Here is a 56,871-nt window from a genome sequence, read left to right on the forward strand (position 1 = left end):
GCTCTTCGGGCAGGTCGCCGCGCAAGGCGTCCCAGGACCAGTAGGAGCCGAAGGTGGCGTCCGCCTCACCGGCCGCTATGTCGTCCACGGTCAGCTCGCGATAGCCCGCGTCGATGGTGATCACGGTGTCCGGGTCGCCGCCGTCGGCCGCGACGAGGTGTCGGACCATGGCGCGTCCACGCGGGGTGGGGTTGTAGGCGAGACGGCGTCCGGCCAGGTCGCGGGGGCGGGTGATGCCGGTGGGGCGGGCGGTCTGGATCGCCTCCAGGGCGCGGTGGTTGACGGCCGCCACGGCGAGCAGCGGCCGACCGGGGCCGGCGCGGCGGGCGAGCAGCCGGTTGGGCGGGAAGAGCCCGAAGTCCACCTCGCCCCGGGCCAGGTACTCCAGGGTGTCGCCACGTCCCGGATCCTGGACGGTGAGTTCCACGTCCAGGCCCGCTTCGCGGTACCAACCCTGTTCCCTGGCGACGTACAAACCGGCGGAATTCGGCCAGGGGTGGAAGTAATCGAGCATGACTCGGACGTGCGACATGGGCAGACGGCTCCGTGGAAGGGAGAAGGCAGAAGGCGCAAGGCGGGCGGCACTTGGGAGTGCGGCCCGTGGCCTGGCTGCCTGGTGAGAAAAGGAAGGAGAACAGGGAGACCGGGCGGGTCAACAACAGGAGCGGGCCGCCGCGGCGAACGCCGGGGGACACTGCTGCTCGACTGCTGAAGACATGCGGTACTCCTACGCGGGCACTATGGCTCAAGTGATGCGGTCGGCGTTCCCATGGGGACCGGGCCTGCAGATGCCGGCACCGCTCCCAGACGCCCTCTCAGCCCAACCGGGTAGGGGCTCCCGCGTAGATGGCCGAAACCATAACCCCGGGCAGCCGATGCCGTGCAAGTGAGTTCCAGTATGTGGGACGACCTTGCCCAGTCACCGAGATATCGCAGATCAGACACGCCCCCGGCGGGCGCCGCCGGGTTAGCATCCCCGCCATGACCGACCCCTTGCTCCCCGGACCGCTGGTCGACGACGCGTGGCTCGCGGCCCGCCTCGGCGACCCCGGGCTGATCGTCCTCGATGCCACAGCGCTGCTGCCGTCACCCCGCCACGACGGCGATCACCGGTCCCGCAGCGGTCGCGCCGAATGGGCCGAACGCCACATCCCCGGCTCGCGCCACGCGGATCTCACGGGCGAACTGTCGGACCAGGGGGCGCGGTACCACTTCGCGGTCCCGGCACCGGAGGCGCTGGCCGTCGCCCTCCAGCGGCTCGGTGTCCGCGACGGTTCGGAAGTCGTCGCCTATGACAGCGGCGGTGGCATCTGGGCGGCCCGGCTGTGGTGGATGCTGCGGTCGATCTCCGTACCGGCGGCGGTACTGGACGGTGGATGGCAGGCATGGGAGGCGGGTGGACACCCGATCGCCCGCGGCGACGAGACGGGTGGCGGCGAGACGGGTGGCGGCGAGACGAGTGCCACACCGGTCACGGGTCCCCTCACCCCCGTACCCCGTTCCGGCATGTGGACCGGCATCGAGACGGTGCGGGCCGTCAGCCGGGGTGAGCGTCCCGGCACGCTGGTGTGTGCGCTGCCGCCCGGTGGCTTCGACGGTTCCGCCCCGACCCGTTACAGCCGACGCGGCCACATCCCCGGCAGTCTCAGCCTGCCGGGGCGCGGCCTCCTCGACGGCACGGGCCGGTTCCTGCCCGCCGCCGAACTCGCCGAGCGGGTCGGTACGGTCCTCAAGGACGAGGAGTCGCCGGTGATCCTCTACTGCGGCGGCGGCATCTCCGCCGCCGGCGCCGCGCTCGCCCTCACCCTGCTGGGCCGTCAGGACATCACCCTGTACGACGGTTCGCTGGAGGAATGGTCCCAGGATCCGTCCCGGCCGCTCGTGACGGGCACCTGAGTCCCGGGGCTCACGCCACGTCAGGCACGGTGTCGGTCCTGCCTCGGTGGGCGGGGTGGTCGCGTCAGCGCTCCGCGTTCGGGACGCGTGGACGGGAACAGCACCGCAACGCGGGCCGGGAGTGATCCCGGCCCGCGTCCCCTTCGTTCGACTTCAGCCGCTGAGGGTCAGCCGAGCAGCTTGCTCGCCAGGGTCGCGGCGTTGTACGAGCCCCATCCACTGGTGAAGTCCCAGCCGGTGGCGGCGGAGTAGGCGCCGTTGCTGCCGCTGGTGACGTCGTGGAAGCCGGTGCCGTTCGCCGTGTAGAGGGTGGGGTTGGCGAAGCCGAGGTTGGCCTTGCCGGCCGCCGCTGCCTGCTGGTTGTACAGCGCGCCGAACGCCGCCCACTCGGGCGCGGCGGCGCTGGTGCCGCCGACCGAGGACCACGAGCCCTGCGAGTAGATCGAGACGCCGGGGCTGGGGTTGGCGTGCGCCGAGACGTCCGGCACCTGGCGGTAGCCGCCGCCGGCGCTCTTCTGCACCGCGGTCTGCCAGCTGGGGATCTTGAAGACGGAGGACTTGCCGCCGCCGCCCCCGGACCAGGCCACTTCCTTGCTCCAGGCGTTGGCCGAGGTGACGGTCAGCTTGGTGCCGCCGACGCCGGTGACGTACGGGTCGCTGGCCGGGTAGTCGACGGAGGTGGTGCCGTCGCCCGCGTCGTCGGACCCGTCGTCGCCGGAGGCCGCGTAGAAGCCGAGGCCCTCGGCGGCGCCCGCCTTGAAGACGGCGTCCACGGCGTTGATGTTGGAGGTCGTGCGCTGGCTCTCGGCGGCGCCCCAGCTGATCGAGGTGGTCGGGATACCGCTGTCGACGATGGCCTGGTAGGTGTCGACCTCGCCGGCGTCGGAGTTGGGGCCCTCGAAGACGGTGACGTTCGCCTTGGGGGCGATCGCGTGCAGGACCTCGATGTCCAGCTCGACCTCGACCTGGCCGTCACCGAGCGAGCCGGAGCCGCCGTCCACCTTCTGCACGGTCGGGGTGGGCGAGCCCAGGCTGTAGTAGTTGTCGTAGGCGGTGATGTTGGACTGCTGGAAGCCGTCGAACTCGATCAGCGCGATCTTCTGGCCGCTGCCGGTGTACGTACCGGAGACGTTGTAGCCGCCCTTGAGCTGGGCCGGGGTGTAGCCACCGCCCGGACCGTTGTGAGGGGTCACGGTGGAGGGTGTCTGGTGGTGCAGCTGAGCGCGGTTGTTGAGGCCGGCCACGTCGCTGACGAGGGAGGCGATGGCGGTCGGCAAGGTCGGCGCGGTGTCGTTGGCGTAGAACGAGCGGCCCGACTTGGCGTCCTTCCAGGTCGACAGCTTGGTACCGAAGGCCTTCTGCAACTGGGCGGCGGTGCCGCTGGCGTCGACCAGCAGGTTCCCCGAGTGGACGGTGCCGACGGTGAGCCCCTGTGCGTGCAGGTAGTCCTTGAGCTGCTTGATCTCGGCATCGGTCCGACCGAAGCGGGCCGCGAACTGATGCTTCGTCAGGTAGTGGCCGTACGAGCTCGACCGCGGGTTGCTGACCTTGGCGACGAAGGTGTCGAGCGCCTTGTCGTTTCTGGGGGTCAGGCTGATCGCCACCGATATCCGCTTCCCGGCGGCGACACTGCCGGTGTGGGTCGCGTCCTGGTTCAGGCCCTTGAGGACATCTCCGGTGATGGCCGCACGGGTTGAGTGCGGCTGGGCGGTGCCGGCGGCGTAGGCGGTGGGGACGGCGGCGACGAGCAGGGCCGGCGCGGCGACCAGACCGAGCAGCTTCAGGCGTGACTTCACTGAGGTCCTCCGGAGAGTGGGGGTGGTGTCCCGGAAGCGGAACGGCTTCACCGTAGGAACATCAGCCCCACCCGCATAAGCGGGGGAACCCTTGCGTCACGTGTTAACTGCGGATGTCACGTCAACGGCGTGTGTCGAGCGCACGGGGAATCCGGACCCGATCGGGCTGACTCGTCGTCACCGCCTGGGCCGGGGGCCTCACTTGGTCGTCGTCGACGGTATCCACGGCGGCCCCGGATGCGATGACGGCGACCGCCATCGCATGGGCGAGCGCGGTGCGCGAGCGGACCCCGACCTTGCGGTAGACGCGCGACAGGGCACCTTCCACCGTCTTGACGCTGATGAACAGCTCCGCGGCGACTTCCCGGTTGGTGGCTCCGCCGCCGACCAGTCCGGCGATCCTGGCTTCCGTGGGGGTGAGTTCGGGTCCGCCCGCACCTGTCTCCGCGCTCCGCTCACCGGCTTCGAGCCGCGCCAGCTCGTCCCTGGCCCGCGCCGCCAGCGGAGCGGCGCCGATCCGCGTCGCGGTCTCCAGTGCCTCGCCGAGGACCATGCGCGCCGCGTTCCTGCGGCGAGAGCGGCGCTCGACCGCGCCGAGCGCGATCAGCGTACGCACCAGCTCCACGGGCAACGGAAGCCGACGCAGTCGGTCCACGGCGGCACGCAGCCGTACCGCCCCCTCCTTCGCCCGGCCGAGCCCCGCCTCACGCAGCCCCTCCGCCCGCTCCAGAGCTGCCAGTACGCTCCCGGGCGTAGCGCCGGACACACGCGTGCGGGTCTCGCGGATCACGGCCCCTGCCGCGTCCGTCTCGCCCAGGATGACCAGGGCTTCGGCCAAGTCGCTGTACCAGTGCAGCAAGGGCGGGTCGGCGGCGGACATGGCCTCGCCGAGTTCCCTGACGCGCTGCAGCGCCTCGACCGCGGCCGCCGCCCCGCGTGGGTCGCCGACGAGCAACTCGGCCTGCCCGAGCACCGCCAACGCACGCAGCAGGAACAGCCGGTCGCCGTCCGCCTCCGAGGTTCGTACCGCCTGCTCTGCGAGGTGCCGGGCCTCGTCGGCGGTGCCGCCCGCGGTCGCCGCGAGCGCCGCCGCATACAGCGCCGGAGCCGCCTGTACGCCGGTCTCGGCCATGGCACGCGAGCATCGGGCCGCGGTGCGCAGCGCCTCCCGGCAGTCCCCGGAGCGCACCTGAATACGGGTCAGCGACACCAAGGTCGCCATGACCTCCTCGACCCCGGCGAACTCGCCTATTTCCGCGAGGAGTCCGGCGACCTGGGCCCGTGCCTCGGTCACCATGTCGGAGTCCAGGGCGAGGATCGCCCGCATCCGGATCAGTCCCCAGCTCTCCGGGCCGGCGTCGGCGCCGCCGACCAGTGTGAGCGCCTCCTCCAGCGCGGCGTCGGCGGCGACCGGTTCCCCCGCCAGGGACCGCACCCGGGCGAGGGTGGCGAGCGCCCCGATCCGGGTGTCGGTGTCGCCCGCCCGGGCCGCCTGCCGGGCAGCGCGCCGGGCATGCCGGGCCGCCTCCTCCAACTCCCCGCACAGCAGGCCGCGTACCGCCGCCCAGTGGTGCAGCCATGCCTCGGCCTCCGGGTCGCCGTCCGCGTCTCGGAGGCCCTCCTCGATCAGGTCTCGGGCGCCCTCCAGCGCCTGCCCGGCGTTGCGTAGCAGGATCAGCCGGGCCCGCACCCGCTGCCGTGCGGAGCCCGACTCGGCGAGGACGGTCTCGGCCGCCTGCCCCGCCTCGTCCAGTCGTCCGGCGTCGCACGCGTAGTCGGCCGCGGTCAGCAGCCGGTCGGCGCGATCCGCGGGGCGGTCGCCGGGAGTGCGTCGGACAGCGAGCCCGGCCAGTTCAAAGGCGGCGTCGGGTGCGCCGTCGCGGCGGGCCGACTCGGCCGCGGACATCAGCGCACGGGCGGTGGTCTCGTCCTCGTGCGGATGGGCGAGAGCGAGGTGACGGGCCTGCTCCGCGGGCTCGGTGACCGCATGAGCCAGCAGGGCGTGCGCCTGCCGACGGCTGTACTCCGGAGCATCGGCGTAGACAGCGGCCCGGATCAGCGGATGCCGGAAACGTACGATTCCGTCGGCGTCGGCCGTCGCGACACCGAGTCGTTCGGCCTCCGCGAGGTCCGCGGCGGGGTCATGAAGCCCGGCGGCACGCAGCAGAGTGAGGGTGGGACGGGCGGCGGCGCTCGTGACGAGGAGGGTGCGCCGCGCTGTTTCCGGCAGCGTACGCACCTGCGCCAGCAGCAGGGCACGCAGCCTTCGAGGTACGGACAGCGTCCGGCCGAAGCCGACGGGCGCTCCGTCGCGTGTGGCCGCCCGCCCCAACTCCAGTGCGTACCACGGGTTCCCGGCAGCGGCGTCCTGGATCGCGCGCAGCACCGCCGGCGCCAGGTCGGCACCGATGCCGGTACGCAACAGGTGTGCCACCTCGCCGTCCGCCAGCGGCGGCACGGGAAGTTCGACGGTGCCCGGCGGGCAGCAGCGCAGGCGTTCGGGCTGCTCGCCGTCGGCCACCCGCTCGGCGGCCACCATTCGTATGTCGAGGCCCTCGACTCGGCGTACGGCGAAGGCGAGCACCTCGGCGCTCGGCTCGTCGAACCACTGGAGGTCGTCGATGAGCAGCAGAACGGGGCCGGCGGCGGCCAGGGTTCGCAGCACTTCGAGGACGGCGACGCGCACCGCGAGACGGCTCTGGTCGCCGGCCGGTTCCCGGCCGCGCAGCAGTACCGCCCGCAGCGCCGCCCGGGGCTCGGGCGCCAGGGCCTTCAGACAGCCCTCCGGCACCCGCGCGAACAGGTCGATGAGGCCGACGAACGGGAGCCGGGCGTCCTCCTCCGCGGGCGAGCAGTGCAACACCGTGCCGGCCGACCGGCCATGCGTGGCCAAGGACGCCATGAGGGCGGTCACGAGCACGGACTTGCCGATCCCCGCGGGACCGTGGAACAGCACTCCGGGACAGCCCGTCAACGCGGCCTGGGCGGTGTCGAGCAGCTCGCGGCGCCCGGTCAATGACCGTACTCCCATGGCAGCCGCCCACCCTTTGCCCTGGAGCCGGCCCCCGCGGTCTTCGTGCATGCTGCGCCCAGTGACAGGCTACGACCGGCGCCGAGGGCGGAGCCGTCGACTCGGTGATTGCAACAGGTCCCAAGGGTTCGCAGCATGTGCTCATGACAACCTTCGCGGATTCCGCTTGTCAATGACCTTTGTCACGCCGCCTGTACGCCAGGTCCCTGCGGGTGCCATGCCCCTCGTTGTCGCTGCCGCCCTCTCTCGTTCTTCACGTGGGGGCGGACAACGTTCGACAGGGTGGTGTGACGGGCCCGGTGACTTGGCAGTGAGGATCGGACTGCTCCGTGCGATCGGTGATCGATCCGCGCATCGACCGTCCACGAGATCATGATCACGGACTACTGTGCCGGTCATGAACACGGACGACTGGCTGGCAGACACCCGAACCTCATATGACACGGTCGCGGTCAGCTATGCCGACCAAATGCGCAACGCCTTGGCCGAACGGCCGTACCTGCGAGGGGCGCTGGCACTGTTCGCCGACAAGGTGCGGGCCGCGGGTGGTGGGCCGGTGGCGGACGTCGGCTGCGGTCCCGGGAAGGTCACCGCCCACCTGCACGGGCTCGGTGTCGACGCCTTCGGCATCGACCTCTCCCCTGGGATGATCGACGTGGCCCGGCGTGACCATCCCGGCCTGCGATTCGAGGTGGGCTCGATGACGGACTTGGACCTCCCCGCCGTTTCGGTGGCCGGCCTGCTCGCGTGGTGGTCGTTGATCCACATCCCCGACCACGAGGTGCCCACTGTGTTGGGGCACTTCCACCGAGTACTGCGTCCGGGCGGACCGCTGCAGCTGGGCTTTCACGTCGGTGACCAGTCGCGATTGAAGACAGAGGGCTATGGCGGCCACCCGATGAAGGTCCATGTCCACCGCCGCAAACCGAACCAGGTGGCCACCTGGCTGCGCGACGCCGGATTCGAGATCGAAGCCCAACTGCTGCTCGACCCGGATGAGAAGACTCCGGGGGCGATTCTCTTCGCACGCCGCCAGTCCTGACTTCCTGGTGCTGGAGGGCCTTTGAAGCTGCTCCGGTTGTCCGCGCCGGCTCTGCCCTCTGAGGGAGGCTTCTCGTGGTCGGTCGCTGCGAGGAGATCTCTCTGGCACGGTGAGCTGGGCCCGTGGAAGAATCCCGACCTGGATCATCTGATAGTGGCCCGGAGGGTGCGTTGCGGGAGTCCGGGAGCGAGGGTGCGTTGCGGGAGTCCGGGAGCGAGGGTGCGTCACGACACCAGGTACCGGCAGCACGGGACTTGGTGCTCGGTTTCGTCGGTGCTCTCGGCGCTGCCAGGGCTGCGGCTCGGGAGTCCATGCCGTCGCTGGACCGGCTGGCGGACCTGCTCGTGCTTGCCCGCTCGGGCGAGATCAGCCGCCGTGGTGAGGTCGGTGGCTACTCCTATGCGGTGCACGGTGCGGGGTGTCGACTGGCAAGCCCGAACGGGATCGACATCGACGTGGACTTCGCTGCGGATGGAACGGAGATCTTCGACTTCTGGCGCCTTCGCCGCTTCGGCCGGAGTCTGCCGACGCCTGTTGACCCCTCGGCGGAGGACCTGCGCTCAGCGGTCGAGGAACTGACGGACCTGCTGACCGAGGTCAGGCCGGGTTGGTTCACTGCGTCAGGGTCTCGTCGAGACGCCTTCGAAGGCCCGACGTCGAGCGCAAGTCCCACTTGATCGGTGTTTGCGTAATTCAGCTGACGTGAGAGCGGCCTTCGACTGATCCTTCGCTGGTTGGACCTACCCGATCGCGGCCGCGCTGGAGACCGGTCGGACGTCGTGGACGACGGTACTGGACGTGGTCCGCACGGAATCTGGTGCCGACGACGCTTCCGTCACCACCGTCCAGATCCGCGAGGTCGTTTGACGGCTGGGTAGACGCCGGGCAGTGGCAGCCGGGCGACCCCGGTAGTCGGGCCAGGTGGTTGCGGTCATCCCACATCCGTCGGCCGCGAGCCGCTCTCGGAGCGCCTCCAGGTACGCGTTGGCCGCGTCAGCCGACGGCGCCCCATCGGATCGCTGTTGAGTCATGCATGGGATCCTCCATCAGCAGAGGGGCATGGGGAAGACCGCACTGCCGACGCACTGCCGACCGGCTGACGTCTCGGACCGGATGCGGGTGCAAGGGATGTTCGGGAGTGACGTGACGCCGTCCTGCCGGACCCAGCCGGACGGCGTCGTCGTACCAGCGATGTGCGAACACCGGCCTGACCGCCCACTCACCCTTCACGCGCCGCAGGGGCCCCGCGGACACGCCCACTCGAAAGCGAGGAACACACTCGACCCTGGCTTGTCGCGCGCCGCAGCGCATCGGTGTAACCGCGTAAATCCTCACGTAGCCAGGCCTCGGTCCCGCGGCCCTGCGGACGACACGGCGACCTGACCGTCTTCTGTCCGGACCCCAGATGGCCCGTGCGCAACAGAACAGGGTTCGCGGCGGGGTGGTCGCAATCGGCTTGTCTACCGGCGGATACTCGGGAGGTTCTTCGCTTCCCGTTCCAGCAGGCCACCTCAGGCCGCCAGACCTATCGTGGATGGGAGGAAGGGGCGACTGCACATCATTGTTGTGCAGTCGCCCAGGGCTGCAACGTCAAGGAGCGCGTCATGTCGCGCAGCAGCAACGTCGCCGTCTTGGAGGGCTTCGGATCAGCGGTGAACAGTGACCACCTCGGCGATCTCGAGGAATACGTGGCGCCCGACTCTGTCGACCACGACCCGGCCCCAGGACAGGTTCCTGGACCCGAAGGCTATGAGGAGATGTTCGCCTCAATGAGGCGGGCCTTCCCCGATCTGCACATCGAGGTCGAGCACGTCATGGCCACCGACGACGAGGTCGCGTTCGCATACACCATCACGGGCACACATCTCGGTGAACTGATGGGGCACAGTGCGACGGGAAAAACGGTGAGTTACCGAGGGATGCAGATCAGCCGGTTCGCCGACGGGAAAATGGTCGAGCGCTGGGGTAGCAGCGATGAGCTCGGCATGTTGCGTCAGCTCGGTCTCAGTTGATCACCGCACGTCACCCGTAGGTGAATCAGGACTCAGGACTGTGATTCCCGGGTGGGCGTCACAGTTCGACGCTCCCGCAGGCCGTGGCGGCCCTGTTCGGGCCGTGCCGGATGAGGAAGACCTCCCTCGGGGAGCCCGCCGCGCCGTTCTGGGTGGCATAACTGCCGTACCACCGTGAGGAAATGTTGGAACGCGACTACTTGGAGCCCCGCGCGTCCGGCAGGGAAAGGCCCCGATCCCTGCCGGACGTTGCGAAGTCCGGAGACCCGTGGAATACGCGGTCCACCTCGCGCTGGCGAACGACATGAGTATCGATCCCGAGGCGACGATGGACGCCCTGCTGGTGCTCGCCGTACGGGGCCACCTGGACAGCCGCCCGCTCGGAACGCAGATCGAGCTACTGATACGTGCCAAGTGACTGGAGCCCAACCGCGCGCACGACGCACTACGCACCGTGGCCGTTACAGGCGCACATGCCACCGTATGGTCCGTCCTGTCAGCCGCCCTGCCCGGTCTGCTGCGCGACACACCGGTCCGGGGCATGAACGGCCCCGGAGCCAGCGGCTGAAGCATCGGCTTCGCCTTGGCGAACGGACAGCACGACGGGTATCCCGACGAGGACACCGCCCCCTGCCCGAGGCGCTGCGGATCATCAGCCACATTCTCGACACGGCTTCCCGCCCGCTGACGCGGCCTGGTCGATCGCCCGCTGACCAAGCCTGTTTCTGGGGATTTGCCCGGCCACAGCCCCTGGGGAATTGCGCCGTCGCCGGTCAACGGGCTCCGCGATCCGTCTTTCCGGGAGTGCGGGCGCCCATGGGATGTTCTAGCGTCGTATGAGCGAGGGTGGCCGATACCGAGCCGATCGGGCCGGTGAGGAAGCAGACACCGCCCGCATGACAGGCACGGTACGCCGCCGGCCCCACCCCGTGGTGCTCGATCCCCAGGGGATTCCGTCTCTCGGAGGGTTCGCCCGCCGCCGCCCCCGCACGCGGTCCGGCGCATCCACGATCGCGTGACCCGACCCGGAGAGCAGGTCCATCCTCATGCATCGTTCGGCTTGTATTCCCAGTGTTCTCGCCGGCCTGGCCCTCGCCCTGGGCGGCACCGTCATCGCCGCTCCAGCGGCCCACGCGGACCTCTCGGCCTGCCAGGACCATGTCCAGGACCAGGGCACCGACGTCACGGACGCCGTCCGGATGGGTTGTTACGTCGGCCTGGTGGGCGACCAGAGCGGTTGCGTCGGCGATCTGACCCGGGCCGACGTGCCGGGGGCCGTCGCGATCGAGGCGTGCCGCCGGGCCCCGCAGTAATCGGCGAATTCGCACTCGCCCTTTCAGCTCCGCCTGCGGGCTCAGCTCCTGGAAATCTTCCCGCTCTAGAACGCACGCTGACCCTGACGAACAAAGGGCCAGTCCTGCTGCTGACCGGCTATCAGACGCCTGCAGCCATCCGCCGGGCGGGCGTCCGACGGATCACGACCTGATTGAAGAACCGCAAGGTCAGAGGTGCTGTGCCGAGATCGCCCACGCTGCGGTCGAGGCAGCTGAGGGCAGCACCGTCGGCGTAGCCGCAGCCGCAGCCGCAGCCGCAGCCGTCGGCGGAGCTGGTCAAGGATCCGCTTGAGTGCGTCGGCCTTTGCCCAGCGGGCGAAGTAGCCGAACGCAGTGCGCCACGGGATGCCGAAGTCGGCGGGCGGCGCACGCCATTTCGTCCCGTTGTCGGTGATGTGGAGGATGGCGTCGACGACGCGGCGCCGGAGCCATTTCTCCGAGGCACCGCCCTTGGGGGGCTGGCCGGGCGGAGTCGGGAGGAGGGCCTTGAGCATGGCCCATGCGAGGTCGCTGGTGTCGGAGGGGTGTTGGTAGCGGGGCAGCAGCATGACGGTGCCGGGCCGCGACCGGTGGGTGAGGCCGACTGCGGGGCGGTCTAGGCCCGTTGCCTCTCGATCTCCGGTTCACTTCAGGTTGGCCAGGAGCTGAAGGGTGGACTCGATCGCCCCCAATACCTCCTCACCCGAGCCCTTCAGTAGCTTCTCCAGCTGCTCGTCGAGGTCGACCTCGCCGCGGGTGACGGCGTTGTCGATCCCGGCCTGCTGGCGGAACCGGTTGAACTGCGCTTCATTAACGGCGTGCCGGGCGATGTCATCGGCCATGGCTTTCGATGCGTCCGCAGCCCGACGCAGGAAGTCGATGGTCACCACCGCCGCGACCGCGTCGTCTGCGGCCAGATCGTGGATCGCCTCCACCTTCGCCTGGACACTCTCCGGAGAGTCGACTCTCTTCCCGGAGTAACTCCTTTGCCTGTATGCGAACCTAAGATCGCGCGGGTTGGTTGGCGATCAGAAGGGTGCTGTCGGCAGGGCGAAAGCCCAAGCGTGAGTAGATGCGAGCGACGGCGTCCTCTGCATAGGCAAGGAAGATGGTGCTCACCCCGTGGTTGCGAGCATGGCTGACCAAGGCCGCTGTGACGGCGGCGGCCAGGCCCTGGCGACGGGCAACGGGAAGGGTGCCAATGCCGCCGATCTCGGTCGTGCCGTTCGCCGGGTGGTAGTGGCCGACGGCCAGAGGGGTGCCATCCGAGGCGAGGGCAGCGATGAGCGTTTTGTGCCCAGCACGGATCGCGGGACGTGTCGTTGCCACCGTGCCGTCCTGGGTCAGCTCCTCGACCACCACCGACAGCTCCTTACGACCTGCCGAGCCCGCCTCAGCGCCCTCCTTGGCGAAGGCCAGGCGAGGCAGAGCGAGCGCTGCGGGCAGCGCTGGGTCATCGGCCGTCAGCACACGGAGCGTCACGCCCTCGGGCAACGGCTTCGGGCCAACCGGGCAGTGCGGATGCAGAGCCATCAGCGGGCGTTCCGCCACTGGCAGATCGGCTGCCTCGATGCAGGCACGCAGCGTCGGCGACGCCTCGGCCAGCCACTCGAAAGCCTCTGGTACGCCGAGTTCGCGCTGCCGGGCCCGCACTCGCGCGATGTCAGCAGCGGTGATGGCCGGGGAACCGTCCGCGATGGGTTGAGCATGGCTGGGGCCGCCGTAATACGGGGCACCTGGTTTCCTTCGCACGAACAGCCGTAACGAACCGAACTCCTCGGCGTCAGAGAACAGCAACGGCACAGTGGCGTAGTACTGCTCGATACGGTCACGCAGCGAGTCACTCATGCGGCGCATCCCACCATGGACCGTGGCGCACCGCATCCGAGATTCGCAGTCCGGCACGTGTCGCTGCTTCCCGCCGACACAATCAATGCCGTCAACTCGCGGCGAATACCCGTTATTTGGCGCCATCCGGTGAGACGAGCCGGAGGCGGAGCACCCCGTCCCTGACCATGCCACCACCGTACGAAGCGAGAGTGGCCGTCGGGGCCCTGTGCTGCCGTGCCGGGGAAACGGCGTCAAAGTACTGTGCCAGGCCCTTCGGACCGCCGAGGATGGTCGAATGACGATCACTTCGCAGGCCCGTTCCTTCGACAAGGCCGCCGCCAGCTATGCAGCGAACCGCCCTTCGTATCCGCCCGCCCTGCTCGATGCGGTCGAGGAACTCGCCGACCGCCCCTTAAAGGGCACCCGTGTCGCGGACATCGGCGCCGGCACGGGACTGGCGACCGCCCTCCTGCACGCCCGCGGCGCGCGCGTCATCGCGGTCGAGCCCGGCCCTGGAATGGCATCCCAGTTCCGCCTCACACTGCCCGACGTCGCCGTCGTGCTCGGTGACGGCAACAACCTGCCACTAGCCTCCGAGTCCATCGACGTCCTCACCTATGCCCAGGCCTGGCACTGGACCGACCCGCACAAGTCCGTCCCGGAAGCCCTCCGAGTACTGCGGCCCGGCGGCGCACTCGCCCTGTGGTGGAACGACTCGGACAGCGCTGTCGGCTGGATAGCCGCCCAGGACGCCCGCCTGCGCCACCTCTTCGGCGCCGAGGACAGCGAACCCGACCCCATGGCCCGATTCCGTCATCTGCCGCCTGAACTGAGCTTCGTCACCCGGCAGGTGTCGTGGACGAGGAGCGTCCCACTCGAAACGCATCTCGCGAATCTCGCCAGCTACTCCGACTTCCTCGTTCTCGGCAAAGACGCCACCGAGACGTTCCTGGCCGCGGAGCGCGACCTCCTGACTGAAGCCTTCCCGAACCAGACGGTCGAGGAGCGCTACGTGGTCAGTTTGGCCGTTACTACCCGTTGATCTGTCCGCCTGGGTCTGCGGGCGCCACTCCGGTAGAGCGCGGTCCTGATCACGCGGAGGGGGAGAGCTGTTCGCGCACCCAATCGGGATCGGGGTTGGTGTGTGGCTGGCCCGCCACGACGACGGTCGGCACGGTCTCGTTGCCGTCGTTGGCTGCTCTCACCGCTGCGGCTCCTGCCGGGTCGCGCCAGATGTTGACCCAGTGCAACTGGCGGGCCCTGCAGCCCAGTCGGATGCGCAGTCGCATGCAGTACTTGCAGCCCGGCCGCCAGAAGACGACCGGCCGGCCGTCGACCGCGCTGCGGCGTTGTGCCTCCCGTGCACCGATCGACCTCGGGAAGATCAGGGGCGAGTTCACCCCGGCGAGCGCCAGGAACGCCGGCAGGAGTGCTGCGGCCGTGCCGGGGCTCCCCTTGAAGATCAGCCCAGTCGCGACGGCTGAGCCGCAGAGCACAAGCAGCATCGGCAAGATCCAAGTGCGCATCATGGTGACGCAGGCTATCGATGAGTCGAAATGCTCCTCGAACCAGGCCGCTCACCTGGGTGTTCGCCGGACGCTGAGGCGGCCTTCGTCTGATCATGTGCTCCGACCAAGGGCGCGTCACGCTTCCGGGACGACCTATTCGACTGTCTGACCGCTCGCGGGGCTGAACTGTTCGACCTCACGTATGCGTTGCTGTGTGCGGACGGGCCGGTGAGGGCGCCGGTGGACCTGACGTCGGTGGCCGAGCACCGGCGCGGGCACGGCGCCATGTGCGACGCCGTGAACAACGGGAACGCGGACGTGCCCCGGCTGCGGCAGGTGCTGACCGGCCTGCCCATGCCGCAGGCCGCCGACGGCCGCCTGGTCCTCGCGGTCGACGTCAGCAACGTGCTCCGCCCCGACGCTCCCACCAGCGCGGATCGCCTGTCCTGCCATGTCTGCGGCCACAGCGGACGGTCCTCGGACCAGTTCGTGCCCGGCTGGCCGTACTCGTTCGTCGCGGCCCTGGAAGCGGGCCGGACGTCCTGATGCCAACCGCCGGACGCCGTGCGTCTCGGCCCGGCCGACGACATCACCGAGGTCACCGCCGCCCAGGTCCGCCGGGTGGCCGTCGATCTGATCGCTTCGCCAGCCGGAGACCTGGGGCGAGCCGAACGCGGCGACCACGCAGGTCACCGACCGGTACGGCACCGCCCGCGCGATGGCCTGGGACCGCGTCCGCCCGAGGCTGACCACCCGATCCGCGTGGACCGACCACACCGGCGAACTCCCGGTCATCGAAGGCACGTTGATCCGCCTCCAGGTCGACCGCCTCCCCGGCGGTGGAGACCCACCGCCACTCTGGCTGTGGTCGTCGGCCACACCCAGCTCCGGCTCACCCCGGCCCGGGTCCGCCGAGGGTTTCGGAACCTCCGCCCGCACCTGCGCTGTCCGGCGCGTACACCGAAACCCTCAACACCCGGGCCAGGAAGGCCACTTGGATCCAAGAATCGCCGCCCCACGGCCCGCTATGACGTCGGGAAAACGACCAGACGCCCCGAGAGCGTCATCGAGCGCGACAGCCTCAGAGGTTAAACACAAACTTGGTTGATGACGAGCACGGGGCTCGCAACACCATCCAGGCTGGTGCTTCAGCTGATGCGAGTTCCTGCGCCGCTGACACGGATGCGCGGGTCACCCGAGCGCAGCGCCACCGTGAGCTCGCCAGGGCGGCCCAGGTCCTCGCCCTGACGCAGGGTGAGGACGGCGTCCTCGGGGACCAGGCCGAGGTCACGCGCATACGCACCGAACGCGGCGGCCGCGGCCCCGGTCGCCGGGTCCTCGACGACGCCGCCGACGGGGAAGGGGTCACGGACATGGAAGACGGTGGCCGACTCCCGCCACACCAACTGGATCGTGGTCAGGTCCAAGTGGTGCATGAGGGCTTCGAGGCGCGCGAAGTCGTACGCGAGATCCGCGAGGCGAGCGCGCGTCGCCGCCGCGAGAACGAGATGGCGGGCTCCGGCGAAGGCGATACGGGGCGGGAAGGCCGGGTCGAGATCGGCTTCCGGCCAGCCGAGCGCGGCGAGTGCCTCATCGAGGTCGGCGTCGGCGATCTCCTCGATGTGCGGCTCGACGCTGGTGAGCGTGGCCCGGAGAGTCCCGCTTTCCTCGGCCACCTCCACCGGCACGGTGCCCGCGCGCGTCGCGAAAAGCAACTCCCCGGTTCCTATCCGCTCGGCGAGCGCGACGGCGGTCGCGACGGTAGCGTGTCCGCAGAAGGGCACCTCGGCCTTGGGACTGAAGTAGCGGATGGTGTAGGCCCGCCCTTCCCGGCCGCCGAGACCTTCCGGGGGTGCGGTCAGGAAGGCGGACTCCGAGTATCCGAGGTCGGCGGCGATGGCCAGCATGTCGCTGTCGTCCAGGGTGGTGGCGTCCAGAACAACGCCGGCGGGGTTTCCGCCGTCGGGGGCGCTGGAGAAGGCGGTGTATCGCAGTACCTCGGGCCGGGGCGCATTCGTCGTCATGCTCGTGGCAACGCGGGGTGGACCCCCGGCCATTCCCGGACGCGGGTGGAGGCGGGGACGGGCGCTTGCGGCGGGCCCACAGCGATACATACCTACCTCGCTCCTTCCCGAACTGGGCCTCCTGCGGCGGGAGATGGGTGGTTCACGGGGCGACGGGGGACCGTCCGGTGACCTCGCCGTAGCCGGGTGCCTTGGTGAGGGAACTGTCGACGGCGATCTGGTCCAGTACGGCGCTGATGGTGTGGTCACACAGGGGCGATCCGCGGGCCAGTGCGGACGCTCGGGCAGCAGCGCCGAAAAACGGTCCCACAGCGATTCGATCAGCCATGATGGCAGAGTCGGCACAGGTTTTCCCGGTGATCACAGCGCCTCGCAACTCCATGATTACCACTGGCCTGCCAGGTGTTCTGGATTGTGAGCTGCGGTGACGGTGGACCTGGCCATCCGTTGGTTTGTTGAGCCCCGACTCAGGAGGGGGTGCGCGCAGTGGTCGACGCCTTGGACGATGCCGTCCCGTTGCCTGGGGGTCGCATCACCAAGAAGGTCGTCCGCATCGCCGACACGGTCCGAAGACCGGCCTCTGCCGCCTCGCCGTTCGTCGCCGACCTTCTGGGCCTGCTGGAGAAGCGGGGATTCACTGGTGCGCCGCGATGCCTCGGTCGAGACGATGTGGGCCGGGACATCTTCAGCTATGTGCCGGGCTGGGTGCCGCCAAGGTTCCAACAGTGGACCGACACGCAGGTCGCCGCAGCCGGCGCTCTGGTGCGGGACATGCACGACGCCACCCGGGGCAGCCTCCTCGCCGGGCGACATCAGGTCGTCTGCCACAACGACTTGGGGCCGAACAACACGGTCTTTCAGGACGGCCACCCGGTCGCCTTCATCGACTTCGACACCGCTGCGCCCGGCAGTCCATTGGAGGATCTCGGGTATATGGCCTGGGTGTGGTGCGTCTCCTCAAAGGCCGAGGCGCCACCAGTGGAGGTCCAGGCCGCCCAGGTGCGTGTGCTCGTCGATGCCTATGGCCTGGGCGGGCCGGAGCGGGAGGTACTGGTGGATGCCATGCTGGAGCGCCAGTCCCGCAACGCCCGCTTCTGGGCAGAAGTACAGGCCGATCCGGGGGATGTCGAGGTCAGCCGTGAACAGGTCGCCGAGCGCATCGCCTGGTCTCGGCGAGAGCACGCACACACCGTCGGCAATCGCCGCGTTTTCGAGTCGGCCCTGAGCTGACGCTTCGCGGCATCGTTGCTGGGGCTCGCTTGTTGCGGACAGGCTGGGTGGTCAGCGTTTTGGGTCACCTCCTTTAGTGACTTCGAGGAGCCGGCAGCGAGTGGACTGCGTGGGAACGTAGAACGGGCAGCGTGCGCAGGTCAACCGGTGGGGGTACTTGGCGAAGAAGTCGTAGTTGCAGCAGCCGTCTCGTCTGGGGCGTAGCACTTCGAGGGCTGATCTCCACCGGGGTGCCGCTGGAGCGTCCGGCTCGCTCGCGTTCGCTTGCTTCGACACCTCCGACCGTCCCTCGCTCAAGGCGAACCCCGAGTACCGGGACGGGGTCCATGAAAGACGGGGTCCATGAACGAGATGCTCAGGGCAGGGTCGGCGCTTCGGTTTGGTCGGTCTGTGCGAGTCGGGCGAAAGTACCCGTGACCTCGCGGGCGATGTCCGACGCCGTCAGGCCCGCGGCGGCGAGTACGCGGTGGCGGCTCGCGTGCTCCCAAAACGCGGCGGGCACTCCGAAGTCGCGCACGGGCACCTCGATCTCCGAGTCCCTCAGTGCTTGGGCGATGGCCGCGCCGACGCCGCCGACCCGCACTCCGTCCTCCACGCTCACCACCAGACGGTGCCTGGCGGCCAGGCCGGGCAGCGCTTCATCAACGGGCTTGACCCAGCGCGGATCGACGACGGTCGTGGTGATGCCCTGCTCGGCGAGGCGCTCGGCGACCTCCAGACACAGCGGAGCCAGCGCACCGACGGAGACGACCAACACATCAGCCAGAGCATCGGAGTTCGCTCCGGCGTCGACAGCGTCGGCACCGCGCAGCACGTCCATACCGCTGATGCGTCCTACCGCCGGTACAGGCGCCCCGACCGTCCCCTTGGGGTAGCGCAGCACGGTTGGTGCGTCATCCACCGCCGTCGCCTCGCGCAACTGCTCCCGCAGTTGCTCGCCATCGCGCGGCGCCGCGATCCGCAGCCCGGGCACGACCTGCAGGAGGGCCAGGTCCCACATGCCGTTGTGGGAGGCACCGTCGTCACCGGTGATCCCGGCGCGGTCCAGGACGAACGTGACCCCGCAACGGTGCAGAGCGACGTCCATCAGTACCTGGTCGAAGCACCGGTTCAGGAAGGTCGCGTAGACCGCGACCACCGGGTGCAGCCCCCCGGTCGCAAGACCCGCCGCCAAGGCCGCGGCGTGCTGCTCGGCGATGCCCACGTCGAAGACCCGGTCCGGGTAGTGCTGGGCGAAAGGCTCCAGCCCGGCGGAGCGGAGCATCGCCGCGGTGATGGCCACGACGTCCTGCCGTCGCGCTCCCAGTCGCACCATTTCGTCGGCGAACACCGAAGTCCAGTCGCCGTCGGCGGCCTGGACCGGTGTGCCGGTGTCCGGGTCGACCGCCTTGACCTGGTGGAACCGTTCGTCGGCGTGCTCGGCCAGGGCGTAGCCGCGGCCTTTCTCCGTGATGCAGTGCACGATGACCGGGCCGGCGAACCGCTTGGCCTGGAGCAGCGCCTGTTCCACCGCCGCGCGATCGTGCCCGTCGACGGGGCCCACGTACTTCAGGCCCAGGTCCTCGAAGAGCCCTTGGGGGGCGATGAAGTCCTTCAGCCCCTTCTTCGCGCCGTGGAGTGCCTCGTACACGGTGCGGCCGACGACCGGTGTACGGCCGAGGATGTCCCGGGTGCGTTGCAGGAACTGCTCGTAGCCGTCGGTGGTGCGCAGTGTCGCCAGGTGGGTGGCGAGACCGCCGATGGTCGGTGAGTAGGAGTGCCCGTTGTCGTTCACCACGATCACCAGCGGCAGCGAAGGGTCGGCGGCGATGTTGTTCAGTGCCTCCCAGGCCGTTCCGCCGGTCAGGGCGCCGTCTCCGATGACCGCGGCGACGTGGCGGTGGCCCTGCTCCGTCAGGCGGTACGCCTTGGCCAGCCCCTCCGCCCAGGAGAGCGACACGGAGGCGTGTTGGTTCTCCACGATGTCGTGGGCGGACTCCGCGCGACTTGGATAGCCGGACAGGCCGCCCTCTTGCCTGAGCCGGGAGAAGTCCTGACGTCCAGTCAGCAGCTTGTGCACATAGGCCTGGTGGCCGACATCGAAGACGATGCGATCGGCCGGGGAATCGAAGACCCGGTGCAGGGCGATGGTCAGCTCCACGGCGCCGAGGTTCGGGCCCAGATGGCCTCCTGTGCGGGACACCGCATCGACCAGGAAGCCACGGATCTCCGCGGCCAACTGATCCAACTCGTCGGCGCTGAGGCTCTTGAGATCTCGCGGACCGCGGATCGACGACAGAACACCCATGGAAGACAACTCCTCCTTCGCGTGCGGCAGACGGTCGGCGCCGGCCGGGGTCGAGGCGTCAAGCGATGTCGGATGCCGGGAGCGCGTCGGTCGACCAGTCCCCGGGGACGTGGGCCAGATGTCGGCGCATGAGCTCTTCGGCTTGTTCACGGTCTCCCCGGGCGACCGCTTCGAGCAGGGGGCGGTGCTCGGCGGCGGAGTCGTTGAGGCGTCCGTCCGCGGCGAGGGTATGAAGGTTGTACAGGCGCGTCTGGTCGCGCAGACGTGCCACGGCGTCGGCCAGCCGCCGGTTCCCGGTGGCTTCCATCAGAGCGATGTGGAAGTCGCGGTCGGCTTGGAGGTTCGCGACCACGTCGCCCTCCCGGGCCGTCTTCTCGATGACGTCCACGAGCAACTGCAGCCGCTCCAGACGTTCCCCGAGTCCGACCTCCGCGGCACGACCCACGCCCTGAACCTCGAGCATCATCCGCAGCTCGAAGATCTCCGCGAGATCCCGCTCGGAGATGGCCACCACGCGGAACCCACGGTTGGGAACGGTCTCCAACAAGCCCTCGTCGACCAAGGCGAGCATCGCCTCGCGCACCGGGCTGGTGGAGACACCGAAGTCCTTTGCCAGCGACGCGGCCGAATACACCACACCGGGAGCCAGCTCGCCGACGACCAGTGCTTTCCTCAGCACCGCCAACGCCTGGTCCCGCAGACTCGTGCGACGGAGCGTGTCCCTCACCATAGGCATGGGCAGTAAAATATCACCGATTACGCGTTATCGGTGATATTTGTCAAACTGTGCCCACTGTGAGCCGCAGGGGAGTCCCCACACCCTTGATCGGCTCGGCTAAGGCCGCGACTCGGCCCCCGGTGGGGGCACTTGAGCCCCGGGTCGCGGAGCTGACGGTGCGACTGGAGGCCGAGGCGGACACGGCGGGGCCGGTGAAGGCGCAGCAGATCACGCCACGCATGGGGCTGCCGACTGTGACGGCGAAGACCGTCCAGCTCTCCCTGAGGCACTGCTCGGCCAGCGGATGTCGCTTTCCAGGGGCCCCGCCTCGTCCAAGAGGCGAACACTCAACCGTCGTTCTCGCGACAACCCGAAACGCATCGCACCCACACGCGGTCGAACCTCACGGAGGCTTTGATACAGATCGCTTTGTTGCCGTACCTCGATGAGCACGCGACGGTCATCGCGGCGGAGACCGACGACGTCTGGCGCGGTCTGGCCGAGACCCTGGACCGTTCCTTCTCGCGCCCTGGCATGGCCGGCTACACGAGACTGGTGGGATGCGCCGACTGCGCAGCGTCCGGGCCACGACCCCATGGAGCTGGTCGGGCTCCTGCCCCCGCCGATGAGAACTTGGTGGAGTCGGCCGACACCGGCCAGTCGATGTCCCGAGCCGCGTCGACGTGCGCCTGGGCGGCCCGGAGCATGCGCTCGAAGGTGCCCAGCGCCCGTCGGCGAAAGCGGGTGTGCAGCGTGGCCCACGGGCCGTACCGCTCCGGCACGTCCCGCCAGGCCGTCCCGGTGCGGAACTTCCCCACGATCCCGTTGAGCACCTCGAGGTCGTCCAGCCACTACCGGTCCCGCAGTGGTACCGGCAGCGGAGGTCCGACGAACTCCCACTCGACATCGGGCAGTTCACGGCGCCGTATCACCCCACCACGATCCACCACTCAAGATCATCTGTAAGACACGGCCTAGCAGGCAAGCCGTTCATCGAGTGCTGGCGGAGTGCCGAAGGTCAGTGAGGGTGCGGAAGTCAGGTCTTGTTCGGCCCAGACGACCTTGCCGTCGGATACCGAGCGGGTGCCCCATCTGCGGGACAGCTGGGAGACCATGAAGAGGCCACGGCCGCTCTCGTCGATGGTGCGTGCGCGGCGTTGACGTGGGTAGCAGTCGCTGGTGTCGGACACTTCGCAGGTCAGGACTTGGTGCTTGATCAGACGCAGATCGATCGGGCCGGTGCTGTGGCGGACGGCGTTGGTGACCAGTTCACTGACGATCAGCTTCGTGGAGTCCTCGAGATCTTCCAAGCCCCATTCGGCCAGCTGGCGGGCTGTCAAGTGCCGGGCACTGCGGACAGCGGTACGGTCACCCGGCAGCGTCCACGAAGCGACCTGGGCTGAGCTGAGTGAGCGGGTCCGTACCAGGAGCAGGGTGACGTCGTCGCACGGTGACTGATCCGGGAAGGTCTCCGTCGCGCGGGTGCAGAGGTCTTCCAGGGAGAGATTCGGTTGTGCCAGGGCGGTACCCAGGCGCTGCATTCCCACCTCGATGTCGTGGTCGCGGGTCTCGATCAGGCCGTCGGTGTAGAAGGCGAGGAGACTTCCCTCGGGCACTTCCAGCTCCACGGCCTCGAAGTGGGCACCCAGTACGAAGCCAAGTGGAGCTCCGGTGGGAAGGTCGGGGAAGGTGACCCGGCCCTGCGGGTCGATGATCGCGGGCGGGGGGTGCCCGGCCCCGGCCATGACGCACCGGCGGGTGATCGGATCATAGACGGCATACAGGCAGGTGGCGCCCACCATCGCGGAGGTCTGGTTGGGGGTGTCGGCCTCTTGCTCGGCCAGTCGCTGGACCGTGTCATCGAGGCGGGCCAGCAGTTCGTCGGGGGGCAGCTCCATGTCAGCGAGTGTGTGTACGGCGGTGCGCAGCCTGCCCATGGTCGCGGCGGCGTTGATGCCGTGTCCGACCACGTCGCCGACGACGAGGGCCACCCGGGCGCCGGACAGCGGGATCACATCGAACCAGTCGCCCCCGACGCCGGCGTCGATGTCGGCGGGCAGGTAGCGCGAGGCCGCCTCGACCGCCACGCCGCCCCTCAAACGGTGGGGGAGCAGGTTGCGCTGGAGCACGAGGCACGTGGTGTGTTCGCGAGCGTTGTTCAACGACAGTGCGGCGCGACTGACGAGTTCTTCGGCGAGGAGCAGATCGAGCTCCTGGAACGGCACCGCGTCCTCGGTGCGGATGAACAGCGCCACGCCCAACAGGGCGCGCCGCGCGCGGATGGGTACGACCATCACGGAGTGCATGCCGTGCTGGCGGATCTTCTGCGCCCGTATCGGGTCCTCATCGATCCACGTGCCCGGAGCGGTGTCCAGGATCGGCTCCAGGTGGGACCTCCCGGTGCGCAGGACATCGGTGAAGGGTGAGGTGGGGGTCCTGTGGACCCGGTCACCACGCGCCCAAGCCGATTCCGGGACCCCTTGGTGGATGGAGGCCAGACCGGCACGTCGGAACACGGGGAGGCGCCCCTCCATCGGGCCGATGCGGACCGGGGGCCCCTCGCCGAACGAGACCGACTGCTCCAGGTCGACGGCGGCGAAGTCGGCGAGCAGGGGGACGGCAAGGTCGGCCAGTTCCTGGCCGGTCTGCATCACGTCCAGGGTCCTGCCGAGGCGCGTGCTGGCCTCACTGAGGATGGCGAGGCGTTCGCGCGCCTGCCGGCTCTCGGTGATGTCGACGTTGATGCTGCACACGCCCAGCGCTTGGCCGTCGGCGCCCAGAAGGCAGAAGAACGAAGCCGCCATCTTGTGCTCCTGGCGCGGACTCGTCGGCGGCCACATCCGGTACTGGTGGACCTTGGTGGTGCCGCTGTGGAGCACCTGCCGCATCACTGCCTCGAGTGCCTCGGTCTTGACACCGGGCAGCACGTCGGTGAATCGCCGTCCGAGCCGTCGGTCACGGGAAATGCCGTCGTGGCACCCCATTGTGTCGTTCACCCAGGTGCACAGCAGTTGCGGGTCACGAACGGCGATGCCGATCGGTGCGCGGGTGAGCAGCGACTCCCGCACCGATCCGTTCATTGCCTGTCGGGAGAGCGTGTCGGTGTCGGTGACGGAGATGAGCCACCGAACGGTTCCGTCCTGTCCCCACAGCGTGGAGATCCGCAGGTTGATGTCGAGCATGCGGCCGTCCTGGTGGCGCACCGCCGTCGCGTTCGACCAGCCACTTTGGGTACGGCACTGCTCCACGAACGCCGATATCGTCGGCGCTTCCTCGGAAAGTGGCAGGACGAGTGCGGCAGAGCGTCCCACCACGTCCCCGGCGGAGTACCCGACGAGCCGCTCGGCGGCCTGTGTCCATGCGACCACCGTCCCGTGCTCGTCGAACATCGCGAATGCCGACTCGGACATCTCACGCGTGTTCGCTTGATTACTGAGTATTACATTGCCGGTGCTGCTCATCGAACTGCTGCCCTCAGGTAGGTGGGGGAGGGGGTACGGGTATGGGGTACGGCTGCGGCGACCGGGGCCACGGCGGGGCGGACAGCCTGGGCGGCATGTGTCTCATCTCCGTTCTCGATTCCAGACGCGGATGAAGAGGTCATTCCGACCCGATTTACCCTTTGTCCGTAAAGGACCGGATGGTGCTCTGATCTGTGACAGGGCCGCAATCGTGACGGATGCCGGCGCGGTCACGCACGGCGTGCCGACCGACCGGTCGGTCTGGCCACCGGCCGCGATCCTGACCTGGCACCCGTCCTCGCTGCCGACCGTGTACCCGACTCAGGGTTCGAGCCGGGCGAACGAGTCGCGCTCGGCCTGGTCCACCAGGTCCAGTCCGGCCGCCCGGGCGGGCTTGTGGAGGGTGCCGACCTGCATCCGCTGCACATCACCGAGCCGGTGCTGCCAACTACCCTCAATGGAAAGGGACTTGGTTGTATGGTCGGCTGCGGCCTCTCAGGGGAGGGGCCAACACAGGGGGGGGAGAACTGTGTCAGAGATTTCCCGGCGCACCGTACTGGGCGCCGCCGGCACGAGCGCAGCGGCAGCGTTTCTCACCACGGCAGGGGCAGGGCAGGCAGTCGCCACCGCAGACGACAAGAGTGAAGACACCCGGCAGGCCGCGAACCAGGAGACCGATACACCCATGGCTGTCACCACGGAAGAGCAGAAATACGAAGCCTACGTGGCCAACGACGAGGGCGAATGGCTGACCCACGCCATCTTCGACGCCCACGCCGACACCGGCGACATGTGGGCCTTCGTCGACGCGGCCCTGGTACGCCTGCGGCAGAGGTACCCGAACTGGACATTCACCGGGTACGTTCGGCGGTACGACCAGGTGATCACCGACATCGCACACCCGTAAGGACTCGCCTCCGGAATGGGCACGACGCGAGCCGGGTCGAGCCTGGGAGTGCCGTACCGACTGCTGGGCGTACTGGCCCCGACAGCCGGCCGGCGACTGTGCGCCGGCGCTGTGGGGACTCAATCCGCCTGATGCGGTCGGTCTCTCATCGCCGGACCCGTTCGCGTGGTCAACCCCGATTTCCTCGCGGATTGCCGGTACCCGTCACGTATTCAAGGGGTGGGGGGCCTCGCAGGGGTAGCGCCCGGGAACCAGGCCGACCGGCGACACGACGGAGCGCATACGCCCGCTTCGTGGGGACAGCCGGAGCCATTGGGTCACACTGCCGGACGGCTGCACCGACTGGATCTGGGGAGAGAAGGCCATCACCGACTGGCTGACTGGCTGACTGGCCACGACGCGGGCCACCTCTTCGTGGTCTCGCCTTCGTCTCGTGTGGCCCGTCAGCGCGTCGGGAGCTGGTCGTAGGTCCTGAAGGTGTAGGTCGCGTCGTAAGTCATCAGATTCCCGCTCGGCGCCGGGAGCCCGAGGCGCCGGTTGAGCGGTCCAGTCATCGGCCCGCAGTCTTCAGCGGCAGGAACGGCGAAGGTGTCGTCGTATGCCGAGAACTTGATCAGCGGCGGGTTCGTGGAGATCCACTGCGATGGGCCCGATCGCTTCAGCTGGAAAGCGACCGGTGCATCGGCGCCGATGATGCAGCTCTGCGGCAGCCGCGGGCTCATCAGCCGAAATCGCAGGCTGAACTGCCCCGTGTAGAAGTCGGATCGACCGCCGTACTCCGGGTGAATTGCCAGCCTCAGCCGCCGCGCGCGCTCACCCACCGGTGTACCGGGCACCCCGCCCGGAACGGCGGTCGGCGCGCTGTGCATCGCACCCCATACCTGCCCGTTGGCGCCGTCCGGGAGTGGGCCCTCGGCGTGCGTCATGGTGATCGGAGCGAGGTCCACGGTGACCTTGCCGACTGTCAACCGCGGTGCGGCAGTGTGCACTTCGCATCTCCAGCGGGCCGGATCGACCCCGGCGGGGAGCGCCGGGCAGTCGCTGAAATCAGCCGCGGACCGCGCGACAGCAGCCGTATCGGCGGGGGCAGTCGGCTCGGCGTACGCGGAGCTCGGCGTGTACACCCCCGCAAGACCGATCAAAGCGGCGGCACCCGCGACGGAAACCACGGCGCGGCTGGCGAAAGGTAAGCGGGGCTGATGGGCTGTGGTGTTCGACATGGCCAACAGCCTGCCGTCCAGCGCCCACCAAGCACCATCGGTGACGCCCCTGCCTCCACCCTGATCCGACCCTGACACCTTGTCAGGGTGCGGTCTTCGACGGAGAGCGGCCGAAGCCCGCAGCCACGACGGTCTCCGCGGCGTTGGCGACACCATCACTCAGCAGCGACGCCATGGTCTTCGGTCGGCCGGCCGGTGCAAGTCCTGGCCCGCGGCTGTGGAGACAAGCGCGCGGCCGACCCGAACTCGACCAGCTGCGCCCACCGACGGCTGCATGGGCAAGGCCCCCGGCGGCGGGTGCGCGGGCAAGAGCAACAGCCCCGTCGACCGGGCCGAACAAGGCAACCCTGCTCGCAGTTGGCTGATGGCCACGAAATTCTCCTGGTCGCCGAGCCCGCACTGGCCAACACACGCGACCACACGCTGCTGCCCACCACTCTCGACCGCTTGGCCGACCTTCAAGCGGTCCCGAGATCGCTACCCGACAGCCCACGGCTGAGCTTGGACGCCGGACATGACTACAGCATGGTCCACTTGGATCTGCCGAGGAGAGGGATCATCGGTCAGCTCGCCCAGCGAGGCGCCAAGGCTCTCATCCGGGCCGACGGGCGGGTGGTGGAGCGCACGAGCTCGTGGATGAACGAATTCGCCCGCTCCGCCGCTGCCCCGAGCGACGAAAGGCTCTGGTCGAGTTCTTCATCGCCGTGGCCGGTGCCATCATCAGTCTCCGTTCCCCCATCCGACGCGCTTGCTCCGTGTACCGCTGGGACATCCGCCCGCGGAGCCCCCGTATCCGAGGACCCGCTGGTGGATGCCCTGGCTGTCCTGCTAAGGTGCCGGGCATCAACTGAGCCTTCTCGGCGCGGACTCCGATCCGCCGAGGAGGCTTTTTTTCATGCCCGGGTCCAGCCTGCCCCGGCACTGGTGGACCCGCGTCGAAGGTACTCACCCGCCGAGCAACCTGAACGTGCCGCGCCACCTATCGGTTCCGCTTTCCCAGCCCGCAAGAGGAGATCCATGTCATGAGCCCACGGACGAACACCACGGCGGCCACCAGTACTTGGCAACTGGGTGACCTGACCGTCAACCGCGTCGGGTTCGGCGCGATACGGCTGACCGGTACCGCGCCCTTCGACCGCGGCGTGCCGCGCGACCGCGAACGGTCGATCGGTCTGCTCCGGCGGGCGGTCGAGCTCGGCGTGAACCACATCGACACCGCCGCGTTCTACTTCTCGGCGACGCGCTCCGCCAACGAGCTGATCAACCGGGCGCTGGCGCCGTACCCGCAGGATCTGGTCATCACCACTAAGGTCTGGCCGGGCCGCGATCCCTCGGGCGCGTGGTGGTGGGCCACACCGGCGCAGTTGCGCGGCCAAGTTGAGGAGAACCTGCGCCAACTCGGCCGCGATCACCTGGACGTGGTGAACCTGCGCGTGCCGCCGAGCCGGCGGACCGGCTCGATCGGTGAGCACTTCGGCGCGTTGGCCGAACTGCGCGACGCCGGGCTGATCCGCCACCTCGGCATCTCCAACGTCACGTCCGAGCAGCTGGCCGAGGCCCTGACCATCGCCCCGGTCGTCTGCGTGCAGAACCCTTACGGGATCGGTGCGTTGAGCGAAGACCGGGCTCTCATGCGGCTCTGCGGTGAACTCGGCCTCGCCTTCGTCCCGTTCTTCGCGATCGCCGGTTCCGGGCGCGAGGCGGGTCCGGCTGCCCGTGACAGCGAGGCGGTGTGCGCCGTCGCCGGCGCGCACGGTGTGTCCGTCGCGCAGGTCCGGCTGGCCTGGACCTTGCAGCAGGGGCCGCACGTGCTGGCGATCCCGGGCACCGGTGATCCGGACCACCTCGCGCAGAACATGGCGGCCGGCACACTGCGGCTCTCGGCGGAGGAGATGGCACGCCTCACCTCGCTGCGGCCAGCCGCGCACGGAGACGCCGGCTGGGGCCGTGGGTGAGGTCGACCGTATCCGTGACGACCTTGTCCGCGGAGCAGATCCAGCTCGGGCGCCAGATGTGCTCGTCCACCCCGCAGTTCGCACAGCAGGTCAGATCGGTGTCCAGCACCTCTGGACCCTGTCCACCGCCGACCTCGAGATCGCGGGACGGTCACCGCGAGACGGCTCACCCAGGCTCATTTACGAGAGCCAAAAGATTTTTGGACGGCGATGTCGAGAACCCGTGCCTGGCTCCGTCCCCGCAGTGAACGCGACCACAATGGGTCGCACCAGCACCGAGGAGAAACACGATGGCCAAGTACTTGCTGCTCAAGCACTACCGGGGCGCTCCTGCTGCGGTCAACGACGTGCCCATGGACCAGTGGACGCCGGAGGAGATCTCGGCCCACATGCAGTACATGCACGACTTCGCGGCCCGGCTCGAGGGGACCGGCGAGTTCGTCGACGGTCAGGCGCTTGCCCCCGAGGGGACGTTCGTCCGGTACGACGGTGAGGGTCGCCCGCCGGTCACGGACGGCCCGTTCGCCGAGACCAAGGACCTCATCGCCGGCTGGATGGTGATCGACGTCGACAGCTACGAGCGCGCCGTCGAGCTGGCCGGGGAGCTGTCGGCCGCCCCCGGTGCGGGCGGGAAGCCGATCCACGAGTGGCTCGAGCTGCGCCCGTTCCTGGCCGCGCCGCCCACCATCACGGAGTGACCTCGGAAGTGAACGAGGTCCTGCTCCGGAGCCTCACGCCCAGTGTGCTCGGGATCCTCGTCCGCCGCGGAGTCGACTTCGCGGCGGCCGAGGACGCCGTGCAGGACGCGCTGGTCGAAGCGGTCCGCGTCTGGCCGACCGACCCGCCGCGGGACCCGAAGGGCTGGCTGGTCACCGTGGCCTGGCGCCGGTTCCTCGATGCGACCCGGGCGGCCGCCGCCCGCCGTCGGCGTGAGGACCTCGTCGATGAGGAGCCGGCGCCCGGGCCCGCTTCCGCGGTGGACGACACGCTCCAGCTCTACTTCCTGTGCGCCCACCCGTCGCTGACACCGTCGTCCGCGGTCGCGCTCACGCTGCGGGCCGTCGGTGGGCTGACCACCCGCCAGATCGCTCAGGCCTACATGGTGCCCGAGGCGACCATGGCGCAGCGCATCAGCCGGGCCAAGCGCACTGTCACCGGCGTGCGGTTCGACCAGCCCGGCGACGTCGCCACCGTGCTGCGCGTCCTCTACCTGGTCTTCAACGAGGGCTACTCCGGCGACGTCGACCTCGCCGCCGAGGCGATCCGCCTCACTCGGCAACTGGCGGCCGCGATCGACCACCCCGAGGTGGCCGGGCTGCTCGCCCTCATGCTGCTCCACCACGCCCGGCGCGCCGCCCGGACCGCGCCCGACGGCAGCCTGGTGCCGCTCGCCGAACAGGACCGCGGCCGGTGGGACACGAAGTCGATCGCCGAGGGCGTCGAGATTCTGCAGGCGGCCCTCGCCCGCGACCGGCTGGGCGAGTTCCAGGCCCAGGCGGCCATCGCGGCACTCCACGCTGACGCATCCACGGCCGAGGAGACCGACTGGGTGCAGATCGTCGAGTGGTACGACGAGCTCGCACGCCTGACCGACAGCCCCATCGTCCGGCTCAACCGCGCGGTGGCCGTCGGCGAGGCTGACGGACCGCGCGCCGGTCTGGCGGCGCTCACGGCGCTGGACCACTCACTGCCCCGCCACACCGCGGTGGCGGCGTACCTCCACGAGCGCGACGGCGACCTGGTGACTGCGGCACGGCTGTACGCCGAGGCGGCCCAAAAGGCACCCAACCTCGCCGAGCGCGACCACCTGACGCGCCAGGCCGCCCGGCTCAACGCCCGCCGATGTCGCTGACGGGGCGCACTCGGGCACGACGTGTTGCCGGCGGGGAAGCTTTGCGGCGGCGACAGGCGCGCTGGAGGCGCCGTGTCTCAATGGACCCGCTCGGTGAAGGTGACCTGTCGGCGACGGTTCGGCTTCCGGTGCTTCGGGTCAGTCCGAGTCCTGACGGACCCGCTGTGTTGCGCGCAGGACCGCCCATGCGTCCGCCACGGGGCCCACGTGCCCGAGCTTGTCGGGGTTGCTCACTGTGCGGATCGTCTGGATCCGTCCGTCGAGGATGTCGAGTGTCCAGGTGTTGAGGACTCTGCCGTCCGGGTCGCGGAAGATCGCGCCCGGCTGGCCATTCACCCGGTGCGGTTCCACGACGCCGCCGATCCGGGTGAACGGCGGGAGAAGGGCGGCGAGCACCCGGGACACCTGGCCGGCGCCGAAGAAGCCCCTGGCCCACTGCGGGGCCTTGCCGCCGCTGTCCGCGACCATCGACACATCGGTGGCGAGCAGTTCCCGCAGCCCGTCGACGTTCCCCTCCCGGAGGGCGTCGAAGAAGCGCTCGGCGAGTTCCTCGCGCTCCCTCCGGTCGGTCTCGAACCGGGGCCGGCCCGCGTCCATGTGGTGGCGCGCCCGTACCGCGAGTTGGCGGCAGGCCGCCTCCGACCTGCCCACCGCCGAGGCGATCTCCGGGAAGCCGAAGGCGAACACCTCCCGCAGCACGAAGACCGCACGCTCCGGTGGGCTGAGCCGCTCCAGCAGCAATAGGGACGCCATCGACAGCGAGTCGGCCAGCTCCGCCGCGTGTTCCGGGTCCTCGTAGGGGTCGGTGAGCAGTGGTTCGGGGAACCATGACCCGACGTACTCCTCCCGCCGGAGGCGGGCCGAGCGCAGCACATCGATCGAGATCCGGGTGACCACGGCCGAGAGGAACGCCCTGGCCGACGCGGGCCGGGTCGAGGAGAGTTCGTAGCGCAGCCAGGTCTCCTGCACCGCGTCCTCGGCCTCGCTCACGCTGCTCAGGATTCGGTAGGCGATCGAGAACAGCAACGGCCGCAGCTGTTCGAACTCCTCGGTTCGGGTCACGCCAGCCCCTCCTTGAAGCCCTGCCGCCACGACGGATAGCGCGGCTCCCAGCCGAGCTCCCGCTTGGCCTTGGCGTTGGAGAAGCCGCGCCCTTCGGTCATCATCGTCACCACCACTTCTCCGGACAGCAGCCGAGCCAGCCACACCGGCACCCGCATCGGCCGCTTCGCCCCCGCGCACGCCGCCAGGTAGGGCAGCCATTCGCCGGCCGGGGCCGGTTCGTCATCGACGATGTTGAACACGCCCCTCGCTTTCTGCTCGACGGCAAGGACGGTGGCGCTCGCCGCGTCGTCGAGGTGTACCCACGACGCGTAGCCGGTGCCGTCCCCGACCAGCGGGAACTGTCGCTTGCGCACGAGCACGACCTGGTCGTCGGTGGCCCCCGGCCCGTAGAACGCGCCGTATCGCATCACCGCGCCGCGGACCCTGCCGACCGCGTCCTCGACGTGGCGGAGCGCTGCCATCGCCGGGTGCGCAGGCGTCCCCTCGTGCAGGTCCAGCGGGTCCTCCTCGGACTTCACCCAGTCGCCCTCGCGGATCCCGTTCCAGTTGGCGTAGCCCTGCGCGACGAAGTGCGATGCGCCGGTCGCCTCGGCGGCGGCCAGCAGGTGATCGGTTCCCTCGGTGCGCAGCCTGGTGGTGGGGACGGACCACCGGTCGAAGTGCTTCAGGTCGGGTTTGCCGGCGTGAGCCAGGGAGATCCCGGTCATCTGGTGCACGATCACGTCCGGCCGGGCGGCCGCCACCGCTTCACCGACGGACATCGCGTCCAGTCCGTCTATCACGACGCCGTCCGCGCCCAGTTGTTTCGCCAGTCCGAGTTTTGCCGCGCTCGTCGTCGTGGCCGTCACCTGGTGACCTCGAGCCACGAGCTGCGGCACCAGCCGCCGCCCCAGGACCCCGAGCCCGCCCGCCACGAAAACCCGCATGCCCATCACCTTCCTGATTCCGAAGTCTGTCTCCGACCATCTGGACGAGACAGCCCTGCCCTTCTGTGACATCAGTGGGGGAGAAGACGGGAGAAGGCGGGGAGAAGGTCGTTGGTGCCGCCTGGGCACAGCCTGAGAGGAGGACTGGTTCGCCACCCGCCGGGCCCAGGATGTGGCGACCGGGCCGGACAGTTCATAGGCACCCTGTGTGTTTCCTCGGCAAGTGCACGGCAGTGGCCCTCGCCCCGCCGCCGCGGCGTGCCAGTGATCTGCGCGGGCGGAGGTCTGTGTGCTGTTGGTCGTCGGCGACACGGGCTTCGTACGGGTCGGGCATGTCGCGGAGATACGGCGGGCCGGTGCTGGGCGAGTTCGCAGACGTTCGCCCATCGGCGTCGGTCCATGAGCACCGTGCCCGCCGCCCTGCCGCCCTGCCGCCTCGCCGCCCCGTCGGGGACGGGGGCGGTCAGCGCAGGACAAGCAGGACGGCCAGCGCGAGGAGCAGCGAATCGATCCTGTCCAACAGGCCGCCGGAGCCAGGTAGCCAGCGGCCGGCGTCCTTCGCCTGCGCGCTTCTTTTGATCATGGATTCGAGAAGGTCGCCGGCTGGGCCACCGACCGCCACCGCGACTGCCATCGGCCAGTTCAGCGTGGACAGCACGGCGAGCACGCCGAGACCTGCCGCGGCCCCGGCCAGAGTCCCGCTCCACCGCTTGGCCGGTGACAGTGGTGACAGCCGTGGCCCGCCCAGCTTTCGACCGGCGAAGTACGCCACGATGTCGGCGGTCGAGACCGCCACGAACAGCGCGAGCGCGGTCGCCCCGAGCGGCACCAGCGCGGCCAGCACACTCAGCCAGGCCAGCCCGAGCAGGCCGGCGCCGAGCCGGCGCTGGCCGTGGTCGGCGTCACCGGCCACGAGCGGCACCGCGGCCACCGCAAGCGCCCCGGTCGCGACCACCCGGAGCACTTGTCCGGGCGCCAGCAAGGCGGCCAGCACCACGCCTGTCACCGCCGTGGCCAGCACCGCCCGGTCTGCCCGGCCCAGCCGCATCAGCCCGCCGTACTCCATGACCCCGATCACGCCGGCCGCGATGGCGATGACCGCGGCGCCCGGGCGGCCCAACCAGAACGCGCCGGTGACCAGTGGCACCGCGACCGCCCAGGCGCACCACCGGATGAACAGCTCACGGCGCCGGGACGCCGCCACCGCGATGCCGCCCAGCACCAGCGCCCCACCGAGGTAGGGCGCCAGGGAGGCCACGGTGATCACCGGGCGGATCCGGTGGCGGAAACGCCCGTAGATATCGCGACGGGCGAGGCGGAAGCCGGTCGTAGCACGTCCAGGGCGGCCTGGCAGGCGGCCACAATGCGCACGTTCTCGGCGGTGTCCTTGACCGCGATGCGCACGGTGCGTCCCTGGTACTCCGGGGACAGCGGCGACAGGTCGCGCAGGTATACGTCGTGGCGGCGGCACTCGTTCACCAGCTGTGCCGCACTCGGCCCGCCGGACGGCAGGGTCATGGTGAGAAAGTTCGCCACGCCTTCCTCGACCACCACGGATTCGTCCAGCCCGGCCAGGTCGGTGGCCAGTCGCCGACGCAGCGCGTGGGTGCGAAGCCAGCAGTCGCTGTAGTACGCCGGGTCGCGCAGGGCGGCCACCGCGGCAAGCTGCGCCGGGAGGCTCAGCGGCCAGGGAGGTGTCCGTCGGCGTAGCTGCGCCGCGGTGATCGACTCGGCCACCAAGTACGCGGCTCGGATACCTGACAGCGCATACATTTTGGACAGTGAGGTGCAGACCACCACTCGCGGGTCGGTCGCGGCGAGGTCGGCGAGTGACTCGCTCAGGCCGGCGTAGCCCAGGTACGCCTCGTCGATCCACCAGCGCGTTTGGGCCGGCGCGGCAGCGATCAGCGAGCGCAGCTCCGCAGCCGGCGCGTGGCGTCCGGTCGGGTTGTTCGGGTTCACCACCACCACGAGGTCGTAGTGACCGTCCCTGACGGCAGCGGACAGCCGGGCCGGGTCGATCCGCCAGTCGTCTTCGCGGCGCAACCGGAACCGGTCCACCCGGCATCCGATGACCCTCTCCGTGACGTGGGCGTACTCGCCATAGCCGGGGTCGGTGAGAAGTACCTTGCTGTCCGGCGTCAGCCACTGGCCGAATGCCCTGAAGATCAAGTCAGATGAACCGGCGCCGACCGCGAGCGTCTCCGTCGGCAGCGACCGGGCCGTGGCGATTTCCGCCAGCAGGCCCTCGGCGTCGGCGGGCGGCGAGGTCCTCGCGGCCCAGGCCGGATCCTCCGCGAGTGCCGCGCGCACCCCGGGGGCCGGCGGGAACCAGGCGTCCAGCACATCGGCCGCAACTACCTGATGGCGCCGGTGCAGACTGCGGAAGTCCGTGCCGATGGCAGTGAACGAGGCGCCACCGTGTTCGCAGCCGTCCGGCCGGGGTGCGAACGTCACATCCAGCCGCCAGTCCACCTCGGACCCCAGACGCTCAAGCGTGGTGTGGTAGCGATCCATGGTGACCTTCGTCAGCTCGGTCACGCTGCCGGTCAGCACCTCGAACGTCAACGCACCGCTGCGGACGGTATGGCCGACCGGGCGCAGACCGACGGCCAGGTACATGGCGAGCAGCTCGGTACGCCCCATTGCCACCACCTGGCGGCCGCCCCGGGCGGCGATCCAGCGCAGCGCCGCGTACATCAGCAGTGGTGCCGCTGCGGTGGCCCGCCAGCGTGGTTCAACCGTGAGGATGCGCACCTCGAACAGATCGCTCTCGGTCAGCAGCGGCAGCTCGTCGCGGCTCAGATACTTGTCCAACGCATACCGCCCCAACCAGGGCGGGGTCAGGCTGACAAACCCGATCCGGGTCGCTCCTCGCGCCGCGACCAGGTAGACGTTGTCGCCGTCCAGCCCGTCGCGAAGCCGCCCGGCGGGATCCGGCACATGCTGTCCCAACTCCTGGGCGTACACCCGGTAACGCAGTTCGTAGATCCACTCGAGATCCTCCGGAGCAGCAACACGCAGCTGCAGGTCACGACCCATAAGCACCTCTCTCGACGCAGGGGGGCACTTAATCGTGGGGAACACGGAGCGGCGGCGTCAGAGCGAAGTGACGCAGTCGCCTGAGTACGCGTACTCAGGCGCAGCCGTCCCCCACTTACACCGTCCGCGGAGGATTGCGACAGCGATTGCCGAGGATGAGCGTGGTTGTCCACGACACCGTCGGCTGGGTGGATAACGCCGGGGGAGGAGGGGGCAGTTGTGTCTGCGGTTGCTTGGATTCCCAGGGAGGGGAGGAGAGAGAGGGGGCGTTGCGGCGGGGTGTGGCCCGCCGCGGCGGGCGGCCGGACGGCTGCTGCCACCGCGTGATACTCGATGCGATCTTGTACGTCGTCGACAACGGCGCCAAGTGGGCGAACTCGCCTGCGGACTTACCGCCGTATCGGCGCGTGCACGCCTTCGCCCGCCGCTGGCAGCTGAATGGCCTGCTCGCCGAGTTCCACGACCGGCTGCGCGACCGCGTCCGGGAAAGGAGGCCCGGCCAGCACCTCGGCCACCGTCCCCCGGGCATTCACGAGCCGCTCAAACGTGCGTTCGGCGTCGCCAAGCGAGGCCGGCCCCCGCTCGGCCTCCTCCCGCAACCGTGCAACCTCTTCCCGGACCCGCTTCTCCCGGGCCTCCAGCAGACCGAGCACCGACGGGAGCAGCCACCCCCACGAGCGAGACGAACGGACGAACCACATCCACTCAGTAGCACCTCGTCCGTGGTGATCACCACCTCGTATCAGGCGTTGAGCTGTTGGATCGCCGTCGCCCAATTCTCGATGTGGTAGCCCTTCGCCAGCCTTCCATCGCGGACGGTGAATACGTCAATCGCCATCGTCCTGAAGGACTTTCCGGTCGGAGCAGCTCCCCAAAATTCTTTGACCGGCGTCCCCGTCGCTTCTCCACGCACGATCATCGTGTCGTCGACCACATGGATGTCGACCACCTCCCACGCCAGATCGGGCACGGTCTCTCCCATGGCCTTGAATACGTCGGCCAACTGGTCGCGCGTCAGGAATTCCTGATTTGTGTGGTACGGGTGGTAGTCATCGTTGCACGCTTGGGCCAGAAGTTCCGACACATTCTTTTCACTCGGTTTGTTCAGCGCCTCGTAGAGCGGGGCAGAGATCCTGCGCGCTTCTTCGACGGTCATGAACGATTCGTCACTCTTGGTCATCTGGCCATGTCCTTTGTCGCAGACGGTGTCGTACCGAGCCAATCGGCACCGGACAGCCCGAGATTATCCCGGGCGTCGATTCCGGTTTCTCACCTAAATGCGTGAGGGGTGTACCGGGCGAGGACGTCCAACAGAGTCGGGCCGGAGCAAGCGGCGGCCGGATCGGGCTTGACTGCGGCGCCGGTTGTGTGACCAGTGCAGACGATGTGAGCTGCTAAGGCAGTAGTGCCTGGTGGACCCCATCCGCTTTCCGAACGCGATCGGTTGGTTCGGGGCGGATGGGCATGAACTCCGGTCGGTTCGGAGACCTGGCACGGGGCGCGATCCGGCCGGTCCGCCGCGTTGCCGAACCTGTGCGTGAGACAGCCGCACGACAGGGACGACGAGTTGGACTCCACACACGCGAGCGCGAAAGACTGCGGCTGCAGGGCCTCCTGGTGAGCGGTTTGGTTCGCATCCCCAGCTACCAAGAGGCCGGACAACCATTCCAGGAGTTCGTTGTGGGTACTTGGGGCGGCATCGGCCCTATCGGTGACTCGCCGTCCGCTACGAAGTCGCCGGCCCGCCGGAGTCCGCGCTGCGGTGCAGGCCAGTCGCAGGCCGCTTGTCAGGTGGGGTGGCTGGCCGACGCGGTAGTAGTACACGAGCGAGTTCGCCGAGGCAGCCGCCTGGTCGCCGTCGACGTCCGTCGTGGAAGAGACCCCCGCACACCTGACTGCGAAGTCGAGTTGGCTGCTCACCCAGGTGGCGGTGCACGCCCACCGGTTGGCGTCCGACGGCTTCGGTAAGGTGGGCGCGCGCGGATATCACCACCGGATCCTGGCCGCGCCGGACGAGTTCGGGGGTGGCCGGCCAGATCGAGCTCGGCCGCCGGTGCAGCATGGACCGCAGCGATGTCGTGGCGGCGATCAACGAACTGGCCGAGCAGGGTTGCGTCGAGCGGACGCCGGACCCGGTTGACCGAAGGCGCAACAGGGTGACCATCACTACGCACGCGACCGGCCCGGCGAGGTCCAGCTCCTCGATGCCGACGCCGAGGATCTCCTCCGCACGAGCGGTGGTCTCGTAGAGCATCCGCCGCAGCGCCTTCTCTTGCACGTGCACCTCGCGCCCCGCGATGAGCCGGCCGACGGCCATCTTCGAGCGTACCGGGGTCTCAGCGTCGGGCACCGCCAGCCTCTTCGCCCAAGCCGGGACGGCGGGGCCCTCGTGACCGTGGTCGCGGCGCCAGCCCGGCCAGGACAGAACAGCCGCCCGGTGGGTGTTCCAGGTGTTCACCGCAGCGGAGCCCTACAGCAGTTCCAGGGCTTCCCCAAGCATTTCGTCCGCGACCGAGGCCAGTGGTCGGTCCTCGCCCAGGCGCTCGGCCGTCTTGCCGACCCCGACCCCGTAATTGCGGACCGTGTTCGGATTGCCCAGTGAGTCGAGGAATACGTCGACGGCCATCCGGACGGACAACGCCTTCCCTGTCGGCAACTGCACGATGGAGGGCACCACTTCCCCATTGCCCTATATGGCACGGCTGTTTCATGTAGCGGCCGGCGAAGAGTGTTACCGCAGTTGGCGGATCAAGTCACCGCAGATAGTGGGGTGTTATCTGTAGGGCGAATAGAGACCGGTCTCGTGACCGACGCCCCGTCAGCCGCCCACCAGGGCCGACGGAGGCTTGGCGCCGGTTTGTGTTCCGGTGTTGCTCAACCCCGCCGATCCTCAGGGGTTCACGGAAACTGAAGGGCGTTGAACGCGAACTCGTGGGTGGGATCGGCCGTCCTCCGGGGGTGTTTCCGTGGGTTCGTGGTGGACAGGCGGGTCGCACGGAGCCGCGACGTACGGCTGCAAAGTCTCTTCGTTCCGATCAGGGCAGGGTCAGGACGCGTGGGCCTTCTTCGGTGATCGCGACGGTGTGCTCGATGTGGGCTGCTCGGCTGCCGTCGGTGGTAAGGAGGGTCCAGCCGTCGAGTGCGGCGTAGTAGTCGTCGTGTCCGCCGGCCATGAACATGGGTTCGATGGCGAGGGCCAGGCCGGGCCGGAGGGGAAAGCCGCGTCCCGGGCGTCCTCGGTTGGGGACGTGGGGGTCTTCGTGCATGCGGCGGCCGATACCGTGACCGCCGAAGTCGGCGGGCATGCCGCAGCGGGCTGCTTCGGCGATGGTGCCGATGGCGTGCGAGATGTCGCCGATGCGGTTTCCGGCGGTGGCGGCGGCGATGCCGGCGTCGAGAGCCTGCTGGGTGGCGTTGATCAGGCTCAGGTCGGCGGGCCGAGGGGTGCCGACAATGAAGGTGATGGCGGCGTCTCCGGTCCAGCCGTCGAGCTCGGCGCCACAGTCGACGCTGACCAGGTCGCCGTCGCGCAGGCGGTAGCCGGTGGGGATGCCGTGGACGATGGCGTCGTTGACCGAGGTGCAGATCACTGCGGGGAAAGGGGTGGGGGCGAAGGAGGGTCGGTAGCCGAGGAAGGGCGAGCGGGCCCCGGCCTTGGTCAGCACCGTGCGGGCCGCTTCGTCCAGTTCTTGCAGGGATACCCCGACACCTGCCGCTTCCCGGGCGGCGGCGAGGGCCTGGGCCACTACGCGCCCGGCTTCCCGCATCGCGTCCAGCGCCGTGTCGGTCTTGATCTCCACCATGTCCTGCGACTCCTCGTCTCATGCTTCGGTGCCCAATTTTTATACCGGTATTAGTATCACGGTCATGGTGAGAACTCCTTTGACTCCGTGGGAACGACAGCGCGGAGAACGGTTCGGCGCGTTGCTGCGCCAGGCGCGCGGTGACCGCAGCATGGTGGAAGTGGCCGCGGCGGCCGGGGTATCGGCGGAGACGCTGCGCAAGATCGAGACAGGGCGGGCACCCACCCCGGGCCTGTGAGTGCGGCTCGGACCTGTGCCCCTATCGCGGCGCCGAGCCCATCGACGGGCTACCAGATCTCCTGCGTGCAGCGCGAATGGGTCGATGCGAGGGGTGCGCAGGCGTAGCCTTTGCGCATCCCGCTGGCCGACGGCACCCTGGTCGCCACGCCGGGCATGTCGGATGAGGATCTGATCCCAAGCCTGCTGACCGCCGCCGACGCGTGGGCACCAGATGGTTCGCGGCCAAGGCCGCCCGGGCCGGACCGGGCAAGAGAGTCGCCGTTGCCGGTGACGGAGCGGTCGGCCTGCTGGGTGTGTTCTCGGCCAAGCAACTCGGTGCCGAGCGCATCATCGCCATGATCCGGCACGACGCGCGGCAGAAGTTCGCCCTGGAATTCGGCGCCACCGACATCGTCACCGAACGCGGCGACGCAGGCGTAGCGAAGACCAAGGAAATGACCGGCGGGTTCGGCGCCCACAATGTGATCGAAGCCGTCGGCACGCAGGAGTCGGTGCTTCAGGCCATCCGCTCCGCCCGACCCGGCGGGCACGTCGACCACGTCGGCGTCTCCTACGACGTACAGGTCAACGGCGAGGACCGGTTCTTCTCCCACGTACACCTGCACGGCGGGCACGCCCCGGTACGCCAGTACCTGCCCGAGTTGATCGACCTGGTCTGGGAGCGGGAGATCAACCCGGGCAAGGTCTCCGATCTCACCCTGCCGCTGGATCGGTCCGCCGACGCCTATCAGGCGATGGACGAGCGCCGCGCGATCACGGTCTTGCTCAGCCCTTGACCTGGACCCGCAGCCGGCACGCACGTGGCCCTGGGGTGACCTCTGACGTTCCTGCGCGGTCGCGTCCGGGGCCGATCCTCGCCCGAAAACCATCTGACCGAGGCCACCCGCGAACTGTGACCGTTGGTTGTCGTCCGACGCGGGCCGCTCTGTCCTGCTCTTGAAGACCTTCGTACCTCGCGACAAGGAAGTTCTCATGCCCACACCATCCGACCAGTCCTCCCTGCCCGACACGTACCAGCGCAGCGCCCTGACCGGCCCCGAGCAGTCTGCTTTCGTGCCCGCACCGCTTCCGGTCTGTGACGTCGGGCAGGTGCTACTGCGTATCCAGCGCGTCGGGGTCTGCGCCAGCGAACTGTCCGTCTGGCGGAACGGGCCCGCCGACGAACCCGAAATTCTGGGGCACGAGCCTGTCGGTGAGATCGCCGCCGTGGGACCGGGCGTCACGGACGTGACCGTCGGTGACCTCGCCACCGGCAGAATTGAACACTCCTACGGCCAGTACGCACTGGCCGACGCGCACGACGTCGTGGTCGTCCCGCCGGGCGTATCCGCCGACAACGCGCTGGGGGAACCGCTCGGCTGCGTCGTGGAGGGCCTGCGCCGCACCCCACTCGACGTCGGGGACCGGGTAGCGGTAGTCGGTGCCGGCTTCATGGGCCTGTGCCTGTTCCAACTGCTGCGCCACAGTCCCACCAGCCAGCTCATCGCCATCGACCTGCGCCAGGACGCCCAAGAACATGCGGCCCGCAACGGCGCGGACGAGGCCGTCACGCCACAGCAGGCACCTGACCTGGCGGCCCGAAACGGCACGGACGGCTTCGATGTCGTCTTCGAGGTATCCGGCACCCAGGCGGGCCTCGACCTCGCCACCCGACTGGTACGCCAGCACGGCACATTGTCGATCCTCGGCTACCACCAGCAGATGCGTAGCGTGGACATGCAGCAGTGGAACTTCAAGGCGATCGATGTCATCAACGCACACGTCCGCGACCCGCAACGGATCCGCGAATCCACCCGCCGCGGCCTGGACCTTGTGGCCGCAGGCCGCGTCGACCTGGGTCCGCTCATCACTCACCGATACCGCCTGGCCGACCTCGATCGCGCCTTCACCGACCTCAGCGGCAAGCCCGACGGCTTCATCAAAGCCGTCGTCGAGATCACCCACTGAAATCAACCTGCCCGCGGCCAACCCGCCGCCGAGACCGATGGGAAGACACCACATCCGAGCACGCTGAACCGCTCTCCGCTGGGCATGACGGAGAGCGGGACCGGGCCACCTCTCGCCGGAAGGGGCCCGCCCCCGTCTGGACTGGCCCGACGGCCAACCCACGTGTGGCATCAATCGCCTCAAGCGCCACCGTGCCGTGTGCTGGAAGTGAGGCGAGCGACCGGACTCAGGCCGCAGACGGCTGCTGCCCAGCATGGGCGGACCGCTTGCGCAGGTTTCGCCAGCCGATAGCGCCCAGAACGGGGCACAGGACCAGGATGACCAGCCAGCTCACCTTGGGCAGCATTCGAATACGCGCCGGGGGTGTCCTGAGGCAATCGACCAGGGCGTACACGTACAACGCCGCGACTATTAGGTAAATCGCGTAGACCAGCAGCGACGTCATCCGGTCACCTCATGTGCATGGGCACCTGCCCGCTTGTGTGCGGCACGGTCTGACTCCACTGGTCGGCCATGCTAAGGGTTAAGTCAAAGATCGCTGAAGAGGCACCCTGACTGCCATGACCTACGGCCGCGAAAGGGCCGCGAAAGGGCCGCGAAAGTAAGCACCGGCAAAGACATCTGGACTGCCCCGCCCACGGCGCGATCATCCACAACTGAGATCACTTTCACAACAGGCCCTCACCCCCTCATGCCCGCGTTCCTTGACAGCGCAGGGGTGGGAAGCCACTATCGGAACCATGGAAACGGGATCGGTTTCTGAAGTTTCCGAGCGTGACGGGCGGCGTGCCGACATGATCGTGGAGGCGGCAGGCCGGCTGTTCTTCGCGTCGGGTTTCGCGCGGGTGAGTATGGACGATCTCGCTCGTGAACTCGGGATGAGCAAGAAGACGATCTACCGTCATTTCCCCGACAAGCGCAGTCTGCTGGCCGCGGTGCTGGATCGGACGTTCGCTGCGGTGGAGCGCACGCTGACGGCGGCGGCCGAGGACGCGGAAGGCCAGCCGTTCGGTGTGCGGGTCCAGCGGTTTCTGATCGCGGCGGGCAGTGAGCTCGGGCGGATCGGCGCGGCCCAGCTCGCGTCGGGGCGGGGCGATGTGATGCTGCGCGATTACGTGGAGCAGCGTGTGGACGCGGTGATCTACCGGCGGCTCGACGAACTGTTCCGGGACGGACACCGGCAGGGACTGCTGTCGGCGCCGCCCGAGCTGCTGAGTGAGATCACCCGCGGCGCGTTGGAGCGGCTGCTCACCTCGCAGTTGCCGCTCGAACTCGACTCGACCGCGGCGGATCTGCTGCGGGCGACCGTCGACATCGTGCTCTACGGAGCGATCCGCTCGGTAGACCCCGATATCGGCGATGAACAACCCTGCGTGGTCATGCCGGCGGCCCGCAATGACGAGCAGGAGGTGGGCTCGTGACTGGGGTAACCGGCAGGGTGGCATTGGTGACACGGGCCAGCAGTGGAATCGGTGCGGCCACTGGACCGCCGGCGAAGACCGTGTTGCCGAACAGCTCAACGGGATCACTGCCTTGCCGGTGAGGCCTCCGGTCGGCCAGGGCACCGAGCCGGCCCCGCGCAGCTCGGCACACAGCCTGTCGTGTCGGCCAGCGGTGATCGTGATCTGCGAGGAGCGGCCCGGCGAGCCTGCGAGATCGACGAGATCGACGAGATCGACGAGAAACAGGCTCCGAGAAGAAGGCCCGGTTTCGGGTTTTCCCCACCGTGGGAGGGGCTGGCACCACGCATGGTACGGGTGGTAAGGCCATGGGTTTTGGGTTCGGGGTCCGGTTGGCTGGTTGGTGTCAGCAGACGCTGGTCCATCAGCGCGAACCGGAGGTTCGAACCATGCGTTCTCCCGAGACCGATACGAAGCGCACAACAACCAAAGGCAGCAGGAAGAAGGCCTCAGCCGCCGCCCTCGCGGCGGCCGCGCTGATCGCCGCCGCGCTGCTGCCGGAAGCGGCTTCCGCAGCCTCCGGACACCGCGCCGCACGCGCGGACTACAACCAGGCCGAGCTCCGCCGCGACCTGGCCGCCGTACGCGGGGCGGGTGGCGGGGACGTGAACGTGCTGGCCAGGGTCGACGGCCTGCCCGGAGGGCGGTTACAGGCCCGCCTCGGCACCGTGTCGGTCGGCTCCCACGCCCCCGTGCCGTGGGGCTCGCACTTCCGAACGGCCTCCGCCACCAAGGCGTTCGTCGCCACTGTGGTGCTGCAACTCGCCGCTGAGAAGCAGCTTTCGCTGGACGACACCGTCGAGCACTGGCTGCCCGGAGTGGTCTCCGGCCACGGCAACGACGGTTCCCGGATCACCGTACGCGACCTGCTCCGCCAGACCAGCGGGCTGTTCGACTACGTGGACGACCCCGACCTCCAGCAGAAGCTCCGCGAGCACTTCGACGAGAACCGCTACAACGACACCTCTCCTGCCGACCTGGTGATGACGGCCGTGGCCCACAAACCGCTGTTCGTGCCAGAGGCCGGTCGCACCCGCTGGGCATACTCCAACACCAACTACCTGCTGGCCGGGATGATCGCCGAGAAGGCAAGCGGCACCGGTTGGAGGGAGTTGGTCGAGCACCGCATCATCGCCAGACTGGGCCTGCGCCAGACCTCGGTGCCCGGTCTTGACCCGTTCCTGCCCACGCCGTACGTGAGCACCTACCTGACCGGCACGGACGGCACCAGGCTCGACGTCACCACCAACAGCTATCTGCACACCGCCGACTCCGGGGTGGTGAGCACCACCGCCGACCTCAACACCTTCTTCCGCGCACTGGCCGACGGCCGCCTTCTGCCCGCCGAGCAGTGGCGACAGATGCGGCAGACCGTACAGCGCACCGACGACCCGGACGATGTCGCGGAGCTGCCCGAGGGTACGTACGGTCTGGGCCTACGCGAGATCCCGCTGTCCTGCGGCAGTCACTACTACATGCACGAGGGCGACGGGTACGGCACCTACACCCGCCCCGCAGTGAGCTCGGACGGGCGGAGCGCGGTCACCATCTCCGTCACCACCACCTCCGCGATGCCCGACCTCTCCACGCTCAACCGGGCCACCGGCACCCTGATCGACCACGCGCTGTGCGCCGTCGGCCAGTAAGCGGCGCGGGGCGCCACGCAACGGCAGGAGTTTGTCAACCGCCTTCGTCGTTGCCGACGCCGTGCCCCGCTCCGCTCCGCTAAAGGCTCTTGATACGCAGCTGCTCCAGTGACTCCGCCGTCAACCGGTGTGGTGTCCGACCGGGTTCGACCAGGACGACGTTGCAGGCCGCGGCGTGGGTCAGCGCGGCGGTGGAACTGCCGCCGGTGAACTGCGCCACCGGTCCGCGCGGGGATCGGCCGACCGCGATCGTGTGTGCTTCGACGTCGACGTCGGCGGCGTGTTGGGCGAGGACCCTGCCGGCTGTGGCGTGGTCGCCGATGCTGGTGATTACCCTGGCCGGTGGCGGTGATGGGGAAGACACACCCGGTGTTGCGGGCCGAAGCGCGCCGCATTGCGCGCGACGAGGACCGAGTCGCCGGGCGATCGTGGTGAAGGCCGCCCGGACCGGCTGCGGGAAGGCGAGGTTGATCGTGAAGTCCCCGGCACCGAACTGCACGGGCGCCTTCGAGCGGCCGCGCGGCCGCACGCTCCAGGCGTTCTGCACCGGCGACCAGAAGTACTCGTCGTCGGTGAGGCCCTCGAGCCGGGCTCGGAGCTGATGTCTCCAATGGACCGCCCACTGCTCGCGCAGCGTCCGGTTCCAGTCGAGTTCGCCTGCATCCATGGAGCCCACCCTGACACCCCTGGCGGACAGGATCGGTCCGCTATCTATGGAAGGGGGCGTCATGGACGTGGCAAGCGGTGACGAGCGGGGTGCGGCGGAGCGGGGGTGCTCACCCTGCTCGGGCTGCCGCAGCGGTGCCGGCTCTGGACCGCCCATGAGCCCGCCGACCGGCTCGGTGTCACGCTCGGGGTCACGCCGCGCACGGTACGGCGTGACGTGGAGCGGCTGAGCGCCCTCGGGTACCCGGTGCATGCCATCCGCAACCGCAGCAGTGCGCGGAACCGGCAAGCGCACCCCTGAGGGGGCCCGATGGCAGCACCGGCCGTTCGGCCTGGTCGCACCGCGTCGGCGCGGGGAATCAAACGCGGCCGTCGGATGGTTTGACCTCGTGTGAAGAAGATAGGTTTCCTCTCGTTCGGCCACTGGTCGCCGAGTCCGCACTCCAAGACCCGGTCCGCGGCCGACTTCCTCCACCAGTCCATCGACCTGGCGGTCGCCGCGGAGGAGCTCGGCGTGGACGGTGCGTACTTTCGGGTGCACCACTTCGCCCAGCAGGCGGCCAGCCCGTTCCCGCTCCTCTCGGCCATCGGTGCACGGACCTCGAAGATCGAGATCGGCACCGGCGTGATCGACATGCGCTATGAGAACCCGCTGTACATGGCGGAGGACGCCGGCGCCGCCGACCTCATCTCCGGCGGACGGCTGCAACTCGGCATCAGCCGCGGATCACCGGAGCAGGTGATCGACGGCTGGCGCTACTTCGGATATTCGCCTGCGGAGGGCGAGACCGGCACGGACATGGCCCGCCGGCACACCGAGGCCTTCCTCAAGGTTCTCGAGGGCGAGGGCTTCGCGCAGCCGAACCCGCGGCCGATGTTCCCCAACCCGCCGGGGCTGCTGCGCATCGAGCCGCACTCCGAGGGGCTGCGCGAGCGGATCTGGTGGGGCTCCGGCTCGAACGCGACCGCCGTCTGGGCCGCGAAGTTGGGCACGAACCTGCAGAGTTCCACACTGAAGGACGACGAGACGGGCGAGCCGTTGCACGTCCAGCAGCGCAAGCAGATCGAGGCGTACCGCGAGGCGTACAAGGAGGCAGGCCACGCGCGAGAGCCGCGTGTGTCGGTCAGCCGCAGCGTCTTTGCCCTGACCAACGACCTGGACCGGGCCTACTTCGGCCACGACCGCAACTCGCGGGACCAGGTCGGCATGATCGACGACACGACCAGGGCGATCTTCGGACGCTCGTACGCTGCCGAGCCGGACGTACTGGTGAAGCAACTCCAGGAAGACGAGGCCATCCAGGCCGCTGACACCTTGCTGCTGACCATCCCGAACCAGCTTGGAGTCGACTACAACGCCCATGTGCTGGCGAGCATCCTCACCCACGTGGCGCCGGAGCTCGGCTGGCGCTGAGTGAGAGGTCGTTTTCTCTCGTTGTTTCCTCCCGGAATCTGCGATGGGTGCGGCTTCACAGGGTCGCGCCAGGAGATGGTGCTCTCACCGGTGAGTCGGCGGTCCATGAGGTCGCTCATGGCGAGGTGGATCACGGGTTCGGAGCGGTGAGGGCGGGATTCGTCGTAGCGGACCAGACGGCGGTTGAGCATCAGCCGGCCGCAGGTCCGCTCTACCGTCCAGCGTTTCGGGATGGGTGTGAATCCCCTGGTCCCGGGGGTGCGTTGGACGATTTTCAGGTCGGTGCCGAGGGTGGCGGCGTGCCCGGTGAAGTGTGTGCGGCAGCCGCCGCCGGCCCAGTCCTTGCGGATCGCGGGATAGTCCGCGGCGCGCTGATCGAGCAGTTGGGTGCCGGCCACAAAGTCCGGAACGCCAGCCGCGGTGACCAGCACGACCACGACCAGGAGCAGGCCGAGCGTGTCGGTGATGACGCTCCGCTTGCGGCCATCGTGTTCGTGGCCGCGATGGGCCGCAGGTGGCGGCAACTGCCCTCGGTCTTCGGGCCGTCCGGGCCAACTGCTCACCGGCGGTTCACTGAGTGGAGCCGAGCCCGAGTGTGGGGCAAGCTCCACCGCCTGGTCTTGGACGAGCGCGGCGCTCGTGGCGCCCTGGACTGGTCGCGGTGCGCGCGATCGACTCGGTGAACATGCGGGGCCTGAAAGGGGGGACTTGACGGGTCCGAAGCACGTAGGTCGTGGCAAGAAGGGATCAAAGATCCACTTGATCACTGGGCGGACCGGTCCGGTCCGCCCATCTCCATCGGGATCTCCGCCGCGAATACCGATGACAGTCAGGGCTGGGACCCCTCGTGCGGGGTATCCCGCCCATCCGCTCGCGCCGCGGGCCACGCCGGCGCCGACCCGCCGAGCTGCATGCCGACAAGGGCTATGACTACGACCATCCGAGACGGCGGCTGCGTTCGCGGAACATCAGCCCGCGCATCGCCCACAAGGGCGTAGAGCCCTCCCAGCGGTTGGGCCGTCACCGTTGGACCGTGGACCGCACGGCGGCGTGGCTGGCCGGGTGCCGCCGCCCGCACCGCCGCTACGAGCCCAAGGCCGCACACTTCCTGGCCTTCGGCGCCGTCGTCGCCGCCGCTCTGATCTGCTACTGCCGTCTTGCCAGGTAGACGGCCCACCAGTTCTTCTGGATCCCGTTGCAGCGAGCCGTTCTGCGAACAATCATGGCCGTCATGGAGCGACCGAGGCAGATCATCGCGTGCGGAGACTTCGTCCTGCGACGCTGGCGGGGGCAGAACGACTTCGCTGCGGCATTCAAGTTGATCGAGGACTCTCTGGACCACTTGCGCCCCTGGGAGCCGTGGGTCGCCCGTCACAGCGAGAAGAGCACCCGAGACTTCCTCGCGATGTCCGAGTCGAAGTGGGCAAGCGGTGACGTGTACAACTACGCCATCGCCAAAGACGGCACTCTCATTGGCATGTGCCAGACCTACCGCGGGGCTGAACCTCAGGGCCGACGCATGGGGTACTGGCTGCACCCTGCGGCCACTGGCCAGGGCATCGCCACTAGAGCAACGTCGGCCATGGTCAACGAGATGTTCACCCTGCCGGACGTGGAGTACCTGGAAATCGCGCACGACCTGTCCAACACCTCCAGCGCCGCCGTACCACGCCGGTTGGGCTTCACCGAAGTCCTGCGTGAACAGGCAACGCCGCCCGTAGCTCTCTCAGGCAGCGGGATCGACGTGGTCTGGCGACTGAACCGCCCTACGCCGCCCGTTAACGGCACTCCCTGCCCCTGAATATCTGAACCCAGCGAGCTCAACTCCTGTCCCATCGACACCAGACGAGACGACCTCTCAACCGTCGGGCTGGCAAGACACGCCAGCCTTCTGTCACTTGGCGAAGCAGCCGTACACGGTCTTCCAGGGCGGAACATCGTGCGGCAGATACCGCCACCGCACCCCGGTGCGGTCCACACACAAGACTGCGTTCATGATCTCGCGCAGCTCGTGTTCGGGCGGCCGGCCGATGTCCAGGGCATGACGGCGCCGCTCGGTCCGCCAGGCCGTGAGGACCGGCTCAGTCGACTCCCCGCGGGCATCGCACAGATCGCCCGGATACACACGACGTTCGGTCATGACGTGGGCACACCGCCCGCACCCGAGTGCGCCCAGGCACGCAGCAGAACCGGCCGAAGCGCGGCACGCAAAGGGCGTCCTGGAATGAGACAGGCGCAAGCCGCCTCCAGTCACACCTGCCCCACCACACATCCCACCAGCCACCACCGCACAGACAGCCCCACCAGCACCGCCCTCTCTGTCAAAGTAGATCGAGTCAGGCATACTGGATGATTCATTGAGTCGAGGGCGGAGAAGGAGTAGTGCCCGGGTGGCCAGCACGAATGACCACGGGACCCCTGATCCGCAGGTAGAAGCCCGTTCGACCGGTCCTCGCCGGTATACCGCGGAGTACAAGGCGAGGATCCTCGCGGAGTACGAGACGTTGGACAAGAAGGGCAAGGGCGCTCTGCTGCGGCGGGAGGGCCTGTACTCGTCGCTGATCACGACGTGGCGGCAGCAGCGTGACAAGGGTGCCCTGGACGCGCTCGCCGCGTCGGCCGGACGGCCGAAGGCGGACCCCAGGGACAAGGAGATCGAGAAGCTCAAGGCGGAGAAAGCCCGCCTGGAAGCCGACCTCGCGAAGGCCCGCACCGTCATCGAGGTCCAGGGAAAACTCTCCGCGCTGCTCGACCAGTTCGCCACGGACAGCGCCCCGGCCCGGAACGGCGAGAAGAACCAGTGACCGAAGCCCAGCTCGCGGCCGTGGCGTTCGACACCGCCCGCAACCAGGCCCTTGAAGAGCTCACCGGGCTGGTCGGACGCGTCCAGGCATGCGCCGCTCTCGGCGTGAGCCGTGCCACCTACTACCGCCAACACCGCCGAAGCCCCGCCCCGGCCAAGCCGCGGCGGGAACGGCGCCGACACGCCCGCGCTCTCACACCCGAGGAGGAGATACGGGTCCTCGACGTGCTCCATTCCCCGGAGTTCGCCGACATGGCGCCCGCCGAGATCTACGCGGTGCTCCTGGACCGGGGTGTCTACCTGTGCTCGGAGTCGACGATGTACCGGCTCCTGCGACGGCACGGCGAGGTCCGTGAACGCCGCCGCCAGGCCGTCCACCCACCCCGGACCGTTCCCGAGCTGGTCGCCGAGGGCCCGAACCGGGTGTGGAGTTGGGACATCACGAAGCTGAAGGGGCCGGTCAAAGGCGTCTACTACTGCCTCTACACGATCATCGACATCTTCAGCCGCTACACGGTCGGCTGGATGATCGCCGCGCACGAGAACAAGGACCTCGCCGAGCGGTTCCTGTCTGAGTCGATCGCCAAGTACGGCATTGAAGCAGGGCAGTTGACGATCCACTCGGACCGCGGATCCCCGATGGTCGCGCAGAACGTTGCCCAGATGATGGCCGGTCTCGGCGTCACCAAGTCGCATTCGCGGCCGAAGACGTCGAACGACAACCCGTACAGCGAGAGCCAGTACAAGACCCTGAAATACCGGCACGACTTTCCCGAGCGTTTCGGATCCCTCGAGGACGCCCGGGCGTGGTGCACTCAGTTCTTCACCTGGTACAACGAGGAGCATCGGCACTCCGGGATCGGCCTGCACACGCCCCACGACGTGCACTTCGGTCTCGCCGAGCAGCTCCGCGAGATGCGTGCCGACGTCCTCCAGGCGGTCTACGCGAAGCACCCCGAACGCTTCGTCCGCAAACCACCCGAGCCTCCCAAGCTCCCCGCAGCGGCATGGATCAACCAGCCGGCACCAGACACCCCGCTGATCCCAGCACAGCGTTAGAACGATCTACCTGCCTTGATCGCTTTGACAGGTTCCGCCGCACCATCACCGCGCTGAAAAATGATGCAACACCGCCCGTGTCCCAGCGGCCTGTCTGATGCGCACTGGGAGTTGATCGGGGGCCGGTATCCCCTATACGTCGAAGGGGGACGACCGGCCGTCTGGCCCCTGGGGGAGTTTGCCGGACGGGAGCGATATCGCACCCTGCAGGTTTTCAAGCGCCCACTGACCGGGGGCGTGTGACACTCTGTCGGTTCCTCCGTATGAGCCGGCCGAGTCGCCCACGGTGCAGTCGGTGCCGGAGCCCGCCGTCGTCACGGACCTTCGCCGCCCGGCAGCGTACGCGGTGGGATGTCCAGGGGGCTTCGGTAGATACAACTCCCGTTCCATCAAGGCATCAAGGCATCAAGGTCCGGTCGTGGCTGGTCGCGTGCGAGGCGGACAGCCGGGTCCGACACGTGTCGATCTTTCGCGAGGTGCCGGTGTACTGCCGACCGATCCCTGCCGACGGTGCCGTTCCTGATGAACCCCGTGTCGTCCGTGATCAGCACTTCGCACCGAGCCGAGACGCTCACCGAGCTGAGCACCGTCGTCGTGTGTCGTCGCGCGGTCGGCCGAGGAGCTGACGACACCGGCATCCCGAGCGTCCAGGGCGACATCGGCGTGATGGGCTTTCGGCCCGTACCGTCTCAGGCCTGTGGGGCACCAAAGATCTGGAAGCGCGCCGCTGGCTGACGGAAGGTCTGCCCATTCGGCGCTGGCAGAGGATCACGGAGGCGACCGTCACATGGTTCGCCGTCGCGCCGAGGCATGAGATGGCTGCGTAGTAGCCGTAGGACGGCCCCTCGTCGCGTGACATGAGAAGCGACGAGGGTCGCGGACATCGAAACAAGGGAGCGTGTGTCATCGCCGAGCAGGATCCACCCCGCCGTGTTCTTGACGAGCGGAGGGCCTTACCGACGGTCCGTTCGCTGTACTTGATGCGTTCCGGTCTCAACGCCGCCGGTTCATCAAGACCGTCACCGCCTTCGATGCGTCTGCCTGGCGGGCAGAAACACGCTGCACGGAGTGGTCGGTACACGACGTCGTGCGTCACGTACGTGACACGACCTCCCTCCATGTGGCGAGCCTGGGTGGCCGACCGGCTCCGTTCTCCGCGTACGGGCCGTTCCACCCCGCTACGACGCCTGCTGTGTGGCTCGCTGCGTCGGCTGGTCAGAGTCCTGAAGAAACCTTGCGCGAACTGGTTGTCCTGACCGAGGAGGAGGATCGTCTTCTGGGACGCCTGGCTGCACGAACGGGACATCGCACTGTGTCTCGGCCTGAAGATGTCGTACCCGGCTGCGGAATCGCGTCTCGCCACCATGTACGGGCTGCTCGTGGCGGCGACCCCGGCCGGCTGGTCCGGCGAGTACGTCCAGACGACGGTGTCGCTCGGAGGGAGTCCGGACCACGGCTATGAGATCACCCACGCCGATGACACGGTCACGGTGGCCACCGTTTCGCCGGAGCTCAGTGCGGAACTGACCGGAGAGACCGGCGAAATACTGGACAGCCTCGCGGGTCGCGGTCCGGAGCCCAGCGAACTCTTCGGCATGTCCAGCACCGCGGTCTCCCGACTGACCCTTTTGCGCCAAGTGGTCACCGGATCGCACGGGATCCGCCTGGGACGCGGGGCGGTCTGCGTCGACTTCGGCCAGGCGGTCCCGGTCGGTCATGAGAGACCTTGGGGACCAAATGGCCTCATAGGGATGTTGACCTCAGCATCGCGCGGAACCACGGAACGTCGATCGACGGCCTGCTGCTCATCCGGTCGGGGGACGTAGGGTTCGGGTGGGATCCGGAGCCATGATGGTGGGGGCAACGTGGGGACCGGTACCCGGAAAGTATCCGCGAAGGGCTGCGCCCAGATGTGCCGTCTGCTGCGGGTCGAGGAGGCCGCTGTAGTGATCGCTTGGGTTTGTGGGCTGTAGGTGACCGCTGAGAGTGAGTCCCGCTGTCGCCGGTGGGTGCCAAAGAAACGGTCCGGAGAGAAAACGGCCCCGAGGGATCACTCGAACTGTCGGCTTCACACCGGGCGTTGGCTGACATCGACGGGAACGTCACGGAGCGGACGGCAGGTTGTCGGTCGTGAGGTCGCCGCGGACCACCGACTACTGGCTGTCCAGCCGGCCCGCCGCCACAGCGCTGGCTGAACTGGTCCGTCTGGCCAAGACTGGCCCGTATCCGTATGTCCGCGTCCAGGGCGACGCCGTGGGGCCGTCACTCAGGCGGGCGGGGTGCTGCAGGTCGAAACAGTCCGCAAGACCGGCCTGGATCACGCGATAATGATCAGGAGCCGCATGTACGTATTACTTGGGGAGGTCTTGTGAGTCTGAGTCCGCGCGAGGTGTTTCTCCGGCTTGTTCATGGGGTCGCCGACGGGAACTTCGACGAGTTACCTGACCTGTATGGCGAGGTCACCGATGTCCGGCATCCGATGGCGGCGCCGGAGTCCGAGCCGTTGGCGAGTAGGCGTGCGCTCCAGGAGCACTTCACAGTGCCGCCGGAAGTTCGGGGGTCCTTGCCGAAGAGGCGGGTCGTCGATGTCGTCGTTCACGAGACCGCCGATCCTGAAGTGATCGTTGCCGAGTTCGGCTATGAGTTCACGTTGCCAGACGGCTCCATGACCAAGGTGCCCTGCGTCTTCGTCATGCGTGTCCGGGACGGTCAGATTATCGAGTCACGCGACTACATCGACCCGATCCGTACGTACACGGCACGCGGGGACCTTGACCGCCTCATCGCGTCGTTGCGGAAGGATGTTTCCTGAGGTCCCAGTTTCGCGCTTTCATCAACGAGCCTGTCTGAAGCGTGATCACTCGGCCGGCGTCCCGCTCCGAGCCAATCTCAAGAACCTCTACTCGGTCCCCTGCCCCCCGAAGGCCACAGTCCGCTGCGCACCCACCGAACTCGACAGTGAGACTGGCGCTCGTCTCAAAGGCGTTGCACCGCAATTGGGCAACTTGCAGAGCAGAGGCGACCTGCTGTCGACATCGCTTGTTCGGATGAACCCGTTGCGGCGAACAGTTACCTTGGCCTACTCCCGCCGCCAGGGCCGTCGACAACCAGGTGCGCCGGTTGCTCGACCTCAGCGACCGCCATGCCTCCCGCCTCACCCGCGAGCAGAATCGTGCTCTCCAGGCATGCCACCGACATCATCACCTCCTGCGACCCCGAACAGTTGGTGTGAAAGAGCTTGGCGTGCGGATGCCGTGGCGGAAGAGTGGAACTGCGCGACGCCTTCATGTCTCGCTGCTGACGGAGTACGTCAACGAGCCGCATGTGACGCCGATGGCGAACCCGGCGCCGGTTCTCCCGGTGATGATTCGCCCGACCCTGGGGCGTTCGTCGCTTGCTTGAATCCGCCGAAAGGACGGGCCCTACTGGGTGATCACGGGGCCTGCCAGGATCGGAGACGATCCGCGATGTCGAAAGTGTCCAGACGCAGGGCCTTGATGTCCTCGATGAGCTGGATCCACTGCTCTTCACTCGCGGCTACGGTCTCGCCGGACGCCTCGATGTAAGCCACGGCGACGCCGTAGCCGTACAGCTCGTTCCTCGCGGGCAGTGGCCGCTGCAGCACGAGCGTGTCGAGCAGCGCGGCCGCCCGCCAGTAGGCATCCGGTTCGCCCACATCCAGGTGCGGTGTGTTCACCCGGTGCCGGGCAACGGCCGCGACCAGCGCCGAGTAGTCGCGGATCTGCAGGTCCTTGCCGAGCACGCGCTCTTGCCGGTCGAGGAGCCACCGGACATCGACGAACAGTTCCAAGATCAGGCCGCCCGGCTACTGGCGGGCGCTGCGGGGAGGCCACCGAATGCCTTGTCGAAGGCATCGACGAAGCCCGGACGGTCGATCGCGGCGTCGAACGCGGCGCTCGCTCGCCCAAGCAGCGCCTGGTGCTCCTCCTGCTGGGAGAGGTCGTCGAGGTAGGCGGCCAGACTCATGCCGCGGGCCTTCGCGAGGGCAGCGAGACGATCCCTCGTGGTGGTGCTGATCCGTACGCTGGTGTCAGGCATGCACTAAGTATGCACCCGTGCATGCGTTTACGCATACACCTGCCTCTGGCCTGAGCCCTTACATGGCTTCCGAGGACTCCTTGAATCTCCCGAAGATCGGGACGACGTCCAGCGGGTCGGTCTCGGCGGCGCCCACTGTGTCGTCGGGCCGGTTGCAGTGGGAGTCGGGGAACGGAGACTTCCCGCCCGAGTCGTCGGCCCCACGCTGGTCAGCGAGGGGCGCCTTGACACTGTTTCGTGCCGGTGTTCGGGCCAGCCCGCAGGGCGTGGCTGGTGACCTTCAGGCTGTCGACGTACTTCACCTTGCCGACGGCCGCGCGCTTCTTCTAGGACGAAGAGGCGAACGTGCAGATCCCGGCTATCGGCCGGACAGCCGCGCAGCGCGCATCCGGTTGCCGAGGGGCGGAGTGGGCCCGGCAAGTCGGAGTGCGGCGCGGCCGGGCGGTCGCCTGCTGGCAGGGAACGAAGCTGCCGATGCCCTGCCCCTGATCGGGCCCGCACTTCTGCGTACCCTGTCTCCGTGTCAGCCTCCCGCCTGCGTCGCGTCGCCGTTCTCGTGCTCGAGGGTGCGAAGCCGCTCGATGTCGGAATCCCCGCGCAGGTGTTCACAACGCGCGCGAGCATGCCGTACGAGGTGCGGCTGTGCGGCGCGGCACCTGGTCTGGTGACCGGCGGCGACGGCCTTTCGTACCATGTCGCCCATGGCCTTGACGCACTCGAGTGGGCCGACATCGTCTTCATCCCCGGCTATCGGTTCCCGGACCGTGACGATCCGCCGCAGGCCGTCGTCGCCGCGCTGATCGCTGCCCACGACCGGGGCGCGCGGCTCGCCGCCATCTCGACGGGCGCCTTCGCGCTCGCCGCGACGGGCCTGCTCGACGGCAGGCGCGCCACGACGCACTGGCACTACGCACGGGCGCTTGTGGCGAGGCACCCGCTCGTTCAGGTCGACGAGAACGTTCTGTTCGTCGACGAGGGCAGCGTGCTGACGTCGGCCGGCGCCGCCTCGGGCATCGACCTGTGCCTGCACATTCTGCGCGGCGACCTCGGGGTGGCTGCATCGAACCACGCGGCCCGGCGATTGGTCGCAGCCCCCTACCGCAGTGGCGGTCAGGCGCAGTATGTGCCGCGCAGCGTGCCTGAGCCGCTCGGTGAACGGTTCGCGGATACCCGCGAGTGGGCGCTGCACCGGCTCGACGAGCCCCTCACCCTCGAGGTACTGGCGCGGCAGGCAGCGGTCTCACCGCGCACGTTCTCGCGGCGCTTCGTGGCGGAGACCGGGTACACGCCGATGCAGTGGGTCATGCGAGCCCGCATCGACATGGCTCGCGAACTGCTCGAGCGTTCGCAGCGCAGCGTCGAGCAGATCGCCGCCGACGTCGGTCTCGGCACCGGTGCGAATCTGCGGCTGCACTTCCAGCGCATCCTCGGCACCACGCCGAGCGAGTACCGGCGCACCTTCGCCCAGGGCGAGTAGCCCCGCCAGCGGCGCACCTGGCGCGATCCTTTTGAACCGTGGCGATCCCGCCACTGTCACCGGCGAGTGCCGCGGGCGAGCCTTGGTGGCGAACCGAAGGGACAGCACTTATGACTCGCATCGCCATCAACGGATTCGGCCGCATCGGACGCAACGTGCTGCGCGCACTGCTCGAACGCGACAGCACCCTCGAGGTCGTCGCCGTCAACGACCTCACGGAGCCCGCTACCCTCGCGCGACTGCTCGCCTACGACACGACGGCCGGCCGGCTCGGTCGCCCGGTGACCGTCGACGGGGACGCCCTCGTCGTCGACGGCCGTCGCATCAAGGTGCTCGCCGAGCGTGAACCGGCGCAGCTGCCGTGGGCCGAACTTGGTGTCGACATCGTCCTCGAAGCGACCGGCCGCTTCACGTCGGCCAAGGCCGCCCGTGCCCACCTCGATGCGGGCTCGAAGAAGGTGCTGGTCAGCGCGCCGTCGGACGGGGCTGATGTCACGCTGGCTTTCGGGGTCAACAGCGACACGTACGACCCGACCGCGCACACGATCGTCTCGAACGCCTCGTGCACGACCAACGCGCTCGCACCGCTGGCCGCGGTACTCGACGAGCTCGCCGGCATTGAGCACGGCTTCATGACGACGGTGCACGCCTACACGCAGGAGCAGAACCTGCTGGACGGTCCGCACCGCGACGCCCGTCGCGCCCGAGCTGCCGCCGTCAACATCGTGCCGACCACGACGGGCGCGGCCAAGGCGATCGGCCTCGTGCTGCCGAACCTGGCAGGGAAGCTGTCGGGCGACTCGATCCGCGTGCCGGTTCCGGTGGGCTCGATTGTCGAGCTCAACACGACCGTCGCCCGTGACGTGACGCTCGACGACGTGCTGACCGCGTACCGCGCCGCGGCGGACGGGCCGCTCGCCGGCATCCTCGAGTACTCGGACTTCCCGCTCGTGTCCTCCGACATCACGGGCAATCCGGCCTCGTCGATCTTCGACTCGGCCCTCACCCGGGTCGACGGCCGGCACGTGAAGGTGGTCGCCTGGTACGACAACGAGTGGGGCTTCTCGAACCGCGTGATCGACACGCTCGAGCTACTCGCCACGCGCTGACCGGAGCGTGTCCGGCTGCCGCGGGACAGGAGCGCGTCGGTACCCGACCGGTCAAGACGCGCTCCGCACGCGG

General features: G+C 68.7%; 46 protein-coding genes and 10 pseudogenes (1 of these 56 running past the window's edge). 29 read left to right on the forward strand and 27 right to left on the reverse strand.

Annotation, left to right across the window (positions count from 1 at the left end; translation table 11 throughout):
- A protein-coding gene (locus tag OG568_RS47730) for an ABC transporter substrate-binding protein (RefSeq protein ID WP_329536166.1) crosses the window boundary here: on the reverse strand, positions 1-532 show its 5' portion. 401 nt of this gene lie to the left of the window's left edge; only the first 532 of its 933 coding nucleotides appear in the window; the start codon lies at positions 530-532; the stop codon falls past the left edge of the window.
- Positions 533-981: 449 nt separating this feature from the next.
- Here OG568_RS47730 and OG568_RS47735 point away from each other — a divergent pair, with 449 nt between their 5' ends.
- Entirely contained in the window at positions 982-1,896 is a 915-nt protein-coding gene (locus tag OG568_RS47735; protein WP_329536167.1) for a sulfurtransferase, read from the forward strand.
- Positions 1,897-2,063: 167 nt separating this feature from the next.
- Here the strand turns inward: OG568_RS47735 and OG568_RS47740 are convergent, their stop codons facing one another.
- The gene (locus OG568_RS47740) at positions 2,064-3,692 is read right to left on the reverse strand and encodes a S53 family peptidase (protein WP_329536168.1); all 1,629 of its coding nucleotides are present in this window, start codon (positions 3,690-3,692) and stop codon (positions 2,064-2,066) included.
- Positions 3,693-3,813: 121 nt separating this feature from the next.
- The gene (locus tag OG568_RS47745; protein WP_329536169.1) at positions 3,814-6,723 is read right to left on the reverse strand and encodes a helix-turn-helix transcriptional regulator; all 2,910 of its coding nucleotides are present in this window, start codon (positions 6,721-6,723) and stop codon (positions 3,814-3,816) included.
- 397 nt (positions 6,724-7,120) lie between these two features.
- Between OG568_RS47745 and OG568_RS47750 the strand changes: the two genes are divergently transcribed.
- The 5 genes from OG568_RS47750 to OG568_RS47770 all read left to right on the forward strand — a co-directional run bounded on the left by OG568_RS47750 (position 7,121) and on the right by OG568_RS47770 (position 11,090).
- Positions 7,121-7,765 (forward strand): class I SAM-dependent DNA methyltransferase, encoded by a 645-nt coding sequence (locus tag OG568_RS47750; protein WP_329536170.1) that lies wholly within the window; start codon positions 7,121-7,123, stop codon positions 7,763-7,765.
- A 257-nt stretch (positions 7,766-8,022) separates the two neighbouring features.
- Positions 8,023-8,442: a DUF6896 domain-containing protein gene (locus OG568_RS47755; RefSeq protein ID WP_443077836.1), complete on the forward strand. Its 420-nt coding sequence runs from the start codon at positions 8,023-8,025 to the stop codon at positions 8,440-8,442.
- 927 nt (positions 8,443-9,369) lie between these two features.
- Entirely contained in the window at positions 9,370-9,777 is a 408-nt protein-coding gene (locus OG568_RS47760; RefSeq protein WP_329536172.1) for an ester cyclase, read from the forward strand.
- Between the two features lie 268 nt (positions 9,778-10,045).
- On the forward strand, positions 10,046-10,195 hold the full coding sequence (locus tag OG568_RS47765; protein ID WP_329536173.1) for a hypothetical protein: 150 nt from the start codon (positions 10,046-10,048) through the stop codon (positions 10,193-10,195).
- A 628-nt stretch (positions 10,196-10,823) separates the two neighbouring features.
- Positions 10,824-11,090, forward strand: a complete 267-nt coding sequence (locus OG568_RS47770) for a hypothetical protein (protein ID WP_266419555.1) — start codon at positions 10,824-10,826, stop codon at positions 11,088-11,090.
- Positions 11,091-11,155: 65 nt separating this feature from the next.
- Here the strand turns inward: OG568_RS47770 and OG568_RS61670 are convergent, their stop codons facing one another.
- From OG568_RS61670 to OG568_RS47785, 3 genes and pseudogenes are all read right to left on the reverse strand, one after another.
- The gene (locus OG568_RS61670; RefSeq protein ID WP_443077837.1) at positions 11,156-11,659 is read right to left on the reverse strand and encodes a transposase; all 504 of its coding nucleotides are present in this window, start codon (positions 11,657-11,659) and stop codon (positions 11,156-11,158) included.
- 75 nt (positions 11,660-11,734) lie between these two features.
- Positions 11,735-12,055, reverse strand: a pseudogene (locus tag OG568_RS47780) (DUF6192 family protein); the annotation flags it as partial.
- A 37-nt stretch (positions 12,056-12,092) separates the two neighbouring features.
- Positions 12,093-12,938, reverse strand: coding sequence for a GNAT family N-acetyltransferase (locus tag OG568_RS47785; protein WP_329536174.1), 846 nt, complete (start codon positions 12,936-12,938; stop codon positions 12,093-12,095).
- 277 nt (positions 12,939-13,215) lie between these two features.
- Here OG568_RS47785 and OG568_RS47790 point away from each other — a divergent pair, with 277 nt between their 5' ends.
- Positions 13,216-13,962, forward strand: a complete 747-nt coding sequence (locus OG568_RS47790) for a class I SAM-dependent methyltransferase (RefSeq protein ID WP_329536175.1) — start codon at positions 13,216-13,218, stop codon at positions 13,960-13,962.
- A 49-nt stretch (positions 13,963-14,011) separates the two neighbouring features.
- Here the strand turns inward: OG568_RS47790 and OG568_RS47795 are convergent, their stop codons facing one another.
- Positions 14,012-14,449, reverse strand: a complete 438-nt coding sequence (locus OG568_RS47795) for a glutaredoxin domain-containing protein (protein WP_329536176.1) — start codon at positions 14,447-14,449, stop codon at positions 14,012-14,014.
- Positions 14,450-14,560: 111 nt separating this feature from the next.
- Here OG568_RS47795 and OG568_RS47800 point away from each other — a divergent pair.
- Positions 14,561-15,520: pseudogene (locus OG568_RS47800) on the forward strand (transposase); the annotation flags it as partial.
- Between the two features lie 56 nt (positions 15,521-15,576).
- On the opposite strand, the gene OG568_RS47805 reads toward OG568_RS47800, so the two are convergent.
- Positions 15,577-16,452 carry a PhzF family phenazine biosynthesis protein gene (locus OG568_RS47805; RefSeq protein ID WP_329536177.1) on the reverse strand — a complete coding sequence of 292 codons (876 nt, stop codon included), beginning with the start codon at positions 16,450-16,452 and terminating at the stop codon, positions 15,577-15,579.
- A gap of 142 nt (positions 16,453-16,594) precedes the next feature.
- Positions 16,595-16,780 carry a hypothetical protein gene (locus tag OG568_RS47810; RefSeq protein WP_443077838.1) on the reverse strand — a complete coding sequence of 62 codons (186 nt, stop codon included), beginning with the start codon at positions 16,778-16,780 and terminating at the stop codon, positions 16,595-16,597.
- A 158-nt stretch (positions 16,781-16,938) separates the two neighbouring features.
- On the opposite strand from OG568_RS47810, the gene OG568_RS47815 reads away from it, so the two are divergent.
- A complete protein-coding gene (locus OG568_RS47815; protein WP_329536178.1) occupies positions 16,939-17,682 on the forward strand; it encodes a phosphotransferase family protein in 744 nt (247 codons plus the stop codon).
- A gap of 355 nt (positions 17,683-18,037) precedes the next feature.
- Here OG568_RS47815 and dxs read toward each other — a convergent pair whose 3' ends face one another.
- The 4 genes from dxs to OG568_RS47835 form a co-directional block, all read right to left on the reverse strand.
- A complete protein-coding gene (gene dxs, locus OG568_RS47820) occupies positions 18,038-19,969 on the reverse strand; it encodes a 1-deoxy-D-xylulose-5-phosphate synthase (RefSeq protein ID WP_329536179.1) in 1,932 nt (643 codons plus the stop codon).
- Between the two features lie 58 nt (positions 19,970-20,027).
- Positions 20,028-20,705, reverse strand: a complete 678-nt coding sequence (locus OG568_RS47825; protein ID WP_329536180.1) for a GntR family transcriptional regulator — start codon at positions 20,703-20,705, stop codon at positions 20,028-20,030.
- Between the two features lie 524 nt (positions 20,706-21,229).
- Positions 21,230-21,520, reverse strand: coding sequence for a transposase (locus OG568_RS47830; protein ID WP_329536181.1), 291 nt, complete (start codon positions 21,518-21,520; stop codon positions 21,230-21,232).
- 141 nt (positions 21,521-21,661) lie between these two features.
- Entirely contained in the window at positions 21,662-24,148 is a 2,487-nt protein-coding gene (locus tag OG568_RS47835) for a SpoIIE family protein phosphatase (RefSeq protein WP_329536182.1), read from the reverse strand.
- 685 nt (positions 24,149-24,833) lie between these two features.
- Between OG568_RS47835 and OG568_RS47840 the strand changes: the two genes are divergently transcribed.
- Positions 24,834-25,055, forward strand: a complete 222-nt coding sequence (locus tag OG568_RS47840; RefSeq protein ID WP_329536183.1) for a hypothetical protein — start codon at positions 24,834-24,836, stop codon at positions 25,053-25,055.
- Between the two features lie 443 nt (positions 25,056-25,498).
- Here OG568_RS47840 and OG568_RS47845 read toward each other — a convergent pair whose 3' ends face one another.
- The gene (locus tag OG568_RS47845; RefSeq protein WP_329536184.1) at positions 25,499-26,275 is read right to left on the reverse strand and encodes a hypothetical protein; all 777 of its coding nucleotides are present in this window, start codon (positions 26,273-26,275) and stop codon (positions 25,499-25,501) included.
- A 1,022-nt stretch (positions 26,276-27,297) separates the two neighbouring features.
- Here OG568_RS47845 and OG568_RS47855 point away from each other — a divergent pair.
- The 3 genes from OG568_RS47855 (at position 27,298) to OG568_RS47865 (ending at position 30,082) form a co-directional block, all read left to right on the forward strand.
- On the forward strand, positions 27,298-28,230 hold the full coding sequence (locus tag OG568_RS47855) for an aldo/keto reductase (protein WP_329536185.1): 933 nt from the start codon (positions 27,298-27,300) through the stop codon (positions 28,228-28,230).
- A gap of 290 nt (positions 28,231-28,520) precedes the next feature.
- Positions 28,521-28,928, forward strand: coding sequence for a YciI family protein (locus OG568_RS47860; protein ID WP_175257148.1), 408 nt, complete (start codon positions 28,521-28,523; stop codon positions 28,926-28,928).
- An 8-nt stretch (positions 28,929-28,936) separates the two neighbouring features.
- Positions 28,937-30,082, forward strand: a complete 1,146-nt coding sequence (locus tag OG568_RS47865; RefSeq protein WP_329536649.1) for an RNA polymerase sigma factor — start codon at positions 28,937-28,939, stop codon at positions 30,080-30,082.
- Between the two features lie 138 nt (positions 30,083-30,220).
- Here the strand turns inward: OG568_RS47865 and OG568_RS47870 are convergent, their stop codons facing one another.
- The 4 genes from OG568_RS47870 to OG568_RS47885 all read right to left on the reverse strand — a co-directional run bounded on the left by OG568_RS47870 (position 30,221) and on the right by OG568_RS47885 (position 35,115).
- Entirely contained in the window at positions 30,221-31,144 is a 924-nt protein-coding gene (locus tag OG568_RS47870; RefSeq protein ID WP_329536186.1) for an RNA polymerase sigma-70 factor, read from the reverse strand.
- Positions 31,141-32,073 carry an NAD-dependent epimerase/dehydratase family protein gene (locus OG568_RS47875; RefSeq protein WP_443077839.1) on the reverse strand — a complete coding sequence of 311 codons (933 nt, stop codon included), beginning with the start codon at positions 32,071-32,073 and terminating at the stop codon, positions 31,141-31,143. Before OG568_RS47875 ends, OG568_RS47870 begins: the two co-directional genes overlap by 4 nt.
- A 463-nt stretch (positions 32,074-32,536) precedes the next feature.
- Positions 32,537-33,340 (reverse strand): phosphatidate cytidylyltransferase, encoded by an 804-nt coding sequence (locus OG568_RS47880; protein WP_329536188.1) that lies wholly within the window; start codon positions 33,338-33,340, stop codon positions 32,537-32,539.
- Positions 33,337-35,115 carry a histidinol-phosphate aminotransferase family protein gene (locus OG568_RS47885; RefSeq protein WP_329536189.1) on the reverse strand — a complete coding sequence of 593 codons (1,779 nt, stop codon included), beginning with the start codon at positions 35,113-35,115 and terminating at the stop codon, positions 33,337-33,339. The genes OG568_RS47880 and OG568_RS47885 overlap by 4 nt, the downstream gene beginning before the upstream one ends.
- A gap of 155 nt (positions 35,116-35,270) precedes the next feature.
- Here OG568_RS47885 and OG568_RS47890 point away from each other — a divergent pair, with 155 nt between their 5' ends.
- Entirely contained in the window at positions 35,271-35,906 is a 636-nt protein-coding gene (locus tag OG568_RS47890; protein ID WP_329536190.1) for a transposase, read from the forward strand.
- Here OG568_RS47890 and OG568_RS47895 read toward each other — a convergent pair.
- The 3 genes and pseudogenes from OG568_RS47895 to map all read right to left on the reverse strand — a co-directional run bounded on the left by OG568_RS47895 (position 35,858) and on the right by map (position 38,918).
- On the reverse strand, positions 35,858-36,295 hold the full coding sequence (locus tag OG568_RS47895) for an ester cyclase (protein ID WP_329536191.1): 438 nt from the start codon (positions 36,293-36,295) through the stop codon (positions 35,858-35,860). The genes OG568_RS47890 and OG568_RS47895 overlap by 49 nt on opposite strands.
- Positions 36,296-37,300: 1,005 nt before the next feature.
- Positions 37,301-37,789, reverse strand: a pseudogene (locus OG568_RS47905) (site-specific integrase); the annotation flags it as partial.
- A gap of 361 nt (positions 37,790-38,150) precedes the next feature.
- Positions 38,151-38,918 carry a type I methionyl aminopeptidase gene (map, locus tag OG568_RS47910; protein ID WP_329536192.1) on the reverse strand — a complete coding sequence of 256 codons (768 nt, stop codon included), beginning with the start codon at positions 38,916-38,918 and terminating at the stop codon, positions 38,151-38,153.
- A 64-nt stretch (positions 38,919-38,982) separates the two neighbouring features.
- On the opposite strand from map, the pseudogene OG568_RS47915 reads away from it, so the two are divergent.
- From OG568_RS47915 to OG568_RS47925, 3 genes and pseudogenes are all read left to right on the forward strand, one after another.
- A pseudogene (locus OG568_RS47915) lies at positions 38,983-39,147 on the forward strand (helix-turn-helix domain-containing protein); the annotation flags it as partial.
- A 56-nt stretch (positions 39,148-39,203) separates the two neighbouring features.
- Positions 39,204-39,934 (forward strand): annotated as a pseudogene (locus OG568_RS47920) (zinc-binding dehydrogenase); the annotation flags it as partial.
- A gap of 196 nt (positions 39,935-40,130) precedes the next feature.
- Positions 40,131-41,105, forward strand: coding sequence for a zinc-binding dehydrogenase (locus OG568_RS47925; RefSeq protein ID WP_329536193.1), 975 nt, complete (start codon positions 40,131-40,133; stop codon positions 41,103-41,105).
- 226 nt (positions 41,106-41,331) lie between these two features.
- On the opposite strand, the gene OG568_RS47930 is transcribed toward OG568_RS47925, so the two are convergent.
- On the reverse strand, positions 41,332-41,550 hold the full coding sequence (locus tag OG568_RS47930; protein WP_329536194.1) for a PLDc N-terminal domain-containing protein: 219 nt from the start codon (positions 41,548-41,550) through the stop codon (positions 41,332-41,334).
- Positions 41,551-41,845: 295 nt separating this feature from the next.
- Between OG568_RS47930 and OG568_RS47935 the strand changes: the two genes are divergently transcribed.
- On the forward strand, positions 41,846-42,526 hold the full coding sequence (locus OG568_RS47935; protein ID WP_329536195.1) for a TetR/AcrR family transcriptional regulator: 681 nt from the start codon (positions 41,846-41,848) through the stop codon (positions 42,524-42,526).
- A gap of 428 nt (positions 42,527-42,954) precedes the next feature.
- Complete coding sequence (locus OG568_RS47940; RefSeq protein ID WP_329536196.1) at positions 42,955-44,211, forward strand: serine hydrolase domain-containing protein; 1,257 nt, start codon at positions 42,955-42,957, stop codon at positions 44,209-44,211.
- Between the two features lie 79 nt (positions 44,212-44,290).
- Here the strand turns inward: OG568_RS47940 and OG568_RS47945 are convergent, their stop codons facing one another.
- Positions 44,291-44,878 (reverse strand): hypothetical protein, encoded by a 588-nt coding sequence (locus tag OG568_RS47945; protein WP_329536197.1) that lies wholly within the window; start codon positions 44,876-44,878, stop codon positions 44,291-44,293.
- 105 nt (positions 44,879-44,983) lie between these two features.
- On the opposite strand from OG568_RS47945, the pseudogene OG568_RS47950 reads away from it, so the two are divergent.
- Positions 44,984-45,133, forward strand: a pseudogene (locus tag OG568_RS47950) (HTH domain-containing protein); the annotation flags it as partial.
- A 135-nt stretch (positions 45,134-45,268) separates the two neighbouring features.
- Entirely contained in the window at positions 45,269-46,291 is a 1,023-nt protein-coding gene (locus OG568_RS47955; RefSeq protein ID WP_329536198.1) for an LLM class flavin-dependent oxidoreductase, read from the forward strand.
- Here OG568_RS47955 and OG568_RS47960 read toward each other — a convergent pair.
- Positions 46,228-46,728: a hypothetical protein gene (locus OG568_RS47960; RefSeq protein ID WP_443077840.1), complete on the reverse strand. Its 501-nt coding sequence runs from the start codon at positions 46,726-46,728 to the stop codon at positions 46,228-46,230. The genes OG568_RS47955 and OG568_RS47960 overlap by 64 nt on opposite strands.
- Between OG568_RS47960 and OG568_RS47965 the strand changes: the two are divergent.
- Both OG568_RS47965 and OG568_RS47970 read left to right on the forward strand, forming a co-directional pair.
- A pseudogene (locus tag OG568_RS47965) lies at positions 46,716-47,459 on the forward strand (IS5 family transposase); the annotation flags it as partial. The gene OG568_RS47960 and the pseudogene OG568_RS47965 sit on opposite strands and share 13 nt — an antisense overlap.
- A 63-nt stretch (positions 47,460-47,522) precedes the next feature.
- Positions 47,523-48,092 (forward strand): GNAT family N-acetyltransferase, encoded by a 570-nt coding sequence (locus tag OG568_RS47970; protein ID WP_329536199.1) that lies wholly within the window; start codon positions 47,523-47,525, stop codon positions 48,090-48,092.
- Between the two features lie 96 nt (positions 48,093-48,188).
- On the opposite strand, the pseudogene OG568_RS47975 reads toward OG568_RS47970, so the two are convergent.
- Positions 48,189-48,431, reverse strand: a pseudogene (locus OG568_RS47975) (transposase); the annotation flags it as partial.
- A gap of 250 nt (positions 48,432-48,681) precedes the next feature.
- Between OG568_RS47975 and OG568_RS61675 the strand changes: the two are divergent.
- The 4 genes and pseudogenes from OG568_RS61675 (at position 48,682) to OG568_RS47985 (ending at position 52,965) form a co-directional block, all read left to right on the forward strand.
- Positions 48,682-49,095 (forward strand): transposase, encoded by a 414-nt coding sequence (locus OG568_RS61675; protein WP_443077841.1) that lies wholly within the window; start codon positions 48,682-48,684, stop codon positions 49,093-49,095.
- An 86-nt stretch (positions 49,096-49,181) separates the two neighbouring features.
- Positions 49,182-50,153, forward strand: a pseudogene (locus OG568_RS47980) (IS3 family transposase); the annotation flags it as partial.
- A gap of 994 nt (positions 50,154-51,147) precedes the next feature.
- Positions 51,148-51,615, forward strand: a pseudogene (locus tag OG568_RS61680) (maleylpyruvate isomerase N-terminal domain-containing protein); the annotation flags it as partial.
- A 906-nt stretch (positions 51,616-52,521) separates the two neighbouring features.
- Positions 52,522-52,965 (forward strand): nuclear transport factor 2 family protein, encoded by a 444-nt coding sequence (locus OG568_RS47985; protein WP_329536200.1) that lies wholly within the window; start codon positions 52,522-52,524, stop codon positions 52,963-52,965.
- Between the two features lie 621 nt (positions 52,966-53,586).
- Here OG568_RS47985 and OG568_RS47990 read toward each other — a convergent pair.
- Both OG568_RS47990 and OG568_RS47995 read right to left on the reverse strand, forming a co-directional pair.
- On the reverse strand, positions 53,587-53,964 hold the full coding sequence (locus OG568_RS47990) for a toxin Doc (protein WP_329536201.1): 378 nt from the start codon (positions 53,962-53,964) through the stop codon (positions 53,587-53,589).
- Positions 53,965-53,966: 2 nt separating this feature from the next.
- Positions 53,967-54,212, reverse strand: coding sequence for an antitoxin MazE7 (locus OG568_RS47995; protein ID WP_266419642.1), 246 nt, complete (start codon positions 54,210-54,212; stop codon positions 53,967-53,969).
- A gap of 520 nt (positions 54,213-54,732) precedes the next feature.
- Between OG568_RS47995 and OG568_RS48000 the strand changes: the two genes are divergently transcribed.
- The gene (locus OG568_RS48000; protein WP_329536202.1) at positions 54,733-55,689 is read left to right on the forward strand and encodes a GlxA family transcriptional regulator; all 957 of its coding nucleotides are present in this window, start codon (positions 54,733-54,735) and stop codon (positions 55,687-55,689) included.
- Between the two features lie 110 nt (positions 55,690-55,799).
- Complete coding sequence (gene gap / locus OG568_RS48005; RefSeq protein WP_266590818.1) at positions 55,800-56,798, forward strand: type I glyceraldehyde-3-phosphate dehydrogenase; 999 nt, start codon at positions 55,800-55,802, stop codon at positions 56,796-56,798.
- The last annotated feature ends 73 nt before the right edge of the window (positions 56,799-56,871 follow it).

Source organism: Streptomyces sp. NBC_01450 (assembly GCF_036227505.1).
Taxonomy (GTDB): Bacteria; Actinomycetota; Actinomycetes; order Streptomycetales; family Streptomycetaceae; genus Streptomyces.

What these genes read in the sequence shown, in the direction of transcription:
- OG568_RS47735 (WP_329536167.1), top strand. Translation starts at nt 982, where the DNA reads ATGACCGACCCCTTGCTCCCCGGACCGCTGGTCGACGACGCGTGGCTC.
- OG568_RS47745 (WP_329536169.1), bottom strand. Translation starts at nt 6,723, where the DNA reads ATGGGAGTACGGTCATTGACCGGGCGCCGCGAGCTGCTCGACACCGCC.
- OG568_RS47750 (WP_329536170.1), top strand. Translation starts at nt 7,121, where the DNA reads ATGAACACGGACGACTGGCTGGCAGACACCCGAACCTCATATGACACG.
- OG568_RS47760 (WP_329536172.1), top strand. Translation starts at nt 9,370, where the DNA reads ATGTCGCGCAGCAGCAACGTCGCCGTCTTGGAGGGCTTCGGATCAGCG.
- OG568_RS47770 (WP_266419555.1), top strand. Translation starts at nt 10,824, where the DNA reads ATGCATCGTTCGGCTTGTATTCCCAGTGTTCTCGCCGGCCTGGCCCTC.
- OG568_RS61670 (WP_443077837.1), bottom strand. Translation starts at nt 11,659, where the DNA reads ATGCTGCTGCCCCGCTACCAACACCCCTCCGACACCAGCGACCTCGCA.
- OG568_RS47785 (WP_329536174.1), bottom strand. Translation starts at nt 12,938, where the DNA reads ATGAGTGACTCGCTGCGTGACCGTATCGAGCAGTACTACGCCACTGTG.
- OG568_RS47790 (WP_329536175.1), top strand. Translation starts at nt 13,216, where the DNA reads ATGACGATCACTTCGCAGGCCCGTTCCTTCGACAAGGCCGCCGCCAGC.
- OG568_RS47795 (WP_329536176.1), bottom strand. Translation starts at nt 14,449, where the DNA reads ATGATGCGCACTTGGATCTTGCCGATGCTGCTTGTGCTCTGCGGCTCA.
- OG568_RS47805 (WP_329536177.1), bottom strand. Translation starts at nt 16,452, where the DNA reads ATGACGACGAATGCGCCCCGGCCCGAGGTACTGCGATACACCGCCTTC.
- OG568_RS47810 (WP_443077838.1), bottom strand. Translation starts at nt 16,780, where the DNA reads ATGGCTGATCGAATCGCTGTGGGACCGTTTTTCGGCGCTGCTGCCCGA.
- dxs (WP_329536179.1), bottom strand. Translation starts at nt 19,969, where the DNA reads ATGGGTGTTCTGTCGTCGATCCGCGGTCCGCGAGATCTCAAGAGCCTC.
- OG568_RS47825 (WP_329536180.1), bottom strand. Translation starts at nt 20,705, where the DNA reads ATGCCTATGGTGAGGGACACGCTCCGTCGCACGAGTCTGCGGGACCAG.
- OG568_RS47835 (WP_329536182.1), bottom strand. Translation starts at nt 24,148, where the DNA reads ATGAGCAGCACCGGCAATGTAATACTCAGTAATCAAGCGAACACGCGT.
- OG568_RS47840 (WP_329536183.1), top strand. Translation starts at nt 24,834, where the DNA reads ATGGCTGTCACCACGGAAGAGCAGAAATACGAAGCCTACGTGGCCAAC.
- OG568_RS47845 (WP_329536184.1), bottom strand. Translation starts at nt 26,275, where the DNA reads ATGTCGAACACCACAGCCCATCAGCCCCGCTTACCTTTCGCCAGCCGC.
- OG568_RS47855 (WP_329536185.1), top strand. Translation starts at nt 27,298, where the DNA reads ATGAGCCCACGGACGAACACCACGGCGGCCACCAGTACTTGGCAACTG.
- OG568_RS47860 (WP_175257148.1), top strand. Translation starts at nt 28,521, where the DNA reads ATGGCCAAGTACTTGCTGCTCAAGCACTACCGGGGCGCTCCTGCTGCG.
- OG568_RS47875 (WP_443077839.1), bottom strand. Translation starts at nt 32,073, where the DNA reads ATGCGGGTTTTCGTGGCGGGCGGGCTCGGGGTCCTGGGGCGGCGGCTG.
- OG568_RS47885 (WP_329536189.1), bottom strand. Translation starts at nt 35,115, where the DNA reads ATGGGTCGTGACCTGCAGCTGCGTGTTGCTGCTCCGGAGGATCTCGAG.
- OG568_RS47890 (WP_329536190.1), top strand. Translation starts at nt 35,271, where the DNA reads ATGAGCGTGGTTGTCCACGACACCGTCGGCTGGGTGGATAACGCCGGG.
- OG568_RS47895 (WP_329536191.1), bottom strand. Translation starts at nt 36,295, where the DNA reads ATGACCAAGAGTGACGAATCGTTCATGACCGTCGAAGAAGCGCGCAGG.
- map (WP_329536192.1), bottom strand. Translation starts at nt 38,918, where the DNA reads ATGGTGGAGATCAAGACCGACACGGCGCTGGACGCGATGCGGGAAGCC.
- OG568_RS47925 (WP_329536193.1), top strand. Translation starts at nt 40,131, where the DNA reads ATGCCCACACCATCCGACCAGTCCTCCCTGCCCGACACGTACCAGCGC.
- OG568_RS47930 (WP_329536194.1), bottom strand. Translation starts at nt 41,550, where the DNA reads ATGACGTCGCTGCTGGTCTACGCGATTTACCTAATAGTCGCGGCGTTG.
- OG568_RS47935 (WP_329536195.1), top strand. Translation starts at nt 41,846, where the DNA reads ATGGAAACGGGATCGGTTTCTGAAGTTTCCGAGCGTGACGGGCGGCGT.
- OG568_RS47940 (WP_329536196.1), top strand. Translation starts at nt 42,955, where the DNA reads ATGCGTTCTCCCGAGACCGATACGAAGCGCACAACAACCAAAGGCAGC.
- OG568_RS47945 (WP_329536197.1), bottom strand. Translation starts at nt 44,878, where the DNA reads ATGGATGCAGGCGAACTCGACTGGAACCGGACGCTGCGCGAGCAGTGG.
- OG568_RS47970 (WP_329536199.1), top strand. Translation starts at nt 47,523, where the DNA reads ATGGAGCGACCGAGGCAGATCATCGCGTGCGGAGACTTCGTCCTGCGA.
- OG568_RS47995 (WP_266419642.1), bottom strand. Translation starts at nt 54,212, where the DNA reads ATGCCTGACACCAGCGTACGGATCAGCACCACCACGAGGGATCGTCTC.
- gap (WP_266590818.1), top strand. Translation starts at nt 55,800, where the DNA reads ATGACTCGCATCGCCATCAACGGATTCGGCCGCATCGGACGCAACGTG.